Source organism: Halomonas mongoliensis (assembly GCF_052496345.1).
Genome location: NZ_CP199288.1, coordinates 1904325 through 1961061, shown reverse-complemented (window position 1 = coordinate 1961061; position 56737 = coordinate 1904325). Strand labels below are relative to the sequence as shown.

Annotated in this window: 48 protein-coding genes, 1 CRISPR repeat array and 1 riboswitch (1 of these 50 running past the window's edge); of the genes, 26 read left to right on the top strand and 22 right to left on the bottom strand. The window is 67.6% G+C overall.

The window, feature by feature from the left end:
- Both ACRYRV_RS09215 and ACRYRV_RS09210 read right to left on the bottom strand, forming a co-directional pair.
- Positions 1-505, bottom strand: the 5' portion of a protein-coding gene (locus tag ACRYRV_RS09215) for a phosphate signaling complex PhoU family protein (RefSeq protein ID WP_253446642.1). It extends 182 nt beyond the left edge of the window; 505 of the gene's 687 nt are visible here — the first part of the coding sequence; the start codon lies at positions 503-505; its stop codon lies beyond the left edge, outside the window.
- Positions 506-529: 24 nt separating this feature from the next.
- The gene (locus tag ACRYRV_RS09210) at positions 530-1669 is read right to left on the bottom strand and encodes a Na/Pi symporter (RefSeq protein ID WP_444985329.1); all 1140 of its coding nucleotides are present in this window, start codon (positions 1667-1669) and stop codon (positions 530-532) included.
- A gap of 223 nt (positions 1670-1892) precedes the next feature.
- On the opposite strand from ACRYRV_RS09210, the gene ACRYRV_RS09205 reads away from it, so the two are divergent.
- On the top strand, positions 1893-3071 hold the full coding sequence (locus ACRYRV_RS09205) for a UbiH/UbiF/VisC/COQ6 family ubiquinone biosynthesis hydroxylase (RefSeq protein ID WP_444985330.1): 1179 nt from the start codon (positions 1893-1895) through the stop codon (positions 3069-3071).
- A 4-nt stretch (positions 3072-3075) separates the two neighbouring features.
- Here ACRYRV_RS09205 and ACRYRV_RS09200 read toward each other — a convergent pair whose 3' ends face one another.
- A complete protein-coding gene (locus tag ACRYRV_RS09200) occupies positions 3076-3963 on the bottom strand; it encodes an alpha/beta hydrolase (protein ID WP_444985331.1) in 888 nt (295 codons plus the stop codon).
- Positions 3964-4101: 138 nt separating this feature from the next.
- Here ACRYRV_RS09200 and ACRYRV_RS09195 point away from each other — a divergent pair, with 138 nt between their 5' ends.
- A complete protein-coding gene (locus ACRYRV_RS09195; protein WP_444985332.1) occupies positions 4102-4776 on the top strand; it encodes a hypothetical protein in 675 nt (224 codons plus the stop codon).
- A 204-nt stretch (positions 4777-4980) separates the two neighbouring features.
- Positions 4981-9340: direct repeats of the CRISPR family, unit length 29 nt; unit sequence CGGTTGAGCCCCGCGCCTGCGGGGACCGG.
- 110 nt (positions 9341-9450) lie between these two features.
- Here ACRYRV_RS09195 and cas2e read toward each other — a convergent pair.
- The 8 genes from cas2e to cas3 form a co-directional block, all read right to left on the bottom strand.
- Positions 9451-9744 (bottom strand): type I-E CRISPR-associated endoribonuclease Cas2e, encoded by a 294-nt coding sequence (gene cas2e / locus ACRYRV_RS09190; protein WP_444985333.1) that lies wholly within the window; start codon positions 9742-9744, stop codon positions 9451-9453.
- Entirely contained in the window at positions 9744-10664 is a 921-nt protein-coding gene (gene cas1e / locus ACRYRV_RS09185; protein WP_444985334.1) for a type I-E CRISPR-associated endonuclease Cas1e, read from the bottom strand. Before cas1e ends, cas2e begins: the two co-directional genes overlap by 1 nt.
- A 27-nt stretch (positions 10665-10691) precedes the next feature.
- Complete coding sequence (cas6e, locus tag ACRYRV_RS09180) at positions 10692-11384, bottom strand: type I-E CRISPR-associated protein Cas6/Cse3/CasE (protein WP_444985335.1); 693 nt, start codon at positions 11382-11384, stop codon at positions 10692-10694.
- Positions 11384-12139 (bottom strand): type I-E CRISPR-associated protein Cas5/CasD, encoded by a 756-nt coding sequence (cas5e, locus tag ACRYRV_RS09175; protein ID WP_444985336.1) that lies wholly within the window; start codon positions 12137-12139, stop codon positions 11384-11386. Before cas5e ends, cas6e begins: the two co-directional genes overlap by 1 nt.
- 9 nt (positions 12140-12148) lie before the next feature.
- A complete protein-coding gene (gene cas7e, locus ACRYRV_RS09170) occupies positions 12149-13222 on the bottom strand; it encodes a type I-E CRISPR-associated protein Cas7/Cse4/CasC (protein ID WP_444985337.1) in 1074 nt (357 codons plus the stop codon).
- A 29-nt stretch (positions 13223-13251) separates the two neighbouring features.
- Positions 13252-13908, bottom strand: coding sequence for a type I-E CRISPR-associated protein Cse2/CasB (gene casB, locus ACRYRV_RS09165; RefSeq protein ID WP_444985338.1), 657 nt, complete (start codon positions 13906-13908; stop codon positions 13252-13254).
- The gene (gene casA / locus ACRYRV_RS09160; RefSeq protein WP_444985339.1) at positions 13905-15587 is read right to left on the bottom strand and encodes a type I-E CRISPR-associated protein Cse1/CasA; all 1683 of its coding nucleotides are present in this window, start codon (positions 15585-15587) and stop codon (positions 13905-13907) included. The genes casB and casA overlap by 4 nt, the downstream gene beginning before the upstream one ends.
- A gap of 190 nt (positions 15588-15777) precedes the next feature.
- Positions 15778-18465 (bottom strand): CRISPR-associated helicase Cas3', encoded by a 2688-nt coding sequence (cas3, locus tag ACRYRV_RS09155; RefSeq protein WP_444985340.1) that lies wholly within the window; start codon positions 18463-18465, stop codon positions 15778-15780.
- Positions 18466-18747: 282 nt separating this feature from the next.
- Here cas3 and ACRYRV_RS09150 point away from each other — a divergent pair, with 282 nt between their 5' ends.
- The 9 genes from ACRYRV_RS09150 to ACRYRV_RS09110 all read left to right on the top strand — a co-directional run bounded on the left by ACRYRV_RS09150 (position 18748) and on the right by ACRYRV_RS09110 (position 28836).
- Positions 18748-18897, top strand: coding sequence for a hypothetical protein (locus ACRYRV_RS09150; protein WP_253446668.1), 150 nt, complete (start codon positions 18748-18750; stop codon positions 18895-18897).
- A complete protein-coding gene (locus ACRYRV_RS09145) occupies positions 18897-19631 on the top strand; it encodes a metal ABC transporter ATP-binding protein (RefSeq protein WP_253446670.1) in 735 nt (244 codons plus the stop codon). Before ACRYRV_RS09150 ends, ACRYRV_RS09145 begins: the two co-directional genes overlap by 1 nt.
- On the top strand, positions 19625-20515 hold the full coding sequence (locus tag ACRYRV_RS09140) for a metal ABC transporter permease (RefSeq protein WP_444985341.1): 891 nt from the start codon (positions 19625-19627) through the stop codon (positions 20513-20515). The genes ACRYRV_RS09145 and ACRYRV_RS09140 overlap by 7 nt, the downstream gene beginning before the upstream one ends.
- Before the next feature lie 29 nt (positions 20516-20544).
- Positions 20545-21729: a metal ABC transporter solute-binding protein, Zn/Mn family gene (locus tag ACRYRV_RS09135; RefSeq protein ID WP_445005894.1), complete on the top strand. Its 1185-nt coding sequence runs from the start codon at positions 20545-20547 to the stop codon at positions 21727-21729.
- A gap of 284 nt (positions 21730-22013) precedes the next feature.
- The gene (locus ACRYRV_RS09130; protein WP_444985343.1) at positions 22014-23237 is read left to right on the top strand and encodes an ABC transporter substrate-binding protein; all 1224 of its coding nucleotides are present in this window, start codon (positions 22014-22016) and stop codon (positions 23235-23237) included.
- Positions 23238-23250: 13 nt separating this feature from the next.
- Complete coding sequence (locus tag ACRYRV_RS09125; protein WP_444985344.1) at positions 23251-24795, top strand: fatty acyl-CoA synthetase; 1545 nt, start codon at positions 23251-23253, stop codon at positions 24793-24795.
- A gap of 44 nt (positions 24796-24839) precedes the next feature.
- Positions 24840-25946 (top strand): acyl-CoA dehydrogenase family protein, encoded by a 1107-nt coding sequence (locus tag ACRYRV_RS09120; RefSeq protein WP_309636735.1) that lies wholly within the window; start codon positions 24840-24842, stop codon positions 25944-25946.
- Between the two features lie 16 nt (positions 25947-25962).
- Positions 25963-27150, top strand: coding sequence for a beta-ketothiolase BktB (gene bktB / locus ACRYRV_RS09115; protein ID WP_309636669.1), 1188 nt, complete (start codon positions 25963-25965; stop codon positions 27148-27150).
- Positions 27151-27183: 33 nt separating this feature from the next.
- Positions 27184-28836, top strand: a complete 1653-nt coding sequence (locus ACRYRV_RS09110) for a fatty acid--CoA ligase (RefSeq protein WP_444985345.1) — start codon at positions 27184-27186, stop codon at positions 28834-28836.
- Positions 28837-28848: 12 nt separating this feature from the next.
- Here ACRYRV_RS09110 and ACRYRV_RS09105 read toward each other — a convergent pair whose 3' ends face one another.
- Positions 28849-29856 (bottom strand): AraC family transcriptional regulator ligand-binding domain-containing protein, encoded by a 1008-nt coding sequence (locus ACRYRV_RS09105; protein ID WP_444985346.1) that lies wholly within the window; start codon positions 29854-29856, stop codon positions 28849-28851.
- 186 nt (positions 29857-30042) lie between these two features.
- Between ACRYRV_RS09105 and ACRYRV_RS09100 the strand changes: the two genes are divergently transcribed.
- From ACRYRV_RS09100 to ACRYRV_RS09090, 3 genes are read left to right on the top strand one after another with little or no spacing between them, the layout of a single operon-like run.
- Positions 30043-30735 (top strand): ABC transporter ATP-binding protein, encoded by a 693-nt coding sequence (locus tag ACRYRV_RS09100; RefSeq protein WP_444985347.1) that lies wholly within the window; start codon positions 30043-30045, stop codon positions 30733-30735.
- A complete protein-coding gene (locus ACRYRV_RS09095) occupies positions 30735-33272 on the top strand; it encodes an FtsX-like permease family protein (RefSeq protein WP_444985348.1) in 2538 nt (845 codons plus the stop codon). Before ACRYRV_RS09100 ends, ACRYRV_RS09095 begins: the two co-directional genes overlap by 1 nt.
- The gene (locus ACRYRV_RS09090) at positions 33272-34429 is read left to right on the top strand and encodes a lipocalin-like domain-containing protein (protein ID WP_444985349.1); all 1158 of its coding nucleotides are present in this window, start codon (positions 33272-33274) and stop codon (positions 34427-34429) included. The genes ACRYRV_RS09095 and ACRYRV_RS09090 overlap by 1 nt, the downstream gene beginning before the upstream one ends.
- A gap of 69 nt (positions 34430-34498) precedes the next feature.
- On the opposite strand, the gene gloA is transcribed toward ACRYRV_RS09090, so the two are convergent.
- Positions 34499-35032, bottom strand: coding sequence for a lactoylglutathione lyase (gene gloA / locus ACRYRV_RS09085; RefSeq protein WP_309636663.1), 534 nt, complete (start codon positions 35030-35032; stop codon positions 34499-34501).
- A gap of 207 nt (positions 35033-35239) precedes the next feature.
- On the opposite strand from gloA, the gene ACRYRV_RS09080 reads away from it, so the two are divergent.
- The 4 genes from ACRYRV_RS09080 (at position 35240) to thiE (ending at position 37765) form a co-directional block, all read left to right on the top strand.
- Positions 35240-35581, top strand: a complete 342-nt coding sequence (locus ACRYRV_RS09080) for a DUF6482 family protein (RefSeq protein WP_299316434.1) — start codon at positions 35240-35242, stop codon at positions 35579-35581.
- A 73-nt stretch (positions 35582-35654) separates the two neighbouring features.
- Positions 35655-36140, top strand: coding sequence for a C40 family peptidase (locus ACRYRV_RS09075; protein WP_444985350.1), 486 nt, complete (start codon positions 35655-35657; stop codon positions 36138-36140).
- A gap of 48 nt (positions 36141-36188) precedes the next feature.
- Positions 36189-36291: riboswitch (TPP riboswitch) on the top strand.
- 36 nt (positions 36292-36327) lie between these two features.
- The gene (gene thiM / locus ACRYRV_RS09070) at positions 36328-37149 is read left to right on the top strand and encodes a hydroxyethylthiazole kinase (protein WP_444985351.1); all 822 of its coding nucleotides are present in this window, start codon (positions 36328-36330) and stop codon (positions 37147-37149) included.
- The gene (gene thiE, locus ACRYRV_RS09065; protein ID WP_253446771.1) at positions 37139-37765 is read left to right on the top strand and encodes a thiamine phosphate synthase; all 627 of its coding nucleotides are present in this window, start codon (positions 37139-37141) and stop codon (positions 37763-37765) included. Before thiM ends, thiE begins: the two co-directional genes overlap by 11 nt.
- Before the next feature lie 26 nt (positions 37766-37791).
- Here thiE and mntR read toward each other — a convergent pair whose 3' ends face one another.
- Positions 37792-38226: a manganese-binding transcriptional regulator MntR gene (gene mntR, locus ACRYRV_RS09060; RefSeq protein ID WP_253446772.1), complete on the bottom strand. Its 435-nt coding sequence runs from the start codon at positions 38224-38226 to the stop codon at positions 37792-37794.
- Positions 38227-38417: 191 nt separating this feature from the next.
- On the opposite strand from mntR, the gene ACRYRV_RS09055 reads away from it, so the two are divergent.
- Genes ACRYRV_RS09055 through ACRYRV_RS09045 form a run of 3 tightly spaced genes read left to right on the top strand, consistent with a single transcriptional unit; the run spans position 38418 to position 41035 of the window.
- Positions 38418-39338, top strand: a complete 921-nt coding sequence (locus tag ACRYRV_RS09055; protein WP_253446773.1) for a metal ABC transporter solute-binding protein, Zn/Mn family — start codon at positions 38418-38420, stop codon at positions 39336-39338.
- Positions 39319-40119: a metal ABC transporter ATP-binding protein gene (locus tag ACRYRV_RS09050; protein ID WP_444985352.1), complete on the top strand. Its 801-nt coding sequence runs from the start codon at positions 39319-39321 to the stop codon at positions 40117-40119. Before ACRYRV_RS09055 ends, ACRYRV_RS09050 begins: the two co-directional genes overlap by 20 nt.
- A gap of 43 nt (positions 40120-40162) precedes the next feature.
- Positions 40163-41035: a metal ABC transporter permease gene (locus tag ACRYRV_RS09045; protein ID WP_444986181.1), complete on the top strand. Its 873-nt coding sequence runs from the start codon at positions 40163-40165 to the stop codon at positions 41033-41035.
- Here ACRYRV_RS09045 and ACRYRV_RS09040 read toward each other — a convergent pair.
- The 7 genes from ACRYRV_RS09040 to ACRYRV_RS09010 all read right to left on the bottom strand — a co-directional run bounded on the left by ACRYRV_RS09040 (position 41030) and on the right by ACRYRV_RS09010 (position 49283).
- On the bottom strand, positions 41030-41905 hold the full coding sequence (locus ACRYRV_RS09040) for a DMT family transporter (protein ID WP_309636657.1): 876 nt from the start codon (positions 41903-41905) through the stop codon (positions 41030-41032). The genes ACRYRV_RS09045 and ACRYRV_RS09040 overlap by 6 nt on opposite strands.
- 112 nt (positions 41906-42017) lie before the next feature.
- The gene (locus tag ACRYRV_RS09035; RefSeq protein ID WP_444985353.1) at positions 42018-43373 is read right to left on the bottom strand and encodes a serine hydrolase; all 1356 of its coding nucleotides are present in this window, start codon (positions 43371-43373) and stop codon (positions 42018-42020) included.
- 158 nt (positions 43374-43531) lie between these two features.
- Positions 43532-44602, bottom strand: coding sequence for an ABC transporter ATP-binding protein (locus tag ACRYRV_RS09030; protein ID WP_444985354.1), 1071 nt, complete (start codon positions 44600-44602; stop codon positions 43532-43534).
- Positions 44599-45711 (bottom strand): ABC transporter ATP-binding protein, encoded by a 1113-nt coding sequence (locus ACRYRV_RS09025; RefSeq protein ID WP_444985355.1) that lies wholly within the window; start codon positions 45709-45711, stop codon positions 44599-44601. The genes ACRYRV_RS09030 and ACRYRV_RS09025 overlap by 4 nt, the downstream gene beginning before the upstream one ends.
- Positions 45686-46663, bottom strand: coding sequence for an ABC transporter permease (locus tag ACRYRV_RS09020; RefSeq protein ID WP_309636653.1), 978 nt, complete (start codon positions 46661-46663; stop codon positions 45686-45688). The genes ACRYRV_RS09025 and ACRYRV_RS09020 overlap by 26 nt, the downstream gene beginning before the upstream one ends.
- Positions 46660-47640: an ABC transporter permease gene (locus tag ACRYRV_RS09015; RefSeq protein WP_444985356.1), complete on the bottom strand. Its 981-nt coding sequence runs from the start codon at positions 47638-47640 to the stop codon at positions 46660-46662. The genes ACRYRV_RS09020 and ACRYRV_RS09015 overlap by 4 nt, the downstream gene beginning before the upstream one ends.
- 62 nt (positions 47641-47702) lie before the next feature.
- Complete coding sequence (locus ACRYRV_RS09010; protein WP_444985357.1) at positions 47703-49283, bottom strand: ABC transporter substrate-binding protein; 1581 nt, start codon at positions 49281-49283, stop codon at positions 47703-47705.
- Positions 49284-49593: 310 nt separating this feature from the next.
- Here ACRYRV_RS09010 and ACRYRV_RS09005 point away from each other — a divergent pair, with 310 nt between their 5' ends.
- From ACRYRV_RS09005 to ACRYRV_RS08985, 5 genes are read left to right on the top strand one after another with little or no spacing between them, the layout of a single operon-like run.
- Positions 49594-49833, top strand: coding sequence for a hypothetical protein (locus tag ACRYRV_RS09005; protein ID WP_253446784.1), 240 nt, complete (start codon positions 49594-49596; stop codon positions 49831-49833).
- Between the two features lie 12 nt (positions 49834-49845).
- On the top strand, positions 49846-51372 hold the full coding sequence (locus ACRYRV_RS09000; protein WP_253446786.1) for a sodium:solute symporter family protein: 1527 nt from the start codon (positions 49846-49848) through the stop codon (positions 51370-51372).
- A gap of 51 nt (positions 51373-51423) precedes the next feature.
- The gene (locus ACRYRV_RS08995; protein ID WP_253446787.1) at positions 51424-52242 is read left to right on the top strand and encodes a FadR/GntR family transcriptional regulator; all 819 of its coding nucleotides are present in this window, start codon (positions 51424-51426) and stop codon (positions 52240-52242) included.
- Between the two features lie 49 nt (positions 52243-52291).
- Positions 52292-53569: a Zn-dependent hydrolase gene (locus ACRYRV_RS08990; protein WP_253446789.1), complete on the top strand. Its 1278-nt coding sequence runs from the start codon at positions 52292-52294 to the stop codon at positions 53567-53569.
- A 6-nt stretch (positions 53570-53575) separates the two neighbouring features.
- Positions 53576-54991 carry an amidase gene (locus ACRYRV_RS08985; RefSeq protein ID WP_253446791.1) on the top strand — a complete coding sequence of 472 codons (1416 nt, stop codon included), beginning with the start codon at positions 53576-53578 and terminating at the stop codon, positions 54989-54991.
- Between the two features lie 697 nt (positions 54992-55688).
- Here ACRYRV_RS08985 and ACRYRV_RS08980 read toward each other — a convergent pair.
- A complete protein-coding gene (locus ACRYRV_RS08980; RefSeq protein ID WP_444984079.1) occupies positions 55689-56678 on the bottom strand; it encodes an IS481 family transposase in 990 nt (329 codons plus the stop codon).
- Positions 56679-56737: the final 59 nt, after the last annotated feature.

The window sequence follows — 56737 nt, the reverse complement described above, 5'->3', positions numbered from 1 at the left end:
GCCCGTCACAGCGCCCGCGGATCTCGCGTGCGGCGCTGATCACGCGGTGGGCCCTGGCCTCGTCGGAGTCGCGGGTGGCAGCGATCAACTCCTTGAACAGGCCGTTCAGGCGCTCGGCAGCCTCGTCCAGGGGCTGCTGGTAGCGCTCCACGTGAAAGCCTTCGCTGTAGAAGACGCCGACCTCGAAGACGTTCTTGCAGTAGTCGCCGATGCGTTCGGCGTCCTTGGCCACGCTCATCAGCGCCAGGCAGATCGCCACGTCATGGCCCGGGTTGACGGTCAGGTGACGCAGCACCTTGCGGCGGATGGAGCGCTCCAGCTCGTTGACGGCGCCATCGCGCTGATAGAGCGGCTGACGCACCTCCTCGGCGGGCACGGTGCTGTAGAGCACCTCGTTGGCGCGGGCAAACATCCAGGCGCCGTGCTCCAGCATCCGGGTCAGGTCGGCGTAGGCCTCGTCGATGCTGTTTTCCGAGGTGAGCGCGCTATAGAGCTGTTTGAACATGGGGAACCTCCCGGTTGGCCGCGCTCAGCGCAGGCGCATGAACAGTTCGGTGATGGTGATGCCGACCAGCGGCACCACCAGGAATACGCCGATCAGGAACAGGAAGGCGTAACGTATCTGCTTGCCGGCCAGTCGCCCGTACCAGGTGGCTATGCGCAGCGGAATGACCCGCAGCGGCCACCAGACGAGGGTGCCGGTCAGGTTGAAGATGACATGGAACAGCGCCACCGTCATCGCCGCGGCGACGGGATTGGCGGTGGCCGCCAGCACGCTGGTCACGGTGGTGCCCAGGTTGGCGCCCATCATGAAGGGTAGCACTCGCCGCAGGCGCACCACCCCGGCACCGGCCAGGGGCACCATCAGGCTACTGGTGATGGAGCTCGACTGCACCAGCACGGTGGAGACCACCCCCACCCCATAGGCCCGGGCGTCGGTGCGGAAGAAGTAGGTGCGAAACAGGCCGTCCATATGGCGCAGCAGGGCGCCGCGCAGGTTCTGGACCATGAACACCAGGGCGGTGAACATCAGCGCGAGGCCGATGCCGGCCGTCAGCAGACCGGCCGATGCCGGGCTCGGCATCAGGGCGGCGCCGATCCAGTTGGCACTGTCCACGATGGGCGCGGTGATCACCTTGATCGGGCTGTTGGGGCGCGCGACCTCCTCCAGGCCGATCAGCTCGGCGAGCCAGCCGGCCAGGCGCGAGAAGATGCCGCGCCCCGCCTCGTGGAACATGCCAGTGAACCACTCCAGGGGAAAGACGATCAGCACGGTCAGGATATTGAAGAAGTCGTGCATCATGGCCGCAGTGAAGGAGCGCCGGAAGTTGCGCTTGATGCGCACGTTGGCCAGGGCCACGATCACCCCGGTCACTGCGGTGCCGATATTGGCCCCCATGATGGCGAAGACCGCGGTGCCCAGGGTCATCTCGCCGCTGGCCACCAGGGTGACGATCAGCGCCGAGGTGAAGGAGGAGCTCTGCACCACCATGGTGACTAGCACGCCGGCCATCAGGGCAATGAAGGGGTTCTCGCCATAGGCGAAGGCCCGGGTCAGCATATCGCTGGCCCCGCCAAAGGTACCCAGGCCCGCGCCCAGCACGTTGAGGGCGGCCAGGAACAGGTACAGGCACAGGCCAGCGTAGATGCCTCGCAGCCAGGCGGGCACCTCTTGAGTGGCCTGACGGGCGAGTGCAGGACGATCGGTTGAAGGTCCGAGATTCGACATGAGCGGTCTGCCGTGTTTGGTGAACGATCCCTTCGTGACGCTTTGGTGACAAATCCATGTCAGTGCGCGCAACGTAGCGCCACTATATGACACTTTGATGACGACTGGGCCACCTTGGGCCCAATACCACCGCCCGGGCAGGTCAGAACAGAGGAGAGCAGCAATGGATGAGACCCTGGATGTCATTATCGCAGGGGGCGGCATGGTCGGTGCCGCCGTGGCGGCGGCGCTGGGCCAGGCCGGCCTCTCGGTGGCCCTGGTGGAGGGCGGCGACCCGCCCGCGGCGGTGGCCGACGACGCCCCCTTCGACCTGCGCGTCTCGTCGCTGAACCTCGCTTCCCGGCAGCTGCTGGAGGCCGTGGGCGCCTGGGATTTCATTCCCGCGGCTCGCCGCTGCCCCTTTCTCCATATCGAGGCCAGCGACGAGGAGGAGCGGCACCATATCCACTTCAGCGCCGCTGAACTGGGTGTGGACAACTTCGGCCACTTCGTCGAGAACCGGGTGATTCGCCGCGCCCTGTGGCAGCGGCTGGCCGAGCTGCCCACGGTCACGACGCTCTGCCGGACGGGCCCGGTGGCCTGGGTGCCGGGGGGCCACCGGAGCCTGCTGGAGCTCGACAGCGGCCGGATGCTGGCCGCCCGCCTGGTGGTGGGCGCCGACGGCGCGGGCTCGTGGATTCGCGAGCTGGCCGGCATCGAGACCCGGGACCAGGACTACCACCAACGCGCGCTGATCGTGAACGTGGAGACCCGTCTGCCCCAGCAGGACGTCAGCTGGCAGCGCTTCACCCCCGCCGGCCCCCAGGCGATGCTGCCGCTGCCCGGCCACCATGCCTCCCTGGTATGGTACGACAGCCCCGAGGCCACCCTCGCCCGGGAGGCCCTGGATAACGACGCCCTGCGCCAGGCCATCGAGGCGGCATTTCCCGCCCGCCTGGGCGGCATCGAGGGCATCACCGGCCGCGCCAGCTTCCCCATCCGCCGCCGCCACGCCGAGCGCTATGTGCGCCAGCGCCTGGCCCTGGTGGGCGACGCCGCCCATGTCATCCACCCCCTGGCCGGCCAGGGCCTCAACCTGGGGCTGCAGGATGCCGAGGCGCTGAGCCGCCGGGTGATCGCCGCCTTCCAGGCCGGGGACGATCCGGGCGGCCGCCAGCCGCTGGCCGGCTATGCCCGCGAGCGCCGCCCCCAGACCCTGGCGATGATCGCCGCCATGGAGACCTTCCACCATGTCTTCACCGGCGCCGCCCCGCTGCGCCACGCCGCCGGCGCTGGGCTCTCCGTAGCCGAGCGGCTGGCCGGCGCCAAGCGCCAGGTGATGCGCCACGCCCTGGGGCTTTGACCCCTTACGCCGGCTGCGGCGCGGCCTCGGCCAGAGCCGTCTCGAGGAAGGCCAGCAGCGCGGGAAGCTCATCGTCGATATGCCGGCTCAGGTCATGATCGCCGGGCAGCAGATGCAGCCTGGCCGGGGTGCTGCCGCGGCTGGCATGGAGGCGCTCGGCGTCGCCGGGCGGAATCACACCGTCATCGAGGCCATGCACCAGCAGCACCGGGCAGCCTGCCCGGGGCAGCGTATTGACTGGGGCGATGGCATCGAAGCGGTGGCCGATCACCCGCTCCACGTAGCGCAGCACGTACCACCCCAGGGGAAAGAAGGGCAGCCCCTTCTCCTTCAACCAGCGGCGCATCATGCCGTCCGGGTGCGCAAAGGCCGACAGGCTCACCACCGCCGCGATATCGTCGCGCCGCGAGGCGGCAAGCAGCACCGCCGCGGCCCCCACCGAGTGGCCAAGCAGGACCACCGGCGCCTGGGCCATGCCTGGCCGCGCGCGCAGCCAGGCCACGGCGGCATCGGTATCCTCGGCAAAGCGCGGCATGGAGGAGAAGGTATCGGCATCGCTCTCGCCGTGATTGCGGGCATCGAAGAGCAGCACGTTCCAGCCCGCCGCCTGCAGCGGCCGCGCCAGGGGCAGCATCAACTCACGGTTGGCGCCCCAGCCGTGGGTGATTACCACCGTGCCGCGGCGCTCCCCGGGCAACCACCAGGCGGCCAGCCGTCGGCCTCGCCGGGCGGGAATCCACAGGGCCTCGCCCTCGAGGCCGAGCTCGGCCAGGCCATGGGCGACCGAGACCCGCGGCGCCGCCAGGCTGACCCTGAGCCGTCGATGAAAGAGATGCAGCAGCACGGCGCCACAGGCCACGACGCCAGACAGCCCCCACCAGAGGGTCGGCATGATTCAGGGCTCCTCGCACAGGTGACATGACGACCATTGTGCGGCCTGGCGCCGGAGGCGTCAGCCGCCGTGGTGCCGCAGCTGCCGCCGCGCCGTCCCGGTGCTAGGCTGTGGTCATTGCCGCTCCCGGAGATAACCATGCCGCTGCCCGCCTCGATCCGCCGCTGCGCCGCCGTCTGCCTGGCCGGCCTGCTGCTGCCGCTGCCCGCCCTGGCCCAGGGCCCTGATGCCGAATGGCAGGCCGTTGATTCGGCCCTGGCCGACGGTGCTCGCCATGCCGGCTACTGGCAGGCGGGCTGGACGACGATCTATGCCGGCAGCCTGGCGCTCAACGCCTGGCAGGCCAGCGAGTCGAGCAGCCGCGACGACCGCTACGACGCCCGGGTGGGGGTGGTGAAATCGGCCCTCGCCCTGGGCGGCATGTTCCTCGACCGCCAGCCCCACTCGGCCGCCTACCGCGAGCTTACGGCCGGCGAACCGGACGATATAGAAGGCGCTCGAGCGCTGCTCGAGGCCGTGGCCGCGGAGGAGCAGCGCCGCCGCAGCTGGGAGGCACGGCTCGGTTCACTGGCCATCAACACGGCGGCAGGGCTGCTGATCGCCGTGGGCGACGGCCGCGAACGCGACGGCGCCATCAACTTCGCCACCGGCATGCTGATCAACGAGCTGCAGCTGCAGACTCAGCCTCGCCAGGCCACCGCCGCCATCAACCGCTTCCAGCCGGTCAGCGCCTCCGTAGGCGACCTGCACCTCGAAGGTGAGTACGCCCTGCTGGTGGGGCCGAACCAGCTGGGCATCGCGCTGCGCTACTGACCCGTAGCGCACAAGCCTCAACGTCAAACCTTGCTTGCCTGCACCGGCGATGAAGCTTCATGGCTCGGTTGGCACCGCTTCTGTATTTCTTGCGTTAGTGAATGCCGCCAGACTCTTTACGGGCACTCTTTGCCGGGCAGTACCTCTGGCCCCAGAGTGATTTTTCAGTCACGTTGAGAATCAGCCACGGATCACAGGGGCTTTTGGTTACGCCCCGCGCCTGCGGGGATCGGCGTGCCCGTCGGCCAAGTGCGGGTGACGGCGCCGGTTGAGCCCCGCGCCTGCGGGGATCGGAACAGCGTTGCACCCGGTCGCCGGCATCGTGGCGGTTGAGCCCCGCGCCTGCGGGGATCGGATGCGACCGCCAAACACAGTGCCCAGCACCACCGGTTGAGCCCCGCGCCTGCGGGGATCGGGCGCCACCTGATCGGTCCTGTCCCTGCCGATCCGGTTGAGCCCCGCGCCTGCGGGGATCGGTCATTGGCTACGGCTACCTCAGCGCGTGATGCCGGTTGAGCCCCGCGCCTGCGGGGATCGGTCGCGGCGGCCGTAGATCGCCTCCCACTCCAGCGGTTGAGCCCCGCGCCTGCGGGGACCGGGAGCAAGGCGCGCTATGGCCTGGCAAGATCACCGGTTGAGCCCCGCGCCTGCGGGGACCGGCGAACGTCGCTTTCCCATCGCGTTTCAGGGCGCGGTTGAGCCCCGCGCCTGCGGGGACCGGCATGGCTGGCCTTCCTGATGTCGGCGTTGAGCCGGTTGAGCCCCGCGCCTGCGGGGACCGGGTCATCGACGGCGAGTACAAGAAGCGCGTCATCGGTTGAGCCCCGCGCCTGCGGGGACCGGGGCACTCTGATCGCCGCGATCATCCAGTTCTTCGGTTGAGCCCCGCGCCTGCGGGGACCGGTCGCTCACCCGGAAGCGCTCGCGGATGATGCGCGGTTGAGCCCCGCGCCTGCGGGGACCGGTGGCGGCGGCGGGGGCGTAGGCAGCAGCGATGCGGTTGAGCCCCGCGCCTGCGGGGACCGGGGGGTTTCCTGTCCCCGCGATGCGCTAGCGTGCGGTTGAGCCCCGCGCCTGCGGGGACCGGGCCGCCGTCACCCTCGACATGCCTGCGGGCACCGGTTGAGCCCCGCGCCTGCGGGGACCGGTGGCAGTAGGCCTCAGTCGCGGCCTGCTCGGCCGGTTGAGCCCCGCGCCTGCGGGGACCGGTTGCAGGGTGCCGCCGATAAGCTGGTCGGTGTCGGTTGAGCCCCGCGCCTGCGGGGACCGGCCGTGCTTGAACGCCCAGCGCTTCGGCATGTCCGGTTGAGCCCCGCGCCTGCGGGGACCGGTGCTGCACGTATTCGCGCATCTCCTGCGGGTACGGTTGAGCCCCGCGCCTGCGGGGACCGGAGGCTCTTGAACAGGCGAATCCCCCCACGCTGCGGTTGAGCCCCGCGCCTGCGGGGACCGGTGGCCAGGAAGAATTTTGGCGAAGTCGTGAATCGGTTGAGCCCCGCGCCTGCGGGGACCGGTTCATCTGCAAGGAAGCACGCAATGATTCTATCGGTTGAGCCCCGCGCCTGCGGGGACCGGGACTTCGGCGGTGGCCACCTCGCCGGAGAGGTCGGTTGAGCCCCGCGCCTGCGGGGACCGGTAGGTGCGCTCAGCGATGCCCAGGCGAGTCGCCGGTTGAGCCCCGCGCCTGCGGGGACCGGAGCTGACCCAATCGCTCAGGGAGAAGCACCGCCGGTTGAGCCCCGCGCCTGCGGGGACCGGCCCAGGCCGTAGCAGCCGCCGCAGGGCTTGTCCGGTTGAGCCCCGCGCCTGCGGGGACCGGAGCTGACCCAATCGCTCAGGGAGAAGCACCGCCGGTTGAGCCCCGCGCCTGCGGGGACCGGCCCAGGCCGTAGCAGCCGCCGCAGGGCTTGTCCGGTTGAGCCCCGCGCCTGCGGGGACCGGACCACCACCTACATGACCGCCGCCCCGGGCGCCGGTTGAGCCCCGCGCCTGCGGGGACCGGCCGGACTGGACGCTAAGGGGGCTAACATGAAACGGTTGAGCCCCGCGCCTGCGGGGACCGGCCTAGAAGCGTTTCAAATACAAGCCTTTCAAACGGTTGAGCCCCGCGCCTGCGGGGACCGGGCGAGCGTTCCAAACGTAACGGGGTTAGCGCTCGGTTGAGCCCCGCGCCTGCGGGGACCGGACACCAACCGAGGAGAGCGCAGAGATGATTAACGGTTGAGCCCCGCGCCTGCGGGGACCGGCTCGATGGACTCTACCCGGATGCTATCGATCTCGGTTGAGCCCCGCGCCTGCGGGGACCGGGCGGCCCTGGTCATCCTCGGGAGTATCGGCGCCGGTTGAGCCCCGCGCCTGCGGGGACCGGGCCTCTTCGACCGGGACCAGGCTGCGCATCTCCGGTTGAGCCCCGCGCCTGCGGGGACCGGGGCGCCATTAACGCACAATTTGGCCCAAATTGCGGTTGAGCCCCGCGCCTGCGGGGACCGGTGCAATTTACCCAGGGGCGGTACAAGGTCGATCGGTTGAGCCCCGCGCCTGCGGGGACCGGGAAGAGAGGCCGGTCATCGCGAGGTGGCCGGCCGGTTGAGCCCCGCGCCTGCGGGGACCGGGGATACATGATCTTGTTGAGCACCGTGTCGAACGGTTGAGCCCCGCGCCTGCGGGGACCGGTCGCTCACCTGGAAGCGCTCGCGGATGGTGCGCGGTTGAGCCCCGCGCCTGCGGGGACCGGGTGCAGTTCTTGTGCGGTCATTGGTCGTTCTCCGGTTGAGCCCCGCGCCTGCGGGGACCGGCGCCGAGGAGTGAACACTATGCGTAAGACCATCGGTTGAGCCCCGCGCCTGCGGGGACCGGATGACGGCAGCATCAGCGAGCGCACCCGGACGCGGTTGAGCCCCGCGCCTGCGGGGACCGGCGCATCAAGCCAAGCGACAAGCCGCCGCGCAACGGTTGAGCCCCGCGCCTGCGGGGACCGGTCTCGGCAAATGGCCCAAGAGGGCTTATTGCTCGGTTGAGCCCCGCGCCTGCGGGGACCGGGACGTGGCAAGATGCGCCGTGGCTGGTCGAGGGGGTTGAGCCCCGCGCCTGCGGGGACCGGTCACTGGCGCCGGTAGCCGCGAACCCACCCGGCGGTTGAGCCCCGCGCCTGCGGGGACCGGCGCAAGGGTCAGGTCGATGCTGGCCCCGTTCACGGTTGAGCCCCGCGCCTGCGGGGACCGGGTAACGTGGCGAACAAATTGCCCCGTATCGTCGGTTGAGCCCCGCGCCTGCGGGGACCGGAGTGTTTTTTTGGCCTGGGCTCGGGGCGTGGCCGGTTGAGCCCCGCGCCTGCGGGGACCGGGGCCGCATCGCGGGCGGCTTCGGCTCGATCAGCGGTTGAGCCCCGCGCCTGCGGGGACCGGTAGTGGAACTGACCAGGCCTGATGAGCCCGGTCGGTTGAGCCCCGCGCCTGCGGGGACCGGGCAAAGATCAGGTTCTGTTGCCCGGATTCGTCCGGTTGAGCCCCGCGCCTGCGGGGACCGGTCGCTATCGGCGTTAACCGCCTGATCCAGATTCGGTTGAGCCCCGCGCCTGCGGGGACCGGCACGTCGATATCGGCCAGGCGATATCGTCCGTCGGTTGAGCCCCGCGCCTGCGGGGACCGGTCAGGGTTCCACGCGATGAAGAAAGGAAGGCGCGGTTGAGCCCCGCGCCTGCGGGGACCGGTGACTGCATGCGCCCTGTGTGGCCCATGTCAGCGGTTGAGCCCCGCGCCTGCGGGGACCGGTCTGCCCGCGCCAGTCGCGTCTCCATATCAGACGGTTGAGCCCCGCGCCTGCGGGGACCGGCTGACGCCCACCTAATCGCCGCCGCGCCATGTCGGTTGAGCCCCGCGCCTGCGGGGACCGGGCCACTTCTGGTATCACGGACGTTCTGGCTGACGGTTGAGCCCCGCGCCTGCGGGGACCGGACCTGCTTGGCCAGCGCCGCTTGTGTGCCGGCCGGTTGAGCCCCGCGCCTGCGGGGACCGGGGTGCAGGCGGTCGACGGCGGCTACCGTGTCTTCGGTTGAGCCCCGCGCCTGCGGGGACCGGGCCCTGTGGGTCGCCGTCGAGCAAGCCATCTCCGGTTGAGCCCCGCGCCTGCGGGGACCGGGACGACACCTTCGGCACCGGCGTCGCCACCGCCGGTTGAGCCCCGCGCCTGCGGGGACCGGGCGCGGCTGTGGCGGCGGTAGGCGGCGGCGAGCGGTTGAGCCCCGCGCCTGCGGGGACCGGCGGCTCGGCCTCGGGCAGCCTGACGGGCGTGCCGGTTGAGCCCCGCGCCTGCGGGGACCGGCAGCAGCGCATCACCGACCGCTACCTGGTCGACGGTTGAGCCCCGCGCCTGCGGGGACCGGGCCGGGCAGGCCTGGCAGGAGGTCACCGGCGCCGGTTGAGCCCCGCGCCTGCGGGGACCGGCAGGTGCGTGGGCGGCTGGGGCGCCTGCTGGGCGGTTGAGCCCCGCGCCTGCGGGGACCGGCCTTACTGGGAAGAGCCCTGGTCGCCGGCGTTCGGTTGAGCCCCGCGCCTGCGGGGACCGGACTAATTGTAGATATTTGATCCGCAAAAGGAAAATCGCCAGCAGAGATTCCACCGACGATTTTGCCTATTTTTTGTACAGACTTAATTTTTAAAGATCCAAGCTTATCAGCTACTTAGTTTCGACTGGCAGAAAGCGCACCAAACGCAGTCCATCGTGATCCCAGGGCTCGCGCCGGTTAACACCGTAGGTCTGAAACTCAAAGCCGGACTCATGGTTGCTGGCCCAGGCCATAGCGACATTGCCATCCTCCGCCAGGGCATTGACCTGCTCCCAGATCATTTCCCTGATCCGCCTGCTGACATCGCCGACATAGACACCGGCGCGAATCTCCAGCAACCAAACAGCGAGTCGTCCGCGCAGGCGCGGCGGTACGGCTTCGGTCACTACTACGAGCATGGCCATCATCCACTCCTGTGTCCGGCATCACCGATCGAAGGCGGCTCAGGAATCGCAGGAGGCACCGCTTCCGGAGCAGGGAGAGGCGGCTCGATCTCACCTGCCGCCAGGACTTCCTCGATCATGGGGATCAATCGCTGCAGCAGCTTCGTCTGTTTGAAGGCATCGCGACACGCGATGCGGACTTCACGTTCCGGCATGGGCGGGTTGCGTGCCGCGACACGAAAGGCCGCCGGGACCACCGTCTCGAACTTGACGATATCGGCGATATCGTAGACGAAGCTTCTGGGCTTGCCGGTGTGCAGGAAGCCGATGGCCGGGGCATAACCCGCCGCTAGAATGGCGGCCTCGCTGATGCCATACAGGCAGGCGGTGGCCGCGGAAAGACACTGGTTAGCAACGTCGGAGACATCCCATTGAGAAGGGTCGTAGCGGCGTCCCGACCACTTGACGCCATATTGCTTGGCGACCAACTGGTAGGTCCTGCGTACCCTGGCGCCTTCCATTCCGCGGAGCTGCTCGACACTGCGACGAGACGGCGGCGGCTCGCCGAACCGCAGCTCGAACATCTTGCGCACGACCTTCAGGCGTAGCGAGTCGTCCAGCGCCAGCCGTGCCTGGTAGAGCAGCTTGTCGGACCGCGCGCCTCCGGGCTGCCCGGCGCTATAGAGCCGCACCCCCGCGTCGCCAACCCAGATCAACAGGGTGCCCACGGTCGCCGCCAATTTGACGGCTGCATGGGAAACCCGCGTCCCCGGCTCCAGCAACAGGCAGGCGACCGAGCCCACCGGGATATGCATGCGCTCGCCGTTGACCTCGTCGATCACTACGAAGGCACCGTCTCGCACATCAATCTGCCCCATGCCGACGAATATCATCGACATGCGGTCCTTCATGGGAATCGGCTTGAGCGGAATAAAGCCCATACTGGCCTCCCTGCCCGTTTGGCATCGCTATGGTCGGCGGATCAACATCAACCCACAGCCAAAAGCCTTGGCACGCCCGATGCCCCGGGCCAAAGTCTCGATCAGGCGGCCAGGGTCGGTGACCTCCAGCAAACCCTCATAGTCCACGCTGGAAAAGCGGATGGGACGCCCCTTGTCCTTCGGCAAGGCATGCTGACGGTAGGTGCCCACTTCAGGCCTCACCGGCAAGCGGAAGCCCCAAGACTCGGCGCGTTCCGAAAGCCACCGACGAGCGGCCTCATCCATCGCCTCGGTACAGGCTTGGCTGGTCCGCGCCTCGCCGACCTCGAAGTGATACTTGGCCGCCATCAGCACATCGGCACGCTGTCCCCGCTTGCCCGCCACCGACTTCGCCACGGTGGGGTTGGCCCGCAGGCGAAAGGCGAGCCGATCCCCAACGTCCAGTGCAGGCGAAAACGGCTTGCACTGCGCCTCAAGCAGTCCGGGAATGGCGACCGGTTCGCGATCGGACAGCACGTAAAACAACGGCAGGCCCCGGGGCACGCCCCCGCCCTCGGGTTCTTCCATTTCCTGGCGAAACAGAAATGGCCGCACTCCTTGATGATCCGAGAACAACCGCCAGAGCAGCTGGTGGGCGGCATAGGCTCCTCCGCCCATGATCTCGAATAAGGCCCCCCGAGAGAGGCCATTGAGATCAACACGTACGCGTGAAAGATACATCAGCCGTCCTCCCTTGCCTGCACGATGCGCCGGTATTCGGCACGCGGCCCGAACTGCCAGCGACGGCGATTGAGCGGCACATCCCAGACCTCGCTGGACTCCACCCCATGACCGTTACCATCCAGGGCCTTGGCATCTCCTTCCCAGGCGTAGACCACGCTGTCCGGCAGTCTCATGGCCCGGCGCTCATCTCCCTCATCCTTCCCGCATAGCGGGGGAAAGCCGGCATCCAAGGCGTCCTGCAGCCGGGAGCACAACTCACGGCGCGGCGCCAGCGGCGCCGCCGGCGGGCACGCCTTGCGTCCTAGATAGAGCGTGAAGTATGGCGTCTTGAGCGCCTGCTCCAGTTCTTCAAGCGTCAACTCCGCCTGGGGCGTCAACCAGACGGCGACCGTCCACAGGCCGTCGCAGCGGTAGTCGCGACTGGAGAGGATGGTATGGATGACCTTGCGCGGGGCGCTCAATTCGTCCCGCCGAGTGCGGTATGTCACCTTGGACTGCGATGCCGGCACCTGCACCGTGTGGTAGTCGCGCATCAGGCTGCCGGGAGAACGCTGCTTGATGGCGATACCGACGCTGTCGCGCAGCCGGCGCTGCCCTTCGTCATCATCACGGCGCACGCCCAGCGCCGCACCGAGCAGCCCGATGATGGCGCTGCGCCCGGGGTAGGTGGCGGAAGGGCGCGACTCGCCCACTGCCGCCTCGCCCCAGCTGGCGAGTGGCGCATAGAGTCGAAAGACCAGATACTCCGTCATAACGACTCCTTACTGCTCGTTGGTCAGGAAATCGAGCAGCGAAGTCAATCCGCCTTGCGTGACAGAGCCTTCCAACTTCGACTTCTCGTAATCCACTTCAGCAGCCACTACGAAACGCTGACCAGCTCCCGGGCCATAAGCTTCATCGAACTTGTTGACTTGACGTTCAAGCCGAGAAATCGCCTCGATGGCCTGATGCTCACCTTGAACCGGGCGCAGGAACGCGACAGCTAGGGAACGCGGCTGCTGGTCACCCTTCTCGGCCAGTACATAGCTGGCGTGCGCGCGGGAGCCGAAGCTGTTCTGTTTGCCCTTGGGCGAGGTCTTCACTGCGGCTTCCACCAGGGCCGCAATGGCACGATCGGCCAACCCCTGGTCGCCGCTGAGGTTCTCGACCAGTTGCTGGCGATCGATACACACATAGCTGTAGAACAGACCCGCACCGAACCCGGCTTCGCCGACGTGCGCCGCCCCACGATGCTCGCCGCCGGTATTAAGGTCATCCACCGCCGTGAAATAGTCGTCCTCGACCTCGGCGGCATGCACGGTGATGGCATGGGCGACCTGGCAGGCGGCCTCGACGTTGAATGCCGGAGACGCCGCCAGCATGCGACCGAACAGCGCGATATCCACAGCCGATGGCTTGTGGCGCAGCAGATCGAGATCCTCCTTCTCCGGCGCGCGATACTCGTCGGCCAGTGTCTCGACCAGTGCATCGACTGCTGCCTGCTCCTCTGGGCCAATGTGAACCAGTTGGCTGGTTTCCAGCTCCCCTTTGGCCACATCGCCGAAGACCTTGGCGATCTCCGTGGCCCAAGCTTGGGCGTCTTTCTCTTTCACGCCTTTTTCCTGCAGGCGCTTGGCAGCCTGGATCCCGACTTGCTTGGTGCGCATACCACGATGCTGGCCCATGGCTTCTTCGAACAGCGCAGAGGTCCGCCAGGTCCGTTTGAGACTCTGCGACGACACGCGCAATCGCTTGGCGCCACCCATGATGGCAGTCTTGGGGCGCCCCAGGTCGTCGCGGTTGAGGTTGGCAGGCGGATAGGCGGTCAGCAGGTGCAGCTGGATGAAATGGCTCATGTGCATTACTCCCTGTCGTCGTTGACGAATTACTCGTTATCTTGCCGATAGCCGGCCGTGGCACCGAAGTAGTCATTGGCCCAGAGGAAGCCCAAGCGCCGGGTAGGCTGCGGTGACATCCCTCCCTGATATTCACGCCACCACAGCGCAATGTTGTCGGCCAGGTGCACAACGCTTACACCACGCTTGTCGATCAGCGCCAGCGCACGGCGCAGGCGCTGTACCAGCTCCTCCGGGGTACGCGATGTCATCAGCTGCTGGAAGCGAAGCTCGCTCATATGTGGCTTGCCGGTTTCACGCTTCTGCTGACCAAGGCGCGCACCCAATGGCATCTTGGCCGCGTCCTCACGGAGCTCAGCCACCACCAGCGCGATACAGGCCCATGCCTGCAATCGCCGATCCCGCTGGCTTTCCGTCTGATCCTCCTTCGCAGGCAGCAAGCTCCAAAGGTGGCGGAAGGCCTCAGTCAACATCGCCGCCTCGATGGTGTCGCAGCGTCGAAGCGTCGCCCGCATGCCCTTGGGCCAGGGCCGGGCATCGGTATGGGACTTCAACGCGTCCGCAGACAACGTCAGGCGCTGCCACCAACGCCGCAGGGCATCGGCTTCCCTACGCTCGATGGCATAGGGTCGCTCGGGTACGCGTAGCGGGGCCTCCGCCGCGGGTGCGAGTTCCGTTTCACTCATGACACGCTCTCTTCGGTGGTTGCCGGCTCGGCGACCAAGGCGAAGCCGCCCGTCTCGGCAAATTGACGAATGGCCTTGCTACCCTTGCTGCGACCGGCCAGGAAACTCTGCAACTGACGCCGAGCCGCGGTCGCACGCTGTAGGTCCACGGCCTCCAGTGCACCACTCAGCGACTGTTCCTCGAACAGTGCCATCCCCTCGCGCTTCAGCGTGCGGTACCACTGCTCGGCCACCTCGGGAGGCAGGCTAGGCGCGTCGTCGGCCTTTGCCAGCGTCTGCTGGAAGCCGTGCAGTGCATGAAAGAAAGCGCCGCGCGTGGCGTCGTAGAAGGCCAGATCGATATGGCTCATGTCGCCCTTGGCCTCGGAGGGACGGTCGAACCAGGCATTCTTGATCTGGGTACGCACCATCCAGGCGATTTGACGGGCCAGGTCAGTGAAGCGCTGTACCCAGGCACGCAGCCGCTCCTGCTGCGCGGCAGGCACGGCTACCAGCGGCATCTCAACGCTGTACCAGCCGCGGGGCTTCATGTTGTCCATGTCATAGCCGAAGGCCCACAGTCGGGCATGCTTGAGCAGTGCGGCGATCTCCTCTCCGAAACGGCGCTCCTCGTCGACGGCCCGCACCTTTTCCGCGACATAGTCCTGCACCACCAGGGCGGGCAGCGCGCCGCTGGTGTCGGCATCCTGCAGCACTAGGTTCGACCAGTGCTGGTAGCCCAGCCCTCCTGGCTGCCCCTTGCTGGACAGCGGTGGCTCATTGGGCTTCTTGGGGTCGCGACGGTAAGGCGTCAGCGGGTGCAGCCAGGGCCCATCGTAGTTGGCGCCCTGTTTCTTGGCACGGATACGCCTCACAGCGTGAGTCGCTTCGCGCCCACAGATGTCGCAATGACACGGCCCCTCCTCGAACAGCAGCCGGAAGCGCCTCGGCATCGACCAATAGGGGTGCAGCGGGTGCATGCCTTCGGGCAGGACTTCCGTGCCCTTCTTGTCGCTAACCCGGGTCGGCGCCATCCACAAGAACAAGGTGTCATCATCGTAGCGCGGTGCCTGCCATGCCTGCCCGGACCGCGTCAGCGCTCTGGACGTCACCACGTTCAGCCACAGCCGGGACCAGAGGCTGGCATCGCCCGAATCGGGTAGCGCCAGGGTGGTCAGTGGCCCGCCGCCTCGCAGGCCGACGCGAATGCCGGCCCCACCGGCGGGCGCATTGATCTGCATGGTAAACAGAGCCAGGGCGGCGCAATCCTCGCACATCACCTCGACACGCCCACGCTTGACGAAAAAGTCGGTGTTGTTCTTGATGCCGTTAGCACCTGGCGCATCGATCAACAGGCCGCTGACCGTGCTGTCCTTGACGTCGTCGAGCGGGTCAAGATCCTGCATGAAGCGCGGGCCGTCACCATCCAGCTCGAAGGCATCGGCAAGGGGCGCGAAGGCGGCCTCCAGCTCTTCCATGCTGGGCGGCTCGACAAAGCGGTCCAGCCAGTCGCCTTGATTCTGGGGCGGCAGCGCGGTCTGCAGCAGGCCGATCAGGAACTGGTAGGCGGCGCCCTGGAAGTCAGCGCGAGGTAGGGCAAGATCGACGATCTCGGGATCGGCCACCGCCGTGGGCGGCCGGTAGGCAACGCTTCCTTTCCGAGTGCGGAAAGGAAGCCAAGGGGTGCTAAGTAGGTTCACTGGCTCTACTCCATCTATGTCAAAGCGCCAACGCTGTGAAGTAAAGCTAGAAGGCAAAAAAGAAAACATCAAGTTATTTGCTCAAACAAGCTGATGGACGACAACCGCGATGTGGTGGGATGATCGCTGGCGCTCCTCATCCATATGGGGATGAACCGTTATTGGCTCAGACGCCAACTCGTTCCCCGCGTCAGCGGGGATTTTCCTTATCCCTTGAAAACCTCACCCCCCACTGGGCGTCATAGGCGCAATCGCTATCGGCCTCGACCAGCCAGGGACGGGTGAAGCGCAGCGCCTTGAGGCGCTCCTGCAAGGCTTCCCACTTGGCCCGGAAACCGGCCGGCAAGTCCGCCAGCTTCTCCGCCTGGCTCTGGCGCAGCTTGACCTGGCTGAGCATGGCCGCGTGGCGCTCGCCCTCGGCACACAGCGCCAGTTCGCCATCGGCTGTACACTTGAGCAGCACGACGTTGAGCGTCGGCTCGTCGACCAGGCGGGTGCCGATCTCCAGTTCCTCCTGCCATTGATCGAGCTCAGGATGGCGGAGGTAACCCTGCTCAAGCGACAGGGCGTTGAAGTTGGCCATCGAGACGGCTACGCGTTTCATGCCGTGCTGCTCGATACGCGCATCCTGAAGGTCATCCGGCACCAAGTCAGCGACCCGGCCGTACACGCTCTCAATCAGGGTCCGCGCTTCATCGGGCATACGGATCGCTCCGAGTTCACGCAGCACGCGCTGGGTCAGCCACAGCAGAGAGGTATCGCGATAAACCGCTTGGGTGCCCGGCAGGGCGCGCTTCAGCCACTGGGCATCCGGGGAGTCACTCCACTCCGGCGCCAGTACGGCGAGCATGGGGGCAGAGCGCGGGCCCCGTACATGACGCTGCAGGCGCCCGGCGCGCTGAATCAGTAGATCGATTGGAGCCAAGTCGCTGACCATATAGTCAACATCGCAATCCAAGGATTCCTGGAAGACCTGCGTACTGATCAAGACCTGACCACGTCGCTGGTCGGGAGTGGAGGCCTTACCCAGTCGGGCGATGACGTCAGACTCGATGCGTTGACGATCGGTCATCGCGAAGCGGCTATGGAACAGCAGGCAGCGCTCGGGATCGGGATGGCGCAGGCTCAGCTGTTCATAGGCGCGAATAGCATCGTCCACGGTATTGCGCACCCAGGCGACGCACTGCCCTTCCTCCACCGCCGCCATCACGGTGTCGAGCGCCTGCTCCTCCGTGGTCAACCAGTCGACGCCCACCTCTCGAGCGACTTCGGGGCGTGTCGCCAGAGGGGTTTCTCGCTCCAGGTCATGACCAACCTGGGTCAACAGCGGGAACGACTCTTCCTGCAGCGTGGCCGGTGCCTGCCCCAATCCCTCACGCCATGCCTCGGCCAGGGCCTCGCGCATGCCATGTGGCAAGGTCGCGGTCAGCAGGATGGCACTGCCGCCCTGGCGAGCATGATACGCCAGCAGCTGATGGAGCAGGGTCTGCATGTAGTGATCGTAAGCATGCACCTCATCAACGATCAGCACCTTGCGTGCCAGGCCATACAGGCGCAGCGACTGATGCCGAAACGGCAGCAGCCCCATCAACGCCTGGTCAATCGTGCCCACCCCCACATCGGCCAGCAGAGACTTCTTGCGCGAGTCGGCCAGCCAGCGGTTACAGCGCGTAGTGGCCGTCATGTCATCGGTGGCATAGTCCCGGTCTTCCGGTTGCTCCTCGGCCACGGCCTTTACGAAGGCTTCATTCAGCTCGCGAGCGCCATGGGCCAGCACGAAGGAAGGACGAGACGCCGCAGCATAGAAACGCCGATGCAGATCCCCCAATCGCTCATACATGGCGTTGGAGGTCGCCATGGTCGGCAAGGCGAAATAGAGCCCCTCGCCATGACCGGCCGCCAGCAGGCGCTGGGTGAGGATGCAAGCCGCCTCGGTCTTGCCGGCGCCGGTCACGTCCTCAAGGATGAACAGCTGGGGACCATCGCCTATGGGGAGGGTCTCAGCCTCCCGCTGTAGCGGGGTCGGCGTGACCGGCTGACCACCGAACCAGCTGGCAAGGCCAGCATAGGGCACCGGCTCGGGAGGGTGAGCGAATCCGCTCTCCTGCAGCGCCAGCTCGGCCCGCTCGAGTGCGATGGGCCAGTAATCGGCCAGCGGCATAGGGTCCTGGCAGTAAGTGAAATGATCGCGATTCGACCCCAGCCAATCACTCAGGGTAACCCAGCCGGCGACCGTCCAGCTCAGGGCCAAGAAAGCCTCTCGCCACTCTTGAGAGACCAACTTGTCGCACTGCCAGTCAATGTCGATCAGTATGGCCCAGGCGGCGATGAACTTACGCGCTGCTTCGATATCCGAGGCGCTATCGTCGTGTCCGAAGAATTCCGTCGGCTCCAGCCGTCCAGCCTCCACCGGCTGACCGTGATGGCCAAACATCGGGGCCAGGATAACCCGCAGCGTCTCGCTGAGCTGTCGACGCGCATTGCGATCGAGGCCCCGATCGGGCCAGCGCAGCGTGCCGTCCTGCAGCCAATCGATCCAGCGTGCCTGCCACAGCAAGGCACCCAGCCGATCGTGGCGTTCGGTATAGGCCAGCCGCTCGATCGGGGGGGCCAGTTCAACGCCCTCGGGGCGGGCCACCCCCTGGAAAGCACGGGCAAACTTGCCGAGGTCATGCAGCCCGAGCAGGAAAACGAGGAAGCGCCGCAGGGCGTCAGGCGGGATATCCAGCTGCCGGGAAAGGCGTTGAGTCAATGGCCGTTCGGGAGCGAGCAGATGCCAACCAACGGCGGCCACATCAAGGCTATGATAGGGCAGAAGGTGGCAGCTATCACCCTCGTCTGCCGGTTTCGCCTTGCCCCAGTAGAGGTAGTACGACATCCCTGTCTCCTGTGGTTCTGTTACGTTTCTTTCCTCATACAAGCACCCCTCGCTCTAGCCTGCCAGCCTTGTGGCGCCGGCCACTGAGCCAGCCCCCCAACTTCCCTCTCTGATCCATCTGCGCGGCAGCTCACGCAGGCAGGGCCGCCCCAAGGCCTTTGCCCCTCCCACGCGCCATGCCACAATCCCCGCCGCACTGGCTCACGGCCGCGAAGCGCCACGGTTTCTGGGCGCTTACTGTTATGTTATAACTTCTTGTTGTCGTCACGAGGTACCGCTCCCATGGCACACCGCGCACACCGGCACCGCCTGGAAGGGCCCTGCCATTTTTCTCTCATGTCACTGTCGGTCGGCCGCCGGCTGATGCTGGTGCTGCTGCCGCTGGCACTGCTCTGGCTGGCGGTTTCCTGGGCCGCAGGATGGTGGGGCTGATGGCAGATGCAAACGCTCGCCTGCGGCTCTGCGACCTACAGCTCGCTCAGGGCAGCCGCACGGTGCTGGAACACATCAGCGGCGAATTCCGCGACGGGGCCATTACCGCCCTGATCGGCGCCAACGGCACCGGCAAGAGCACGCTGATCCAGGGCATCATGGGCATGCTCAAGCCCATCGCGGGGCGCGTGGAGTGCTCGGTGCCCAAGGAGCGCCGCGCCTGGCTGCCCCAGCAGCTGGCCCTGGACCTCACCTTTCCGATGAGCGTCGAGGAGCTGGTGATGACCGGCAGCTGGCCCAGCCACGGAGCCCTTAAGGGCTACTGTGCCGCCCACTACCGCAAGGGGCGCGAGATCATGGCGCGGCTGGGCATCTCGCATCTGGCCCACCGCCCCCTGGGCGAGCTTTCCGGCGGCCAGCGTCAGCGCGCCCTGATCGGCCGCACCCTGATGCAGGAGGCGGAGCTGCTGCTGCTGGATGAGCCTTTCGCCAACGTCGACGCCGAAACCGTGGAGGTGCTGATGCGGGTGCTGCGCGACATGGCCAGCGAGGGCGCCACCATCATCGTGGTGCTCCACGACATGGAGCAGCTCGCCCGCCTGGCCGACGAAACGGTGGTGCTGGCCAGCGGCCATGCCCGCTGGGTCAGCGTGGAGAGCGTGCTTCAACCGCTGCGAAGCGCCGCGCCCGCCTCCTTTCTTTCCCAGGCCATCGGCGGAGTGAGCCCATGTTGACCCTGCTGCACGAATGGCTGATCGCCCCCTTCGACTACGGCTTCATGAAGCGGGCCCTGATCGCCAGCTTCGCCCTGTCCCTGGCCGCTCCGCCCATGGGGGTCTTCCTGGTGCTGCGCGGCATGAGCCTGATCGGCGATGCCATGGCCCATGCCATCCTGCCCGGCGTGGCGCTGGGCTTCCTGCTGGCCGGCTTCTCGCTGCCGATGATGAGCCTCGGGGGCATCCTCTCGGGGCTGCTGGTGGCGGTGCTGGCGGGAAGCGTGTCCCAGATGTCCGGCCAGCGCGAAGACGCCGCCATGGCCAGCTTCTTCCTGATCTCCCTGGCCGCCGGGGTGATGATCATCTCGCTGGGCGGCAGCAGCGTGGACCTCACCCACGTGCTGTTCGGTTCGATACTGGCGGTCAACACGACCTCGCTGCTGCTGATTGCCGCCATCAGCAGCCTGATCGTGGTCACGCTGGCGGTGATCTTTCGTGCCCTGGTGGTGGAATGCCTGGACCCGCTCTTCCTGCGCGGCCAGGGGGTGCGCGGCAGCCTGGTCCACGGGATCTTCCTGGGCCTGGTGGTCCTCAACCTGACCGCCGGCTTCCAGACCCTGGGCACCCTGATGGCGGTGGGCCTGATGATGCTGCCGGCCACGGCGGCGCGCTTCTGGAGCAAGCGCCTGGAGGGCCTGATCGCCGTTGCTATCGGCATCGCCCTGGTCGCCAGCACCGGGGGACTGCTGCTCTCCTATCACTTCAACATGCCCTCCGGCCCGGCCATCATTCTGCTCGCCGGCGTCGGCTATGTGTTCTCTGCCCTGTTCGGGAGTCAGCACAGCCTGCGGCGGCGCCTGCGCCGCCGTGCGGCCCCCCTGGGTGCACCCGAGCCTCACTGAGCACTCATCACACCAAGGAGTCCTGCCCCATGAGCATCATCAAGCCTTCCGCTGCCCTGATCGGCGTCTCGGCCATGCTGGCACTGCCCGCCGCCATCGCCGCCGAGCGCGTCCAGGTGGTGACCAGCTTCAGCATCCTCGCCGACATGGTCGAGAACGTCGGTGGCGAGCACGTCGAGGTGACCTCGCTGGTCGGCCCCGACAGCGACGCCCACGTCTACTCCCCCACCCCGCGCGACGCCCGCGCCCTGGCCGACGCCGACCTGGTGGTCTTCAACGGCCTGCTGTTCGAAGGCTGGATGGAGCGCCTGCTCGACTCCAGCGACTATGCCGGCCCGCTGGTCACCGCTACCGACGGCATCGACAAGCTGGAGTACCACGGCCACGATCACGGCCACGACCATGATCATGACGACCATGGCCACGATCACGGGCATGACCACGATCATGACGACCATGGCCACGATCACGGGCATGACCACGATCATGACGACCATGGCCACGACCACGATCATGACGACCACGGGCACGACCATGGCCACGATCATGACCATGACGATCACGGCCACGACCACGGGCATGGCAACGACCATGATCACGTCCATGGCGACTACGACCCCCACGCCTGGCAGGATCTGGCCATGGGCCAGGTCTACGTCGGCAATATCCTGGAGGGCCTGATCGAGGCCGACCCGGACAACGAAGCGGCCTATCGCGAAAACGCTGAGCGCTATATCGCCGAGATGCAGGCCATGGACGAGGAGATGCGGCGGCTGATCGGCGAGATCCCCGCCTCCACCAGCATCATCACCGGCCATGACTCCTTCGGCTACTTCGCCAACGCCTACGGCCTTAACTTCCTCTCGCCGGTGGGGCTCTCCACGGAAGCCGAGCCCAGCGCCGGCGACATGGCGCGGCTGATCGACGTGATCCGCGAGCAGAACGTCCGCGCGCTGTTCCACGAGAACATGACCAGCCCGGCGATCATCCGCCAGCTCGCCGAGGAGACCGGCCTGCCCATCGCCGGCACCCTCTACTCCGACGCCCTGGCCGCGGAGGGCGAGGCCAGCACCTATCTGGGCATGATGCGCCACAACGCCCAGACCCTGCATGACGCCCTGGCCGAGCCGGGCCACGACGATCATGACCATGGGCACGATCACGATCACGATCACGATCACGATCACGATCACAGCCATGGTCACGCTCACTGAGCCAGAGTGCCAGTACGACCATCCGCAAGATCAGAGGGCGCCTTCGGGCGCCCTTTACGTTTGCGTCATTTGCCAAGCCTTCTCCGGCCAGAGTGGCCGTATATGTCGACCCCAGGACCTTTTGATTAGCCTGCTCGTAAAAATCGCCCCCCAGATTGGCAGGAAATGCAAAAACTCTGGCGTGATAGATCAACCCCTCCCCGACCTTTGTTCTTACCATGGGGTCGGGGCGTCGGCTCCTCCATACGCCCCGAAGCACACAACAACAACGCAAGGGCTTCTCCATGATCAATACCCGCCAGTTCGCACTGGGTACGCTCGCCGCTTCCGTCATGCTCGCCTCCCAGGCCGGCGCCACCGAAATTACCGATAACGAGATCCGCATCGGCTACCTGGCCGACATGTCAGGCGTCTACCGCGACCCCATCGGCCCCCTGGGGCTCGACGCCATCCAGATGGCCATCGAGGACGTGGGGGGCAGCGTGGCCGGCGCCGATGTCGTGGTCTTCAGCGCCGACGACCGTAACAGCGCCGACGTGGGGTCCAGCGTCGTGCGCGAGTGGATCGACGAGCGCAACGTCGACATGGTCACCGGGCTGGTGGCCTCCTCGGTGACCCTGGCCGCCGTGCGCCTGCTGGAAGAGGAGAACCGCCTCGGCCTGGTCAACGGCGCCGTCTCTTCCGGCGTCACCAACGAGAGCTGCTCCCCTAACCATATCCACTGGGTCTATGACACCTGGGCCATGTCCAACGGCACCGCCCGTGCCATCACCGAGGAGGGCAACCCCAACTGGTACCTGCTCAGCGCCGACTACTCCTTCGGCCATGCCCTGGAGCGCGACGTGGAAAGAGTCGTGCTGGAGAGCGGCGGCAACATCGTGGGCAAGGCGCGCCACCCCTTCCCCAGCAACGATTTCTCCTCCTTCATGCTCCAGGCCCAGGCCTCGGGCGCCGATGTGATCGCCCTGAACAATGCCGGCGGCGACACCATCAACGCCATTACCACCGCCAGCGAGTTCGGGATTACCCAGGCGGGCCAGATTCTCGCCGGCATGGTGCTGTTCAGCACCGATATCCGCAGCATCGGCCTGGAGGACGCCCAGGGCCTGCAGTTCACCAAGGCCTGGTTCTACGACCTCAACGAGGAGACCCGCGCCTGGGCGGAACGCTTCCGCGAGCGCACCGGCAGCATGCCGACCATGGTCCACGCCGGCCTCTACTCCAGCACCCTGCACTACCTGCAGGCCGTGGACGCCATCGGTACCGACGAGGCTCAGGCGGTGCGCGAGCAGATGGCGGCCACGCCGATCAACGATATCTTCGCCACCGGCGGCTATATCCGTGAAGACGGCCGCATGGTGCACGACATGTATCTGGTGGAGGTGAAGTCACCGGAAGAGGCCGCCGACGAAGATGACCTCTTCCGCCTGGTGCGCACCATTCCCGCCGAAGAGGCCTTCCGCCCGCTCTCCGAGAGCCAGTGTCATCTGGTCAACAACGGCACCTGAGGGGGGATACGACATGAGCCTCAACCCGAAGATCCAGCAGAACACCATCGGCGCCGCCCTCAACCGCAGCGCCCGCAAGCAGGGCGGCAAGCTGGCCCTGGCCTTCAACGACCGCCGCTGGCGCTACGGCGAGCTGAACCTGGCCGTGAACCGGGTGGCCAACGCCCTGCTCGACGCCGGCCTCGCCCCCGGTGACCGCCTGGCGGTCTACGGCAAGAACTCCGACGCCTACGTCATCGCCTGGCTGGCGGCGACCCGGGCCGGCCTGGTGCACGTACCGGTGAACTACGCCCTCACCGCCGAGGAGCTCGGCTATATCCTCGAGCAGTCCGGCGCCGCCGGCCTGCTCAGCGACCTCAGCCTGGCCGAGAACGTCGCCGCCGCCACCGAGGGTATGTCGCTGCCTCTCACCGGCACCCTGCATGCCGGGGACGATAGCGGCTTCGATGTGCTGGCCATGGCCACCGGCGCGGGCAGCGCCGCCGAGCCGGAGGTGGCCGTGGAGGGGGCAAGCCTCGCCCAGCTGCTCTACACCTCCGGCACCACCGCCGCCCCCAAGGCGGCGATGATGACCCACCAGGCCCTGCTCGCCGAGTACATGGCCTGCATGGTGGAGCTCGACATCAAGGGCGACGAGCCGATGCTGGCCGCCCTGCCGCTCTACCACTCGGCGCAGATGCACGTCTTCCTGATGCCGGCGCTGCTGCTGGGCGCGCCGATCCACCTGCGCGAGGCGCCGCTGCCGGACGACTGCCTGGCCCAGATCAGCCGCCAGGGCATCGCCTCCTTCTTCGCCCCGCCCACGGTGTGGATCAGCCTGCTGCGCCACCCCGACTTCAAACGCTCCGACCTGAGCCGCCTGAAGAAGGCCTACTACGGCGCCTCCATCATGCCGGTGCCGGTGCTGGAGGAGCTGCGCCAGCGCATTCCCGGGGTGGGGCTCTACAACTGCTACGGCCAGAGCGAGATTGCCCCCCTGGCCACGGTGCTGCGCCCGGAGGAGCACGACGAACGCCCGGCCTCGGCGGGTCGCCCCATCCTCACCGTGGAGACCCGCATCGTCGACGCCGAGATGAACGACGTGGCACCGGGGGAGCACGGCGAGATCGTCCACCGCTCGCCCCAGCTGCTCACCGGCTACTGGGACAAGCCGGAGATGACCGAGGAGGCCTTTCTCGGCGGCTGGTTCCACTCCGGCGACGTGGGCTACGTCGACGAGGCGGGCTACCTCTACGTCGTCGATCGCATCAAGGACGTCATCAACACCGGCGGTGTGGTGGTGGCCAGCCGCGAGGTGGAGGAGGGGCTCTTCCAGCACCCCGCCGTCTCCGAGGTGGCGGTGATCGGCCTGCCCGACGAGAAGTGGATCGAGGCGATCACCGCCGTGGTGGTGCTCAAGGAGGGCGAGACGGCCAGCGAGGAGGCGCTGATCGCCCATGCCAAGGGCGTCATGGCGCCCTACAAGGTGCCCAAACGGGTGCTCTTCGTCGATGCCCTGCCCAAGAGCACTGCCGGCAAGATTCTCAAGCGACACCTGCGCAAGGAGCTGAACGCGTGACCCAGGATATTCACCAGGATGAGCTGACCCCGCTGTTCCACGACATGATCTGCCGCTTCCTGGAGCAGGAGGTGGCGCCCCACTACGAGGCCTGGGAGGCGGCCGGCGAGATGCCGCGGGCCATGTGGCAGCGTATGGGCGACGCCGGACTGCTGGGCATCGACATGCCCGAGGCCCAGGGCGGTGCCGGCGCAGACTTCGCCATCACCCAGCTCGCCGTGGAGGAGATCTCCCGGCAGGGCTTCGGCGGTCTGGCCAGCGCCTACAACATCCACGCCAACATCGTCATGCCCTACCTGCTGCATATCGCCACCCCGGAACAGCAGCAGCGCTGGCTGCCGGCCATGGCCCGCGGCGAGGTGATCGGCGCCATCGCCATGACCGAGCCCGGTGCCGGCAGCGACCTGGCCGCCATGAAGACCCGCGCCCGGCGCACCGAAAGCGGCTGGCGCCTTGATGGCGGCAAGCTCTTCATCACCAACGGCCAGGTGGCCGACCTGGTGATCGTCTGCGCCAAGACCGATCCGGAGGCGGGCGCCAAGGGGGTGTCGCTCTTCCTGGTCGACACCGCCCTGCCCGGCTTCTCCCGGGGCCAGCCGATCAAGAAGATCGGCCAGCACGCCAGCGACACCGCCGAGCTCTTCTTCGACGGCATGGAGCTCCCCGCCGACGCCCTGCTCGGCGAGGAGGGCCAGGGATTCGCCTACCTGATGCAGGAGCTGCCCCGGGAGCGCCTCGGCGTCGGCGCCCAGGCCCTGGGCGCCATGGAGGGGGCCCTGGCGCTGACCCTGGAGTACGTCAAGGAGCGGCGCGCCTTCGGCCAGCGGGTGGGCGACTTCCAGAACACCCGCTTCACCCTGGCCGAGGTGCAGGCCGACATCGAGCTCGGCCGCGCCTATCTCGAGAAGTGCATGGCGCAGTACCGCCGGGGGGCCATGGGCCCCACCGAGGCCGCCATTCTCAAGCTGCGTCTCACCGAGATGCAGTGCGCCACCGCCGATACCTGCCTGCAGCTCTTCGGCGGCTACGGCTACACCCGCGAGTACCCCATCTCGCGCTTCTATCTGGATGCCCGGGTACAGACCATCTACGCCGGCACCTCGGAAATCATGAAGGAAGTCGTTGCCCGCTCCCTGCTGGGCAAGGCCTGAACCAGGAGAGAACCCCATGCGTCTGGATTCCGTTGTCATTCTGGGCGGTGCCCGCACCGCCATCGGCGGCTTCGGCGGCAGCCTCTCAGGCCTTGCGCCCCAGGAGCTCGGCACCGTCACCGCCCGGGAGGCGCTGGCCCGCTCGGGCGTCGAGGCGGCGGCCATCGACCATGCCGTCTACGGCCATATCATCACCACCGGCCCCGAGGACGCCTACCTGGCGCGGCATATCGCCCGGGAGAGCGGCGTGCCCGACGAGGCCGGCGCCTTCAACGTCAACCGCCTGTGCGGCTCCGGGGTGCAGGCCCTGCTCTCCGCCGCCCAGCAGATCGCCCTGGGCGACAGCCGTCTGGCCCTCGCCGGCGGCGCCGAGTCCATGAGCCGCGGCGCCTACCTGCTGCCGCCCCAGGCGCGCAGCGGCCTGCGCATGGGTCACGCCTCGGTCACCGACCTGACCCTGGGGATCCTCAGCGACCCCTTCGGCAGCGGCCACATGGGCTGCACCGCCGAGAACATCGCCAGCCGCCACGGCCTGACCCGGGAGGCGGTGGACCGCTTCGCCCTGGAGAGCCACCAGAAGGCGGCCCGGGCCATCGCCGAGGGGCGCTTCGAGGAGCAGATCGTCCCGGTCACCGTGCGCGACGGCCGCCAGGAGCGCGTCTTCGCCCAGGACGAGCACGTGCGCGAGGGCGTCACTCTGGAGGACCTGGCCCGGCTTCGGCCCGCCTTCCAGAAGGAGGGCGTGGTTACCGCCGGCAACGCCTCGGGCCTCAACGACGGCGCGGCGAGCCTGGTGCTGGCCCACGCCGACGAGGCCGAGCGGCGCGGCCTCTCGCCCCGCGCACGCTTCCTGGTGGGCACTACCGCCGGGGTCGAGCCCCGCCTGATGGGCCTGGGGCCGATCCCCGCCGTGCGCCGCTGCCTGGAGCAGGCCGGCCTCGCTATGGCCGATATCGACGTCATCGAGTCCAACGAGGCCTTCGCCGCCCAGGCCATGGCGGTGGCCGACGAGCTCGGCTTTCCCGCCGAGCGGCTCAACCCCAACGGCGGCGCCGTGGGCCTGGGCCATCCGGTCGGCGCCACCGGTGCCATCCTGGTCATCAAGGCCCTGGCCGAGCTTGAGCGCATCGGGGGCCGCTACGGCCTGATCACCCTCTGCATCGGCGGCGGCCAGGGCATCGCCCTGCTGATCGAGCGCTGCTGACGTAACCCCGGACAACCACGAGGAGACACGCCGATGACCACCGTTCACCCCAGGATCCTGCCGCCCACCCCCTCGGCCACCAACCCGCCGCTGCTGATCGGCGAGCTGCTGGAGAGCGGCGTGCGCATGGCCGGCGACAACCAGATCATCTACCGCGACCTCGGCCGCCACGACTACCGCCGCTTCCGCGAACGGGTGCATCAGCTCGCCCACCTGCTCACCGCTCAAGGTATCCGCGCCGGCGACGTGGTGGCGGTGCTCGACTGGGACAGCCACCGCTACCTGGAGGCCTTCTTCGCCATCCCCATGCTGGGGGCCATCCTGCACACTGTGAACGTGCGCCTCTCGCCGGAGCAGATCCACTACACCATGGAGCACGCCGAGGACGACTTCGTGCTCGTGCATCGCGACTTCGTCCCCCTGCTGGAGGGGCTCCACGAGCGGCTGCCGCGCATCCGCGGCTACCTGCTCTGCCAGGAGGAGGAAGCCCCTCTCGAGACCACCCTGCCCCTGGTGGGCGAGTACGAGGCGCGGCTGGCCGAGCAGCCCCGCCACTACGACTTCCCCACCTTCGACGAGAACGCGGTGGCCACGCTCTTCTACACCACCGGCACCACCGGCAACCCCAAGGGGGTCTACTTCACCCACCGCCAGCTGGTGCTGCACACCCTGGGCGAGGCCAGCACCTTCCAGGCACCGGGCTTCGAGCTGCTCGACCGCGACAAGGTCTACATGCCGATCACCCCGATGTTCCACGTCCACGCCTGGGGCGTGCCCTACACCGCCACCCTGCTCGGCGCCACCCAGGTCTACCCCGGGCGCTACGAGCCGGAGATGCTGATCAAGCTGCTGGTCAGCGAGAAGGTGGACTTCTCCCACTGCGTGCCGACGCTGCTCGGCATGGTGGTGAACGCCGAGCCGGTCGCCTCGGGCCGGGTCGACCTCTCCGGCTGGAAGCTGCTAATCGGCGGCAGCCCCCTGACCCAGGCCCTGGCCCGGCGCGCCCACGAGCTCGGCATCGACACCCGCAGCGCCTACGGCATGTCGGAGACCTGCCCGCTGCTCACCGCCGACATCCTGCCCCGGGATATCGCCGAGGCGGACTTCGAGACCCAGCTGCCGTGGCGCTGCAAGGCGGGCGTGCCGGTGCCCCTGGTGCACCTGCAGGTGGTGGACGAGGCCGGCACGCCGCTGCCCCAGGATGGCGAGAGCGTGGGTGAGGTACGGGTCCGCGCCCCCTGGCTGACCCAGGCCTACTACAAGGAGACCACCCGCAGCGAGGAGCTGTGGCGGGACGGCTGGCTGCATACCGGCGACGTGGCCACCCTCGACGAGCGCGGCTTCCTCGAGATCCGCGACCGCATCAAGGACGTGATCAAGACCGGCGGCGAATGGGTCTCCTCCCTGGAGCTGGAGAACCTGATCGGCCAGTGCCCGGGCGTGGCCGAGGTGGCGGTGATCGGCGTGCCCGACGAGCAGTGGGGCGAGCGTCCCGCCGCCCTGGTGGTGCCCCGGGACCTCAACGCCCCGCCGACCGGTGACGAGGTGCTGGCCTTCCTGAAACGGTTCGTCAGCGAGGGGCGCATCAACCGCTGGGCGCTGCCCTCCTCCATCCGCTTCGTCGACGAGATCCCCAAGACCAGCGTCGGCAAGCTGGACAAGAAGCGCATCCGCCAGGAGGCGTGAGGGCCCCGGGCGCTACCGGGGTACCGCCAGCGCCCGCCTATAGGCGGCGGGCGTATCCCCGGTCCAGTCCCGGAAGGCGCGGCTGAAGCAGGCCTGGTCCTGGAACCCCAGCGCCTCGGCCAGGGTCGTCAGCGGCTGTTCGCTGCGCATCAGCGCCTGAATGGCAAAGTCCCGCCGGCACTCGTCCTTGACCGCCTGGAAGCGGGTACCCTCTGCGGCCAGGTGCCGGGAGAGGGTACGCACCGACATATGCAGCGCCTCGGCCACCTCCGCCACGCTGGCCGAGTAGGCGCCGTGGCGGGTCAGGTGCTCGCGCACCCGGTGGGCGAGCAGGCGCTCCTCGAAGGAGACATAGAACCAGTCCGCCGGGGCCCGCTGCAGGAAGGCCCCCAGGTGCTGCTTGGTCTGGCGGATCGGCTCGTCGAGCACCGCCCGGTCGAAGTAGATGGCGGTCTGGTGGCAGTCGAAGAGCACCCGGCCGGGGTAGAAGTAGCGGTAGTCGGCGCTATGGGCGGGCTGCGGGTAGGCGCACTCCATCAGCAGCGGCGGGATCTTGCGGGCGATCATCCAGGACGCGATGCCGTGGAGCAGCTTGAGCATCAGCTCGTGCACCAGGATGCGGCTGCCGGCCGGAGGCCGATGCTCCACCAGGCCGATGCGCACCCGCGCATCGCCATGGCTGACCTCGTAGCCGAAGTCGTCCAGCAGGATGCGAAAGAAGAGCCGATAGCGATGCAGGGCCACCTTGAGGGTCGGCGCCTCCAGCAGGCTCAGGCAGAGCAGCTTGAGGGTGCCGCCGCGCAGGGGGCGGGAGAAGAAGCCCGGCGTCTCGTCGTCGCACTCGTTGACCAGCAGGCGGTAGAGGGTCGCGAACTGCTCCACGGTGACCCGCCCATGGGGAGCGTCGAGCCAGCCCGGCGAGATGCCGGCACGGCGCAGCAGGCTGGCGCGCTCGCGGTGCAGCTGGGGCACCCCGCGAAACAGCTCGCCGACGAAGTGTCTCGACACCGTAACGGTCACGCTTCCCTCCCCTCTTCAGGCCGCCTTTCAAGCCGTTCGCCCTTCCAGCCCTCGGTTATACCCGATCGCGGCAGCGCCGACACTCCTCCCTCCGTCGCCTGGGGCTGCCGGGCGTTCTGTGCCAACATGCTCCCTGGTTCGCCTCACGTCATGCCAGCGCCCCGTGCCCACACCAGGGAGACCGCCATGCTCGAGCTTCGCCAGGTTCACAAGGCCTATGCCACGCCCCAGGGGCCGCTGAGCGTGCTGGCCGGAGTCGACCTGACCCTGGCCCCCGGCGAGAGCCTGGCGCTGATGGGCGAGTCGGGCAGCGGCAAGTCGACCCTGCTGCACCTGGCCGCCGGCCTCGACCTGGCCGACGCCGGCGAGGTGCGCCTGGGCGACCACGACCTCGCCACCCTGGCCGAGCCCGCCCGGGCGCGGCTGCGCCGAGAGGCGGTGGGGCTGATCTTTCAGCAGTTTCACCTGGTACCCAGCCTCACGGTGCTCGACAACCTTCGCCTCCAGGCGCGGCTGGCCGGCGTGGAGGACCCCGCCTGGTCGAAGCAGCTGCTACAGCGCCTGGGCCTGGACGGCCTGGAGCGCCGCTACCCGGAGCAGCTCTCCGGCGGCCAGCAGCAGCGCCTGGCCATCGGCCGCGCCCTGGCCCCTCGCCCGGCGCTGCTGCTGGCCGACGAGCCCACCGGCAACCTCGACGAGGCCACCGCCGGCGAGGTGCTCGCCCTGCTGCTCGAGCTGGTCGCCCAGGCCGGCTGCGCCCTGCTGATGGTGACCCACAGCCCCCAGGTGGCCGCTCCCCTGGACCGCTGCCTGGTGCTGACCCATGGGCGGCTCGCCCCCCGCGACGCTTCCCGCAACCACACAGAGGCCGGCGCCTGATGGCCACGGTGCTGGCGACCCTGCTCTCCCACTACCGGCGCCACCCGGGGCAGCTCGCCATGCTGCTGCTGGGACTCTGGGTGGCCAGCGCCCTGTGGAGCGGCGTCCAGGCCATCAACGCCTCGGCCCGGGACAGCTATGCCCGCGCCGAGGCGCTCTTCTCCACCGGCCTGGATCGCCTGGAGCGGCGCGACGGCGAGGCGCTGACCCGGGACGACTACCTCGCCCTGCGCCGGGCCGGCCTGCCGCTCTCCCCGCTGCTGGAGGGGGAGCTTGCGGCCCCGGACGGCACCCGGCTGACCCTGATCGGCATCGACCCGCTCACCCTCCCCGGGGACAGCGAGTTCGCCACCGCCGGCGGCACCGCGGCAACGGGCACGGGCGATGTCACCGACTTTCTGACGCCCCCCTGGCAGACGCAGCTGGCCCCCGACAGCCTGGCCGCTCTGGAAGTGGCGCCCCGGGAGGCGCCGGGCGCCACTCCCCTCCTGGCCGACGGCCAGCGCCTGCCGCCGCTGATTCTCGCCCCCGCCCTGCCACCGGACACCCTGGTGATGGATATCGCCGCCGCGGCGCTCCTGCTGGCAGGCAGCGGGCAGCTAGAGAGCGGCGAGCAGATCACCCGGCTGGTAGCCGCGCCGGGCGCCCTGGCCGAGGCGCCGGCGGGCTTTGCCCTGACCCGGGCCGAGGCGCTGGCCTCCCCCGGCCAGCTCACCGAGAGCTTCCACCTCAACCTCACCGCCCTGGCGCTGCTGTCGCTGGTGGTGGGCCTCTTTATCGTCCAGGCGGCGCTGGGCCTGGCCCTGGAGCAGCGCCTGGGGATGCTGCGCACCCTGCGCGCCTTGGGGGTCTCCGGCCGCGCCCTGGTGGCCGGTCTGGCCCTGGAGCTTGCGCTGCTCGGCATCATCGGGGCCCTGGCAGGCATCGCCAGCGGCGTCTGGCTGGCCCGCGCGCTGCTGCCCGACGTGGCCGCCACCCTGGGCAGCCTCTACGGCGCCGGGGTCGGCACCGAGCTGCGCCTGCCCTGGAACTACTGGGCCGGCGGCGTGGCGGTCACCCTGGGCGGCCTGCTGCTGGCCGGCAGCGGCGTGCTGTGGCGCGCCTCGCGGCTCAGCGTGCTGGGGCTGGGGCAGGCCCGGGCGTGGCGGGCCGGCTTTCACCGCCAGCTCGCCGCCATGGCCGCCGCCGGCACGGTCGCGGCGCTGGGTGGCCTGGCCCTGGCGGCCTGGCTTGCCTCCCAGCCGCCGGGGGAGGGGCTGGTCGCCGGCTTCGCTCTGGTCGGCGCCCTGCTGCTGGCCAGCGCCCTCTGGCTGCCGCCGCTGCTCGGTCTCGCCCTGGCCGGGCTGACCCGCCTGCTGCGCCGCCGCCCCCTGGCCCAGTGGGCCCTGGCCGACCTGCAGCTGCAGCTGCCGCGGCTGTCGCTGGCCATGATGGCGCTGCTGATCGCCCTCTCCGCCAACCTCGGCGTCAGTAGCATGGTGGGCGGCTTTCGCCTTACCTTCCTGGAGTGGCTGGACCAACGCCTGGCCGCCGAGCTCTACCTGCGCCCCCCGGCGGAGCAGTTCGAGACCATCGACGCCTGGCTGGCCGAACAGCCGGACGTCGCCGAGCGTCTCGCCACCGCGCGCAGCGACGCGCAGCTGCTGGCCGTCGAGCCCGGCGGCGGAGAGACAGATACTGCGGTACAGCGTCCGGTCTCCGTCTACGGCATCACCCCCGGCGCCACCCTGACGCCCCGCTGGCCCCTGGCGGGGCCCCAGGGCAGCCGGGAGACGGCCTGGGCGGCCTTTGGCCGCGGCGATATCTTCATCAACGAGCAGCTGGCCGTGGCCGAGGGCCTGGCCCCCGGCGACCGGCTGCGCCTGACTGCCCCCGGGGGCGAGCTCACGCTTGCGGTTGCCGCCGTCTACCCGGACTACGGCAATCCCAGGGGGCAGGTGCTGATGGCCACCCCCTATCTCACCGAGCGCTTCGCCGCGCCGCCGGGCTCGCTGGGGATCGCCCTGACGCCCGGCGCCGACGCCGCGGCGCTCTCCGCCCGGCTGCTCGACGCCTTCGACCTGCCCCGGGACAGCCTGATCGACCAGGAGGGCGTGAAACGCGTCGCCACCGAGATCTTCGAACGCACCTTCACCATCACCCGGGCGCTCAACGCCCTGACCCTGGGGGTGGCCGCTCTCGCGCTGCTGGCCAGCCTGCTGGCCCAGGCCAGCGAACGGCGCCGGCGGCTGGCGCCGCTCTGGGCCCTCGGCGTTCCTCGGGGCAGGCTGGCACAACTGCAGCTCGCCCAGCTGGGCGGAACGGCCCTAGCGGTGGGCCTTGTCGCGGTGCCGCTGGGCATCGCCATCACCTGGGGGCTGGTGGCGGTGATCAACGTGGCGGCCTTCGGCTGGCGCCTGCCGCTGCACCTCTTCCCCGGCGAGATCCTGCTGACCCTGCTGACCGCCGTGGGCGTGGCCCTGGCCGCCGCGGCCCTGCCGGCGGTGCGGCTGTGGCGCACTCCGCCTCGGGAGCTGCTCGCCGAGGAGGCTGCCTGATGCGCCCCCTCCTGTCTTGCCGACTTGCCGCGCCGCTGCTGGCCTCGGCGCTACTGCTGGGAGGCTGCGGCGAAGCGCCGCCGCCGGCCCCGAGTGCCGGCTTCGCCGGCCTGGGCGAGAGCGCCGAGGGCTATACCCAGGCGCGCCCCGGCACGCCGCTGCGCTTCCCCGAGGATCACGGCGCCCACCCGGACTACCGCATCGAGTGGTGGTATCTCACCGCCAACCTGGAGGACGAGAGCGGCGAGCCCCTGGGGCTGCAGTGGACTCTCTTCCGCCAGGCCCTGATGCCCCCCGCAGAGCGCCCCGCGCCCGGCCCCTGGGTCGCCGACCAGCTGTGGATGGCGCACCTGGCGGTCTCCCGGGGGGAGCAGCACGCCGTGGCCGAGCGCTTCGCCCGCAGCCACTCCGCCGACCCGGCCGGCGGCCAGGCCGGGGCCGTGGCCCACCCCTTCCGGGCCTGGCTGGACGACTGGGAACTCGTCACCCGGGTGGAGGCGCCCGATGCCGATACCTTCGAGCGCCTTACCCTGACCGCCTTCGACGGCGAAGGGGAAGAGCGTGCCGGCTATCGCCTCGACCTCACCGCCGAGGGTCCCCTGGTGCTGCACGGTGATGCCGGCTTCAGCCAGAAATCCGCCGACGGCCAGGGCTCGATGTATGTCAGCCAGCCCTTCTGGCGGGTGGAGGGCGAGGTGGTGCTGGCAGGCGAGACTCACGAGGTGAGCGGCCGAGGCTGGCTCGACCGGGAGTGGAGCAGCCAGCTGCTGGGGCCCGAGCAGGCGGGCTGGGACTGGTTCTCGCTGCACCTGGACGACGGCCACCGGCTGATGGCCTTCCAGCTGCGCGGCGGCGGCGAGGCCGGCGGCGACTACCGCTCCGGCACCTGGGTCAGCCCCGAGGGAGAGCCCCGGGCGCTGGCGCCGGATGAGCTTGCCCTCACGCCGCTCGCCACCTCGAGCGTCGCCGGCCGCGAAGTGCCCACCCGCTGGCGGCTGGAGGTGCCCGCGGCGGGGCTCGACCTGATCGTGGCGGCGCCCCATGCCGAGCGCTGGATGGACACCACGGTGCCCTACTGGGAGGGGGAGGTGATCGCCCGGGACCGCGACAGCGACAGGCGCCTGGGAATCGGCTATCTGGAGATGACGGGCTATTGAGTCCGCCTAGCTTATGACGGAAGGCGCCGCCCCTGTCGGGGCGGCGCCGCTGCATGGACGCTGCCGGACTCAGTCGCCCAGGGCGGCCAGCCGGTCGGCCTGGACCACCTCGATCCAGTAGCCGTCGACGTCCTTCACGAACACCACGTTCTTCATCTTGCCCTGATCGGAGCGTTTGACGAACTCGACGCCGTTGGCATCGAACCAGGCCTCGGCGGCCTCCAGGTCCGGCACCGAGAAGCAGATATGGCCGAAGCCCTGAGGCTCGGCGTTGCCGTCATGGTAGGCGAAATCGGCCTGGTTCTCGGTGCCCCAGTTGTGGGTCAGCTCCAGCAGCCCCTTCTGGCCGAAGGTCCAGACGGTACGCTCGCCCTCTTCCTCGGGCACCGCGTCACCCTCCTCCAGCTTGGCCAGGAAGTAGAGCGAGAAGCGCATCTCCTCGAAGTCGAGCCGGCGCAGCACGCTCATGCCGAACACCCGGGAGTAGAAGGCCAGGGCCTTCTCCGGGTCCTTCACCCTCAGCATGGTGTGGTTGAGGCGAAAGCCTGCGGAATCGGCGGTGGGGGTCTGGACCCCGGGGTGCTGCTCGCCCTGAAAGCTCATGTGCGGCTCCTGTTGCTCATGACATGGTTCCCAGAGGATGGGGACAGCGGGCGCCTTTTTCCAGCCCTGGCGCGCAAACAACTGTACATGACTTTAACAGAAAGAAACGATGGCCGGAATTTATGGCCAAAGACCCTTGCCAGGCGGGGAAATAGTTCTACACTTCCTTTACAACACATCCAATGCACCCCCGTGCAGGAGGCCATCATGGGCCACGCCTATCAGCTCGGCGACCATATCACCCTCAGGGAGCTGGCCCGCGCCATCGCCCAGGGGTTCTCCCCCATCGTGGAGGTGGAGTCCATGGACGGCATCTACACCGTTCGCCTTCACCACGGCAGCGGCGTCTCGGAGCTCTCCGACGGCGACGGCAAGACCCTGACCTTCCTCGGCACCGGCGAGATTCGCGACAAGCTCGGCGAGCTCGGCCTGACCCATGGCGTGCTGACCTGGTCCGACCAGTGCGGCGACGAGATGATCGGAGTGCCGGGCCACGCCATGACCCCGGACGAGATGCTCGCCCACGGCACCCGTATCGCCTTTCGGTGAAGCCTCGGGTGCTTCCCCGGGCTCCGGGCAGAGGCTAATGTAGAGGGACCTCCATCATCCAGGAGCCCTCGGCATGACTCTCCTGACCGCCTGGCGTTTCTCCCTATGCCTGATGCTGCTGGCCCTGCTGGCCGGCTGCGCCGGCCGTGAGCTTGCCTTGCACGACCCGGCGTCGGACGAGGGCCTCTCCATGGAGCGGGTGCTGATTCTGGCCGCCGCCCAGAGCGCCCTGGGCACCCCCTATCGCTTCGGCGGCAACACCCCCGAGGCGCTCGACTGCTCCGGCCTGGTGGAGCTCGCCTATCGGGCCGCCGGCATACCGGTGCCACGCACCGCCGACGACCAGTTCCGCACCCTGCCCTCGGCCCCCAGGGCCCGCCCCGGCGACCTGCTCTTCTTCGATACCGCCGGGCGCGGCAAGGCGAGCCACGTGGGCATCTACCGCGGCGACGGTCAGATGATCCACGCCCCGGGCCGCGGCCGCCGGGTCGAGACGGCCCCGGTGGAGATCGCCTACTGGCAGGAGCGCTTCCTGGGAGCGGCACGAGCGGCGCCCTGACACTTGTGTGGCCGCCCCAGCGGCGTATCATCGACAAGCAGCGCCAACCAACTACGACAGGGGCGCCGCGGTGATGTCAGGCCGCGGCTGAGAGGCACCCTTGGAACCTGACCCGGATCATGCCGGCGTAGGGAGTCGTGCAGCCAAGGACCTCGCCTGCCTGCACCTCCCGCGCCCGGGAGGCCCCATGCCCACACCGACTCCTTCGCGGATCGACCTCGCGGCCCATCTGGCCCGAGTACGCCAGCGCGCTCCGCTGGTGCACAACATCACCAACCTGGTGGCCATGAACTCCATGGCCAATGTGCTGCTGGCCATCGGCGCCTCGCCGGCCATGGTGCACGCCCGGGAGGAAGCGGCCGAATTCGCCGCCATCGCCGACGCCCTGACGCTCAATATCGGCACCCTCTCCCCCCACTGGGTAGAGGCCATGGACGAGGCCGCCGAGGCGGCCCGCCTGACCGGCAAGCCCTGGGTGCTGGACCCGGTCGCCGTGGGCGCCACCGCCTACCGGCGCACCACCGTCGCCCGGCTGCTGGAGCGCCTGCCCACGGTGGTACGCGGCAACGCCTCCGAGATCATCGCCCTGGAGGCCGGCGGCTCGGGCGGGCGCGGCGTGGACAGCAGCGACCCGGCCGAGGCCGCCGAGCAGGCCGCGACTCGCCTGGCCCGTCGGGTCGGCTGCGTGGTGGCGGTCACCGGCGAGGTGGATCTCGTCACCGACGGCCACCGCCTGGCCCGGGTCCGCGGCGGCCACCCCCTGATGCCCAGGGTCACCACCCTGGGCTGCGCCCTGACCGGCGTCGTGGCGGCGTTTCTGGTGGGGGCCGAGGACCCCTTCGAGGCGACCGTGGCGGCGCTGGCGTGCTACGGGGCCGCGGGCCAGGGGGCCGGCCAGGGCGCCCGCGGCCCCGGCAGCTTCGCCGTGGCCTTCCTCGACGCCCTCCACACCCTGGAGGGCGACGCCCTCGATGCCCTTCCCCCTCTGGAGTTTCACGATGCGACTTGACCTCTCCCTCTACCTCGTCACCGATCCCCGCCTGTGCGCCGAGCGCGGCCTGGTGGAGACCGTGGTGGCCGCGGTCCGCGGCGGCGCTACCCTGGTACAGCTGCGCGACAAGCACGCCTCCGACGGCGAGATGATCGACCAGGCGCGCCGGCTCAAGGCGGCACTCGCCGGCAGCGGCGTGCCGCTGCTGATCAACGACCGCCTGGCCGTGGCGGTGGAGAGCGGCGCCGACGGCCTGCACATGGGCCAGGACGACGGGGAGGTGGCCGCCGCCCGAGCGGCCCTGGGCGAGGGCGCGATCCTGGGCCTCTCGGTGCAGACCCTGGCGCAGATGGCGCGGGTGGACGCCGAACGGCTCGACTACCTGGGGCTGGGGCCGGTATTCGCTACCTCGAGCAAGCACGACCACGCCGAGCCGCTGGGCTTCGAGGGACTGGCCAGGCTGGCGGCGGCAAGCCCGCTGCCGGCGGTGGCCATCGGCGGGCTCAAGGCCGAGCACGCCGACGCCGTGCGCCAGGCGGGCGTCCTGGGTCCGGCGGTGATCTCGGCGATCTGCGGCCGCCCCGACCCGGAGGCCGCGGCAAGGGCGTTTACGGGTGGTGGCAGACTCGACTGAGGCAAGGGCAAGCGGCGGGCGGCGGCTCAGCCGCGGCAGTGCTCCCGGGTGAAGCGCTCCATGGCCTCGAGGGTCTCGCGGCTGACATGATGCTCCATGCCCTCGGCATCGATCCTTGCGGTGCTGTCGCTGACGCCGAGGGTACGCAGGAACTGCAGGACGATGGCGTGGCGCTTGCGTGCCATTTCCGCCATGGCCTCCCCCTTCTCGGTCAGGAAGAGAGAGCGATAGGGCTGACTATCCACCAGCCCCTGGGACTTGAGACGGGTTACCGTCTTGGACACGGTCGCCTGGCTGACCCCCATGCGCGCCGCGATATCGGCCGAACGCGCCTCCCCCTGGTACTTCAGCAGGTCGCCGATCAGCTCGACATAGTCCTCGAGAAGCTCTGTCTCGTGAGCATTGCGCACGGCGGCGTACTGCCGGACGTGCTGTTCGCACGGCGGCAGAGCGTCTGACATGTGCGGGTCGGGGGTCGAGTCGGGCGGGGAGGCAGTCATGGTGGGCAATATAACCACTCACCGAAGCGAGCGGCAACTCGAGGGCAGCCGCGGCACTGCGCCACGGGAAAAAAGTTAGCCAAGGCTAAGACATTGTGCCTATACTGAGTTTCATTATCCTGCCTGTCTCAACGCCTTCAGGAGATCCCCACATGACATCGATCAAGCCCCTTCTGCTCGGCCTGAGCCTTGCCGCCCTGCCCACTGCCGCACTGGCGGACACCTCCCCGCTGCGCGTGGCGGCGACCTTCTCGGTGCTTGGCGACCTGGTAGCGCAGGTCGCAGGCGACGAGGCCCGGGTCGAACTGCTGGCCCCGGTCGGCGCGGAGGTCCACGAGTGGGAGCTGGTGCCCAGCAACTTCATGGCACTCGAGTCCGCCGACGTGGTCTTCTACAACGGCCTCGATCTGGAGGCCTGGATCGGACAGGTCAATGCCACCGTCACGCGGGGCACCCCGGTGGTCGCCCTGGCCGAAGCCAGCGACTATCCCACTCAACCCATCGTGACCGGCGACTACGCCGGCCAGGCCGACCCTCACCTCTGGATGGACCCCCGCGCCGCGGCGGAGTATGTTCGCGTCATTGCCGAGGTTCTGGGCGAGGCGCGGCCCGAGGCGGCCGATGCGTTCGCCGCCCGTGCCGAGGAGAGCGCCAACCGCCTGCATGCGCTGTACGATGAGCTGCAGGAGACGCTGGCCGTGATACCCGAGGAGCGCCGTCTGCTGATCACCAGCGAAGCCGCCTTCATCTACTTCGCCGAGGCCTTTGGCTTCGAACATGACGGCATCTGGGGGACCAACTCCGAGGAAGAGGGCACCCCGCGCCAGATCATGCGTATCGTGGATCTCATCGAGGAGCGTCGTCCGGCGGCCCTCTTCTGGGAGAGCACCATTTCCGACCGGCACGTGCGCAGCGTCGCCGAGGAGACCGAGGTGGCGATTGCCGGGCCGCTGTTCGTCGACTCGCTGAGCGAGCCGGAGGGCGAAGCACCCGACTACGCCAGCATGCTGCGCCACAACGCCCGCCTGCTGGCCGACACGCTGGGAGATGCCGATGGAACCACCGATCGCTGACAGGGTGCCAGCCCTCGAGATCAACGGGCTCTACGCCGCCTACCATCAGGAGCCGGTGCTGGAGGACGTATCCCTCTCCCTGCCCCAGGGGCAGTGGACCGCCATCGTGGGCCCCAACGGCGGCGGCAAGTCCAGCCTGCTCAGCGTGGTGGTCGGCAGCCTGCCGCCCCTGCGTGGCGAAGTGAGGATTTTCGGCCGGCCGGCGCTGGCCCAACGCCAGAGGGGCCGCATTGCCTACATGGCCCAGCAGGAACGCATGGAGTGGGACTTTCCCATCTCAGTGCGCGACACCGTGATGACCGGACGCTTCGGCATGATGCGCCGTGACCCGCTGTGGCAGCGCCTGCTGCCCAGGCGCTGGGCCAACCCCGCCCACCGCCGGGCCGTGGAGGAGGCCCTCGACGATGTCGATATGCTCGACATGGCCAGGCGGCCCATCGGGGCGCTGTCGGGTGGGCAGAAGAAGCGCGTGATGCTGGCCCGTGCCCTGGCCCAGCAGGCGCCCATCCTGCTGCTGGACGAGCCCCTGGCCGGCGTGGACTCGCCCAGCGAGGCGCTGATCATGGCCAGCCTGGAGCGCCAGCGCCGTGCCGGCCGCACCCTGATCATGGTGACGCACGACCTGCCTGGCGCCCGGGCACATGCCGATCAGGTGCTGCTCATCAATCGCACCGTTATCGGCATGGGGGCACCGGAGACGATGCTCAGCGACAGCATGCTGGCACGACTGGCCATTGGCGTCCCCCCCACCGCTGACAAGGAGAGACACGTTGCCGCTTGACGCCCTGGCCACCGGCCTGATCGAGACACTGACGGCGGCGCTGATGATGGTGGTGGGCCTGCTGCCCGACAGCCTCGCCGCCCCCTTCGAGTACCGCTTCATGCAGCGTGCCCTGCTCACCTCGGTGCTGGTGGGCGCCACCTGCGGGCTGCTCTCCTGCTTCGTGGTGCTCAAGCGCTGGTCGCTGCTGGGAGACGCCATCTCCCATGCGGTGCTGCCCGGCGTGGCGATCGCCTACCTGCTGGGCTGGCCCTTCTTCGTCGGCGCCTTCGTGACCGGCGCCCTGACGTCGCTCGGCATCGGCGCCATCGAGCGCCACACCCGCATCAAGTCGGATGCCGCCATGGGCCTGATGTTCACCGCCGCCTTTGCCCTGGGCATCGTGATCATCAGCAAGATCACCACCAGCACGCACCTGATGCATATCCTCTTCGGCAACGTGCTGGGCGTACAGACCCCGGCGCTGATATTGACCCTGCTGGCCAGCCTGGTGGCCGTCCTGACGATCTGGCTGGCCTTCCGCCCCCTGCTGCTCTACACCTTCGACCCTCAGCAGGCCCAGGCACTGGGCTTCAACGTCAGCGCCATCCACTACGGCCTGATCCTGCTGCTGACCCTGACCATCGTCGCCAGCCTGGAGACCGTCGGCATCATCCTGGTGGTGGCCATGCTGATCACCCCCGGCGCCACGGCCCACCTGCTGACCGATCGCTTCGGCACCATGCTGGCCATCTCGGTCGCCGTCGGCGTCACCTCGGCGGTGGCTGGCCTGGTGGTCTCGGTGCGGCTGGACGTCGCCTCGGGTGGCGCCATCGTCCTGGTGGCCTCGGGACTCTTCCTGATCGCCCTGCTGGCAGGCCCTCGGCACGGCCTGGTGGCACGCTACTGGCGGCGCTGGCGCTTCAGGGCCTCATGAGGTCGGGCGGCGTTTCAGGGACGTCCGCCCCTCGCGGTAGGCGATGGCCAGGCCGCTGCCGATGATCAGCACGCTGCCCACGAAGACCCAGAGGTCGGGCATCTCGCCCCAGAACCACCACCCCAGCAGCACCGCCCAGAGCATGGCGGTGTAGTCGAAGGGGGCGGCGATGGCCGCCGGCGCATGGCGGAAGGCCAGGGTGATGAAGGCCGTGGCCCCGACCCCGAGGATGCCGGCCGCGAGGAAGGCCACCCAGTGGCCGGCCTGGGGGGGCTGCCACACCCAGGGCAGCGCCAGGCCGGTGAGCACGAAGGGCACCAGGGTCATATGGAAGACCATGGCCCAGAGGTGTTCGCTGCTGCCCCAGCGCCGGGCGGTGATCAGCATCAGGGCGTAGAAGAACGCCGCCCCCACCAGCACCAGGGAGCCGGGATGGAAGGCCTCGCCCCCCGGCCGCACCACGATCAGCACGCCGAGAAAGCCCGCCAGGGAGGCCGCCAGCACCGGCCCCTCGATGCGCTCCCCCAGCAGCGGAACCGCGAGCAGGGTGACGAAGAGCGGTGCCACGAAGGCGATGGCGGTGGCCTCGGCCAGGGGCAGGAGGGTCAGCCCCAGCACGAAGCAGACCATGGTGCCGGTATAGGTCAGCCCGCGCAGCAGGTGCACGCCGGGGCGCCGGGTGCGCAGCTTGCGCAGGCCGCCGCCGAAATGGGCCAGCAGCGCGATCAGCGGCAGCGAGACCAGGGTACGAAAGAAGATGATCTGCAGCGGCGAGTGCACCTCGCCGAGCCACTTGGCGATGGCGTCGCCCATGGCCAGGCAGAGCACGCCCAGGCACATGAAGCCGATTCCCTTGAACGATGCCGACATCTTTCCTCCCTGGTCCTGCCCCTGACCCAAAAGCACCACCCCGCCGGCCCGGGCGGGCGGCGGGGTGGTCACCATGGAAGAGGCTAGCGGGGCCGGTGCAGCCCGGCAAGGGTCAGCGCGCGGCGTTGATCACCATGCAGTCCATTCCCTCCTGGGCGAGGCTGCGGCAGGCGCGGTAGGCCTGGTTCTCGTCGAGGTTGACCAGCCGGGCGCGGAAGATGGTCTGCGCCCCGGCCACCTCGTCGATATCTACCCTCGCCTGCAGCAGGTCCCGGCTGAGCCGATCGGCGGCGCGGCTGGCCAGGCTGCGGGCGTTGTCGTGGCTGGCGAAGGCGCCAACCTGGACGCCCCAGCTGCCGCTGGCGCCGACCGGCTCCAGGCGGTGCTGGGTGTCGCTGCGGACGGGCGCCGGCTCGCTGCGCGCGATCAGCTCGCGAATGGGGTCGTTGGCCGACCCTTGGGCGGCCTGTGGCGAGCCGGCGCTGCCCGAGGGCAGCGGCTCAGGCACCTGCAGGCTGGCCAGCTGCACCTCCGGCTCCCGCGCCGGCGCGGCCGGTGACGGCGACTGTACCGGCGCAGCGGCCGGCATGCCGTCGATGCCCATGCGGTCACCGGAGAAGTCGGCCTGGGCGACCCAGTCGCCGCGACCATAGAGGGAGGCGCGCACGAAGCCGCGATCGAGCAGGTCGGCCATATGGGTATCCCGGGAGGCGGCGGTGAAGCCCCCCATGACCACCGACACCAGGCGGCGACCGTCGCGCACCGCCGAGGTGGCCACGTTGAAGCCGGAGGCACGGATAAAGCCGGTCTTCAGGCCGTCGGCTCCCGCGTAGTTGCGCACCAGCCGGTTGTGGCTGTTGTGGGTGGTGCCGCGGTAGGCAAAGCTCTGCCGGGAGAAGTAGTGGTAGTACTGGGGGAAGTCCTGCATCAGGCGAATGGAGAGGGTCGCCATGTCCCGGGCGGTGGTGGTCTGGCCGTTGTCGGGCAGGCCCGAGGCGTTGCGGAACACGGTATTATGCATGCCCAGCTCCCGCGCCTTAGCGGTCATCATCTGGCCGAACTGGCGCTCGCTGCCGCCCAGGGCCTCGGCCACCACCACGGCCACGTCATTGGCGGAGCGCACCACCAGCGCCAGGATCGCCTCCTCCACGGTGATGGTGGAGCCGCGCTTGAGCCACAGCTTGGAGGCAGGCATCGCCTCGGCCTGGGCCGACACCGGCAGCGGCTGGTTGAGGCGCATGGCCCCCTTCTCCAGCTCCTCGAAGAGCAGGTAGAGCGTCATCATCTTGGTCAGCGACGCCGGATAGCGCGTCTCGTCGGCGTTGGCGGCGTGCAGTACCTCGCCGCTCTCCACGTCCACCACGATGGCAGCGTAGCGCGGGTTGGCCTGGGCCGTGCTGGACATCACGATGGCCAGGCACGCCAGCAGCGTGATCACGCCGACGAGCCGGCCGCGAAGTCTGGTCATGGCTGCGGTCACCATATGCGTTCCCTCTGAAGTCCCCTCGGTGCCCCCTGCAGGGCCCGCTTTCCCCTTCATTATGAACCGGAATCGGCCGCTGTACAGGCCGCCAGGCCGGGAAAAGCAGCGGTTTCCGGCGCTTTCACATTTCTCCTGCTCCGGGATCAGTCGAGACGCCCCTCCTCCACGGCGTGGCAGGCCACCTCGCTGCCATCGCTTCTGGCGATCAGCGCCGGCACCTCGGCCTTGCAGCGCTCATTGGCATGGGGGCAGCGCGGATGGAAGGCGCAGCCCGAAGGCGGATGCACGGGGTTGGGCACCTCTCCCTCGATGACGGTGCGTTCGCGCCCCTCCCCCTCCAGTAACGGCACCGCCGCCAGCAGCATCCGCGAGTAGGGGTGGTGCGGGGTGGCGAAGAGCTGATCCGACGGGGCGATCTCGGCGATGCGCCCCAGGTACATCACCGCGATGCGGTCGGCCATGTGCTTGACCACCGCCATGTCGTGGCTGATGAAGAGGTAGGTGAGCCCGTACTCCTGCTGCAGGTCCTTCATCAGGTTGAGGATCTGGGCCTGCACCGAGACATCCAGCGCCGAGGTGGGCTCGTCGCAGACCATGAACTCCGGCTCATTGGCCAAGGCACGGGCGATGGAGATGCGCTGGCGCTGGCCGCCGGAGAACTCGTGGGGGTAGCGGTTGGCGTCCGCCGCCGACATGCCTACCTGCTCGAGCAGCTCCCCCACCCGTCGGCGCCGGTCGACGCTGCTCATCTCGGGGCGGAAGAAGCGCAGCGGCTCGCCGATGATGGTGCCCACCCGCCACAGCGGGTTGAGGCTGGCGTAGGGGTCCTGGAAGATCATCTGGAAGCGCTGGCGGATCGGCGCCGCCTGGCGCCCGCTGCGCCGGGCCAGGTCGCTGATCTCCTGGCCGTCGAAGACCAGCCGGCCACGGGTCAGGCCGTAGAGCCCGACGATCAGCCGCGCCACCGTGGACTTGCCGCAGCCGGACTCCCCCACCAGGGCGAGGGTCTCGCCGCGGCGGATGGAAAAGCTCACCCCGTCCACGGCCTTGAGTGTCAGCCTCTCGGCGCGCTCCAGCACCCGGTTGAGCCAGGGCTTGGAGACATCGAAGTGGCGCGCCAGGTCGGTGGCCTCCAGCAGCACCTCGCCACCCTCGGCGGTCCGGGGGGACCCGGTCTGGCGAGACCCGGTCTGAACAGGTTGCGTCCGGCTCATCGGGCCACCTCCCGGGTGTCGCGGGGGGCGTCCCGGCGCGCCACGGGGTTCTCCGGGTCGTGCAGCCAGCAGGCCGCCTGGCCGGCGCCGGCGGGCAGCAGCTCGGGGCGCTCGCGTCGGCAGCGCTCGACGGCATGGGGACAGCGCGGGTTGAAGGCACAGCCCGTGGGGATCGCCGCCAGACGCGGCATGGCGCCCTCGATCTGGTAGAGCCGCTCGCGGCGCTCGGCCAGCCCCGGGATGGAGGCCATCAGCCCCTCGCTGTAGGGGTGCTGCGGCCGGCGGATCACCTCCTTCACCGGGCCGATCTCGATCAGCCGCCCCGCATACATCACGGCGACGCGATCCGCGGTCTCGGCGATCACCCCCATGTCGTGGGTGACCAGCATCACCGCCGCGCCGCGCTCGGCGCAGACCCGCTTGAGCAGGGCGAGGATCTGAGCCTGAACCGAGACGTCCAGCGCCGTGGTGGGCTCATCAGCGATGATCAGCTCCGGCTCCGCGGCCAGCGCCAGGGCGATCACCACCCGCTGGCGCATGCCGCCGGAGAACTGGTGGGGGTAGCTGTCCAGGCGCGTCTCCGGGGCGGGAATGCCCACCTCGGTGAGCAGCGATACCGCCCGCTCCCGGGCCTGCCTCTCGCTCATGGGCAGGTGGGCGCGGAGGGTCTCCACCAGCTGGTCGCCGATGGAGAAGAGCGGGTTGAGGCTGGTGAGCGGGTCCTGGAAGATCATGCCGATATGGCGCCCGCGCAGGGGCACGAAGGCCTCCTCGGCGAGATCGTCGATGCGCCGCCCCATCAGGCGGATCTCGCCACCGGCGATATGGCCCGGCGGCTCGAGCAGCTGGATGACGGCGTTGCCGGTCATCGACTTGCCGGCACCGGACTCTCCCACCACGCCGAGCACCTCCCCCGGGGCGATATCGAAGGAGACGTCATCCAGGGCCACCAGGGTGGCGTGGCGGGTGGGGAACTCCACCCGCAGGTGGCGCACGGAGAGCACCGGCTCGCGCCCGCCGTCGGGCGGGTGGCTCGCCGCCGCGGCGTTGCGGTCGTCTGGCGCTTGCTCGACGGCGCCCGGTTCAGCGGAGCTTGGGGTTGAGGACATCACGCAACCAGTCTCCCAGCAGGTTGACGGAGAGCGCCAGCAGCAGCAGCGCCACCCCGGGGAATAGCAGGATCCACCACTCTCCCGAGAACATGTAGTCCTGACCGACCCGGATCAGGGTCCCCAGGCTCGGCTGGGTGGCCGGCATGCCGACCCCCAGGAAGGAGAGCGTCGCCTCGGCGATGATGGCGAGCGCCAGGCCAATGGTGCCGATCACCAGCACCGGGCGCAGCACGTTGGGCAGGATGTGCTGGAAGAGGATGCGGCGGTCCGGCAGGCCGATCACCCGCGCCGCCTGCACGTACTCCTTGCCCTTCTCCACCATGGTCGCCCCGCGTACCGCTCGGGCGTACTGCACCCAGTCGGAGAGGCCGATGGCGATGATCAGCACGATGATCGCCACCTCGGCGTGCATGGAGCGCGGCAGGAAGCCGCGGATCACGCCGAAGATCAGCAGGGCCATCAGGATCGACGGGAAGGTGAGCTGGACGTCGGCGATGCGCATGATCAGGGCATCGCGCCAGCCGCCGCGGAAGCCGGCCATCAGGCCCAGCGCCGTGCCCAGCGCCAGGGCGAAGAGCACCGCGGCGAAGCCCACCAGCAGCGAGATGCGCGAGCCGTAGAGAATCGCCGAGAAGACGTCGCGGCCCTGGCTGTCGCTGCCCAGCAGGTAGAAGTTGCCGGTGAAGTCCGAGGTGGTCAGCGGCGGCGTGAAGGCGTCGATCAGCTCCAGCTGGCGCGGGTCGAAGGGGTTCTGGGGGGCGATCCAGGGGGCGAACAGGGCGCCGGCGAACATCGTCAGGGTGACCAGGGTGGCCAGTATCACCACCGGCTGGCGCTGCCAGGAGTAGACGATATCGCTGTCCAGGAAGGTGCGTAGCCGGCTCGGCCTCTTCGGGGCAATGGGCGCCGCGACGGCCGCGCTCTCAGAGGGCTTGGGCTGCTGGCTCATTTGGCACCTCCCTGCACGCGCAGGCGCGGGTCCACGGCGTAGTAGAGCAGGTCGACCACCAGGTTGATGACCACGAACACCAGGGCAATCATCATCAGGTAGGCGGCCATCACCGGGATGTCCACGAAGCGCACCGCGGTGATGAATAGCGCCCCCACCCCGGGCCACTGGAACACCGTCTCGGTGATGATGGCGAAGGCGATGATGGTGCCAAGCTGCAGGCCGATGATGGTGATCACCGGGATCAGGGTGTTCTTCAGCGCATGGCGCAGGTTGACCACCCGCTTCGAGAGCCCTCGGGCCCGGGCAAACTTGATGTAGTCGGTACGCAGCACCTCGAGCATCTCGGCGCGCACCAGGCGCATGATCAGGGTGAGCTGGAAGAGCCCCAGGGTGATCGCCGGCAGGATCAGCGAGCGCAGGCCGCTGGTCGTAAGCAGGCCGGTGGTCCACCAGTCGCCCAGGCGCACCGTCTGGCCGCGGCCGAAGGCGGGCAGCCAGCCCAGCTCCACGGCGAAGAGGTAGATCAGCAGGATGCCGATCAGGAAGGTAGGCAAGGACACCCCGATCAGCGAGACGGTCATGATGAACTTCGACAGCCAGCTGCCCCGCTGGATGGCGGTATAGATGCCGAGCACGATACCCATGACCACGGCGAAGATCGCCGAGATGATGGCGAGCTCCAGGGTCGCCGGCAGGCGCTCCATGATCAGGTCGGTGACCGGCCGCGCCGAACGGTAGGAGATGCCGAACTCGAACTGGGCGGCATTGACGACGAACTGCCAGAACTGCACCACCACCGGCTGGTCGAGACCCAGCTGGGCGCGCAGGGCGGCCCGGTCGGCCTCGGTGGCCTCCTGGCCGAGCATGTTGAGCACCGGGTCGCCGACGTAGTGGAACAGCGAGAAGGAGATGAGCGCGACCACGAACATCACGAAGATGGCCTGCAGCACGCGCTGGATCAGGAAGGCTAGCATGGGGTCTCCACGTCATCGCCCCCCGGCCGCGGATGGCCGCCGGGGAGCGGGCACGGTCACGATCAGCGGTTGAACTTCAGGTACTTGAAGTGGGGGGTGTTCTCGCTCTGCACCTGGAAGTCGATATCGTCGCGCATCGACCAGGTGAGCATCTGGTGGTGGATCGGGATATAGACGATATCGTCGTGCACGATCTGCCACGCCTCCTCGATCATGGCGTTGCGCGCCTCCTCGTCGGTCTCCTGACCCATGGCCACGGTCAGCTCGTCGACCCGCTCGTCGGAGTAGCCGGTGAAGTTCCAGCTGCCCCGCTCCCCCGCCTTGGTGTGGTAGAGGTAGTTGAAGACATACTCGGAGTCCATGGTGGGCACGCCCCAGCCCAGCATGTAGAAGTCATACTCCTCCCGGGCCAGCTCGGCGAAGTGCAGCGAGCGGGTCTGGGCCACCAGGTCCACGGTGATGCCGATGCGCGCCAGCATGCTGACCACCGCCTGGCAGATCTGCTCGTCGTTGACGTAGCGGTCGTTGGGGCAGTGCAGGGTGACCCGGAAGCCTTCGCCGTAGCCCGCCTCCTCCATCAGCTGCTGGGCGCGACCGGCGTCGGCCGGCAGCACCACATCGAGCTCCTCGGAGTAGCCGTTGACGAAGGGGGGCGCGATCATCCCGGCGGGCTGGGCGTTGCCGCGCATTACCGCCACCTGGATGGTGTTCTGATCCACGGCAAGATCGATGGCCTCGCGCACGCGGCGATCGGCGAAGGGGTTGCCCTCGGCATCGCTGGCGCGCAGCTCCATGGCGCCCAGGTCCATGCCCAGGAAGATGGTGCGGTTCTCCGCCCCCTGCTCGTTCTTCAGGCCCGGGGCGTTGGCCAGGCGCTCGATATCCTGCACCGGGGTCTCCTGAAGCAGATCCACCTCCCCGGAGAGCAGCGCCGCCACCCGGGTCGCCGCCGACTCGATGGGAGTGAAGATCAGCTCGGAGATCTCCATGGGGTAGTGGTCGATGCCCCAGTAGTCGTCGTTGCGCTCGAGCACGGTGCGCACGTCGGGCTCGCGGCTCACCACCCGGAAGGGGCCGGTGCCGTTGGCGTTGCGCACCGCATGGGTCTCCTCGCCCGCGGCGTAGTTCTGCGGCTCCTCGACGCCATGCGCCTCGGCCCACTCGCGGCTCATGATGAAGAGGTTGGTGAGGTTGTTGGGCAGCAGCGGGTTGGGGTCATGGGTCTCCACGTGCACCGTGAAGTCATCCTCGGCGCGCACCTCCTTGATGGAGGTGAGCAGGCCGCGCATGTCGGCGTTCTCGTGGCGGGCGCGGTTCAGCGAGAAGACCACGTCATCGGCGGTCAGCGCCTGGCCCTCGTGGAAGGTGACCCCCTCGCGGATCTTGAAGACCCAGACGTGGGGGTCGTCCTCGTGCACGTGCCACTCGGTGGCCAGGCCCGGCTGGTACTCCACGTCCATGTCCTGGTAGATCAGCACGTCGAAGATCTGATGGTTCAGCGCGTGGGTCGGTCCCTCGTTCTGGGAGTGGGGATCGAGGGTCAGGCCGTCGGCGGAGCGGGTCCAGCGCAGGGTCTCGGCATGGGCAGCGGAGGCGACCATGGCGGCCGCCATGGCGGAAACGAGCAGTGTCTTCCTGAACATCTTGTTGTTCCTCGTTCAAGCGTTTGAGGGGCGAATGCCCTATCAAGGGTTTCTCCCATAACGTAGACGAGAAATGGAGGCGCCGGCCGTCAACGCTTTCAGCGCCGCCCCGCTCAGCTCTCGATGGCGCCAACACCCCCATTCCGCCCGCTTACCGTCTTGAGCAGCTTGACAGGGGCAACCCAGAGGTCTAAACCTGTATTTGTACGTATAAATACAATAATTGCCTTAGCGCCAGCACCAGTACCCCCTCCTGCGGCATCGGCCGTGAGGGATTACCGCCCCACCAACCAAAACAAGGGGATGTAAGATGAGAAAGACCCTTCCTCCACGTAAACTTGCCATATACGGCGGCATGCTGTTGGGCTTCGTGATGCTCGAAAGCCCGATGATTATGATCGCCAACAAGATCGACCCCATGATCATGGGAGCACCGTTCCTGTTTGTCTGGAACCTCGGCTGGTGGGCCTTCCTCACCGGCCTGTTCCTGCTGGCCTACCTGACGAATTGGGGAAGCAGCAGTGTGCCTGCTCCCCAGCGCAACCGTTAAGGAGGCCGCACCATGACCGGTAGCATCTTTATCATCGCAGCGTTCATGATCATTCCTCTGCTAGTAGGGGTGGTCTCCGCCAGGAAGTCTCAAGGCACCAGCGAGGATTTCTTCGTTCAAGGTCGAGCGATGGGCAGCGTCGCCGTCTTCTTCACAGTGGCAGCCACCTGGTGGAGCGCCTTTGCCTTTCTGGGCTCGAACGCAACGTTCTATACCAGCGGCCCTGTCTATCTGACTGCACTCGCTTGGAATCTACTGTTTGGTTTCATGTACTACTGGGTGGGTAAGCGCGTCTGGTTCCTGGGCAAGCGCTTCAACTATCTGACCCCATCCGACCTGATGGGCGATTTCTATAACAGCGAGGCACTGCGCATTCTGGTCGTCTTGATCACTCTGGTGTTTACAGTGCCCTATCTGCAGATCCAGCTGACCGGCGGCGCCTACCTGATCGAGGTGGCTTCCGGTGGCGCTATTCCCTTCTGGCTGGCAGCCCTGCTCTTCTACTTCATCATCATCGTTTACGTGTGGATTGGTGGTATACGAGCGATCGCCTGGACCGATGTGATCTACGGCGCGCTGCTGTTCTTCGGCATGATGTATGCCGGCTACTACATCTCGCAGCAGGTGGGTGGTCCGGCTGCCCTTTTCGCTCAGCTTCAGCAGAGCTCACCCGACCACCTGACCATGCCGGGACCCAACGGCAACATGGGCTACAGCATGTGGTTCTCGTTGTTCGTGATCGTGGCAATCGGCGCTTTTATGGGCCCGCAGATCTGGCTGCGCATGTACTCAGTGAAGAGTGGGCGCCTGTTCAATCTGATGCCCTTCCTGCTGGGGCTGGCGGCCTTCGCCTACTTCGGCTCCGTGCTGACCGGCTATACCGGTGTGCTGCTCGAACCTGGCCTGGAAAATGCAGACCAGATCCTGCCAGTCATGCTGATGAACTATGCACCATATCTGCTCGCCTCCCTGATCATGGCTGCCGGTGCTGCCGCTGCCATGTCAACCGCCAACTCGCAGATCCATGCGGTCTCAACTGTGGTGACCATGGATATCTACCAGCGCTATGTGAACCGCAAAGCGAGTCAGGCGCGCATCGTGACCATCGGCCGCCTTTCCCTGGTCGCCTTCTCCTTGGCCGCCTATATCCTGGCACTGACCGTGCCTGGCCTGCTGGTGACCATCGGCATCGCCGCCCTGGCGGGCACCGCCCAGCTGATTGTGCCAACTATCGGTGCCATCACCTGGCGTCGCGCCCATCCGATGGCAGCCTTCTGGGGCCTGCTGACCGGCGTACTCTGTGTGCTGGTGCTTACCTATGGCCCTACCGTCAGTAACCCGCTGGGACTGCATGCCGGCATCTGGGGGCTGCTACTCAACGGTGGGCTCTTCGTTGGCCTGAGCCTGGTGCTCAAGCGGAAGGATCACGAAGTGGTCGAGCGCTTTGCCCTGGCTCGTCAAGAGTACGATGCTGAATATCACCCGGAGCGTCTGGAGGGCGCCTCTCAGCCTGTTGGCGAGGCGGCTACGGCACGCTGATATATCTCAAGGGGCCTGCTCGGCAGGCCCCATTTTTACAAGGAACCATCCATGGTCCAGACCCCGATACCGCGTCGTCGACAGAAGCTGGCTGAACTGATCAGCGACGACATCAAGCGCTGGATCGCGACCGAGGGAATGACCGAAGGCGATCGCCTTCCCAATGAAAAGACCCTCATGGAACTCTACGGCTGTGCCAAAGGTACGGTGCGCGAAGCCCTGAAGATCCTGGAGGTCGAAGGGCTAGTGACTCTGAAAACGGGGCCGGGCGGCGGGGCGATCTTACACACCCCGAGCATGGAGCCAGCCAGCCGCATGCTGCGCAACTTCCTGCACTTTCGCTCATTAGATGGCCACCAGGTCTATCAGCTGCGTCGCCTGCTGGAGGTGGAGCTGGCGGTCTCCGTCGTGGGGAAGCTAAGTCCCGAGGCGCTGGAGAGCCTTGCCGCCAATATCGACGCCTGCGAATGCCACCACCCAAGCGAGGAAGATCAGCGGCGCCAGCGCTTTCTCGAGCTGGAGTTTCACAACCTGCTGGCCAAGGCCTGCCCCAACCCACTGCTCGCCTTCATGTGTCGTTTTCTCAACGACATGCTCCGCGACCTGGTGGTCGTCAAGAAGGCCTATATACCGGAGCGCAAGCAGTTCGACGAGGCCAACCACCGCTACCACCGCGAGCTGGTCGAGGCGTACCGCAATGAGGACAAGGAGCGGGTGCGCCAGCTGATGGACGAGCACATGCGGGATGCCGAGGCCCATATGTCCGCTCTGGAGGCCGAAATGGCCGACCAGATGCTGATCTCCCAGGAAACCTTGTTCGACGCAGAGCAAGGCTCACCACTGCTGCAACTTATCAAGCAAGCTCGCTGAGCACAGCGCAACAAGCCGTGCCTATCACACAATCACAAAGAGGCGACCTATGACCATTGCTAACGTTCTGCGCCCCACTACCGAGCTACGTACCGACCGTGAGCGCCTCTGGCAGGCACTCATGGAAATGGCCAAGATTGGCGCCACCCCAAAGGGGGGCGTGAACCGCCAGGCCTTCACCGACCTTGACCGCCTGTCACGAGACCTGTTTATCGAGTGGTGCCGCGCCGAGGGGTGCACCATCCGGATCGATGCCATTGGCAATATCTTCGCTCGCCGCGAAGGCCAGGAGTCCGACAGTCCAGCCATCATGACCGGCAGCCACCTCGACAGCCAGCCCACCGGCGGCAAGTTCGACGGCGTTTACGGAGTGCTGGCCGGCTTGGAAGTAATTCGCACCCTGAATCAGCATGATATCCGAACACGAGCCCCCATAGAGGTCGTCGCCTGGAGTAATGAAGAGGGGTGCCGTTTCGCGCCCTGCATGATGGGCTCCGGGGCCTTCACCGGCCAGCTAGCATTGGAGGAGATGCTGGCCCGCACCGATGCCGAGAATATCAGCGCCGGTGACGCCCTTGAGGCCATTGGCTACCGAGGGGAAGACTGCGTCACTCCTGACCATATCAAGGCATATTTCGAGTGTCATATCGAGCAAGGGCCGCTTCTGGAAGACACCGGCAATACCGTCGGGGTCGTCGTGGGGGCCCTGGGCCAGAAGTGGTTTGACCTTACCCTGACCGGGCTGGAGGCCCATGCTGGCCCGACCCCGATGCCGCTGCGCCGTGATGCGATGGTCGGGGCAGCCGAGATTACCCAAGCGGTCAACCGCATTGCCAACGCGCATCAGCCCCACGGCCGTGGCACGGTCGGGGTCGTCAACCTGCACCCAGGCTCGCGCAACGTCATACCCGGCCAGGTAATGATGACGATTGACCTGCGCCACTTCGAGAGCGAGACACTCACCGCCATGGCCGAGGAGCTCCACCAGGTGATCCAGGAGACGAGCCAACGCCATGGTTTGGCGTTCGAGCTGACGCCTACGGCGGATTTCTTACCGGAGCACTTTGCCGAGAGCTGCGTGGGGGCGGTACGTCGTGCTGCCGAAGCCATCGGCTGTTCGCACATGGATATCGTCAGCGGTGCCGGTCACGATGCCATCTTCATGGGGCGTGTCACCCAGGCTGGCATGATCTTCGTCCCCTGCGAAAACGGCATCAGTCACAACGAAATCGAGAATGCCAAGGCGAGCGACTTGAATGACGGCTGCAACGTGCTGCTTCACGCCATGCTGGAGCAGGCCGGAATCGCAGGCGAAGCCGTGGAGTGATATGCCATGACCATGACCGCCCTTCCGACACAACTCGCCGACCTGAGCGCCGTTGAGGCGCTCAGCTTGTTTCGCCACCGAGAACTTTCGCCGGTGGAGCTGACCCAGGACTGCCTGGCGCGCATCCGTCGTGACAACCCCGCCGTCAACGCTTTCGCCCATGTAGACGAAGTGGGCGCACTAGCCGCCGCGCGCGCTTCCGAGGCACGCTGGCAGGCCGGTACGCCCAGCGGCCCTCTCGACGGCATCCCCACCACCATCAAGGATCTGACGCTGACGGCTGGCATGCCGACCCGATTCGGTTCAGCGACCAGCAGTCCTGACGGCCCCTGGGAAGCCGATGCCCCGGTCAGCGGCCACCTACGTGAAGCCGGCGCGGTGATTATCGGCAAGACCACTTCGCCCGAGTTTGGCTGGAAGGGCGTGACAGACAACCCCCTTCACGGTGTCACCCGCAACCCCTGGGATCACCGCCTGACGCCAGGCGGCTCCTCGGGCGGCGCTGCGGCAGCGGCAGCGCTGAACCTCGGTCTGCTCCACCAGGGCAGCGACGCTGGCGGCTCGATTCGCATCCCCTGCAGCTTCACCGGCACCTTCGGCATCAAGCCCACTTTTGGATGGGTGCCTCAGTGGCCGGCAAGCGCAATGAGCCTGCTCTCGCACCTGGGCCCGATGACCCGCACCGCCGCCGACAGCGCTCTGATGCTCAGTGTCATGGCTCAACCCGATACCCGAGACGGCTATCTCGGCAACCCGCGCGCCGATGACTGGCTGAGCCCGCCTCCCGACTCTCTGGCAGGATGGAGAATCGCCTTCAGCCCCGACTTGGGCTATGTGGATGTCGCACCGGACATTGCGGCCCGCGTCAGGGAAGCCGTGGAAGCGCTGCAAGCGCTGGGCGCCACGATCGAGGAGGTGGATCCAGGTTTCGACTCTCCACTGGAGGTCTTCAATACCCTCTGGTTTGCCGGCGCGAGCCAGGTACTGGAGCGCCTGGATAGTGCCCAGCAGTCATTGCTGGATCCGGACTTTCTGGCTATTGCCCGGCGAGGTGCCGCGATTCCATTGCGCGACTACCTCACCGCTTGCCGCACCAGGGAGCAACTCATCGCGAAGATGCAGGGGTTCCATGAGCGCTATGACCTGCTGGTAACGCCCACCATGCCCATTGCCCCGTTCGAGGCGGGGCATAACGTTCCACCAGGTGGTCATTATCGTGAATGGATGGACTGGACACCCTTCAGCTACCCCTTCAACCTGACGCAACAGCCGGCAGCCTCGCTGCCCTGCGGCCTGGATGCCCAAGGCTTGCCGGTCGGCCTTCATGTCGTGGGACCTCGATTCCAAGACCTCAAAGTCCTTCATGTAGCGCAGTTACTTGAAGCCCACCTCCCTAGGTATTCCCCCCCGGCTCCCAGCTAGCATCTTTTATTTTCAAAGAGTCTTAACGGGCACCACTTGGTGTCCGTTAATACTATATGCCTTCTACCATATAACCTAGCACACGGCCATCCTAAATAACCTTATTATCAGCAGCAGGCACTCCTTCAGCTAATTTTATCCAACACTTATGGACATCGAGATAAGCGATCATTCGGGCCTCGAAGGCCTCTGGGCTGATCATCCCAATCTCTATATTCCGGCGCTGCCGGCTGTAGTCCAGCTCAATATTCTAGAACACCTATCGGCGCACAATCTCCCAAGGTTCAAAAGACACCCCCACAAGCAGTCACTTTCACTTGACTTAGGCTTTTTTTCAGCAGCACCCTTTGGCCTTCAGTGTTCCCATCTTGACTAACACCACAGTACCGCGACATTGCAAACAAAACAATTATGCCTTTGTCTTTCTAAGTCAGGCGGACCACCCTAGGGGTGAACTACACAGCGACAAAGATCCTGAACAAGACGAGCTTAATGATCTTTCCCAGCACTCGCCACCAGCTGATCATCAGCATCATGAAGAGCATGGGCAGGGGTACCAAGGTTGTCAGTCGGATGATTTATAGGTGCCGCGACACGTCCTCCTTCTTCCTGAATATCCGTGCCGCGCCTCCCGAAAAGTGCGATGAAACAAACATTTAATCACTACAGCGCCCACTATTTCTGGGCAGGTTAAAAATTAGGTGTAGGGTCCCGGGTGATTGACCACCCGTTTGGTAAATAACTCAGGTCGCTTGGCCTGCCATTCCTTCATCGCCGTGATCGGCGATTGATGATGTAGCGCTTTCTGCGGGATATGGTGATTGTACAGCCAGCAGTATCGCTTGAGCGTCTGCTCCAGGTCTTCGCCTGAGGTATAGCGCCGGGTCGCCAGCACGTCGCTGATACGGCCGTTGAACCGCTCCACCATCCCATTCGTTTGCGGCCTTCCCGGCTTGATCAGGCGGTGCTCGATGCCGTGGGCTAGGCACTCCTGATCGAAGGGATGGCGCCCGCTGGGCTTGCGCTCACCTGCCCGCGTGAAGCGATCCGTGAACGACTTGCCGTTATCGGTCAGCACCGTCTGAATCTTGAAGGGCGCCTTGTTCTCCACCTGCTTCATAAACGCCCGAGCATCCTTCGCGGACTGGCTGCGTCGAACCTCCAGGTAGACCCAGCGTGTCGCACGGTCGATGGCAACGTACAAATAGCGCTTCTGTTTCTCGTCAGGCATCTGGGGCAGGTGCTTGATGTCGATATGCACGTAGCCCGGTTCATAGTCCTTGAAGGGCTTGTGCCGGGGCTTCTCGTCGTCACCGGCATCCTGCCGCGCCAGTTCCGCCAGCGTCGGCACCTCACGCCGCTTGAGCATGCGATGCAGGGCGGAGCGTGACAAGCCAGGATTCAGGAACTCACGCGCCACGACGAGGAGATCATCCAAGCCGAGGCGCAGGAACTCACGAGCTGTGATCAGCACCTCCTCCTGCTCAGGTGTGAGCGTGGCCAGGAGGTTGTGACGGGTGTGCGGTCGGTCATAGACATCGTCGCGGTAACGCCATCGCCGGATGGTCGCAGTAGCGACGCCATACTGCCGGGCCAGCTCGCTATCCGTGATGCTGGAGGGGGCTGCCTGGATCTCGGCACGGATCTTCGGTGTCGTCGTCGCTTGTTTATGCAGCTTGATGTCCATGAACCTGTTCCCGGATGAATTGCTGAAGAAGCTCCCTGGCGGCTAGCAAAGGATAACTC

Excerpts from the sequence above, each read along its gene's own strand:
- cas5e (WP_444985336.1), bottom strand. The coding sequence starts at position 12,139 with ATGACGGAGTATCTGGTCTTTCGACTCTATGCGCCACTCGCCAGCTGG.
- ACRYRV_RS09120 (WP_309636735.1), top strand. The coding sequence starts at position 24,840 with ATGATCTGCCGCTTCCTGGAGCAGGAGGTGGCGCCCCACTACGAGGCC.
- ACRYRV_RS09125 (WP_444985344.1), top strand. The coding sequence starts at position 23,251 with ATGAGCCTCAACCCGAAGATCCAGCAGAACACCATCGGCGCCGCCCTC.
- cas2e (WP_444985333.1), bottom strand. The coding sequence starts at position 9,744 with ATGGCCATGCTCGTAGTAGTGACCGAAGCCGTACCGCCGCGCCTGCGC.
- cas3 (WP_444985340.1), bottom strand. The coding sequence starts at position 18,465 with ATGTCGTACTACCTCTACTGGGGCAAGGCGAAACCGGCAGACGAGGGT.
- ACRYRV_RS09195 (WP_444985332.1), top strand. The coding sequence starts at position 4,102 with ATGCCGCTGCCCGCCTCGATCCGCCGCTGCGCCGCCGTCTGCCTGGCC.
- ACRYRV_RS09020 (WP_309636653.1), bottom strand. The coding sequence starts at position 46,663 with ATGAGCCAGCAGCCCAAGCCCTCTGAGAGCGCGGCCGTCGCGGCGCCC.
- ACRYRV_RS09130 (WP_444985343.1), top strand. The coding sequence starts at position 22,014 with ATGATCAATACCCGCCAGTTCGCACTGGGTACGCTCGCCGCTTCCGTC.
- ACRYRV_RS09100 (WP_444985347.1), top strand. The coding sequence starts at position 30,043 with ATGCTCGAGCTTCGCCAGGTTCACAAGGCCTATGCCACGCCCCAGGGG.
- ACRYRV_RS09000 (WP_253446786.1), top strand. The coding sequence starts at position 49,846 with ATGACCGGTAGCATCTTTATCATCGCAGCGTTCATGATCATTCCTCTG.
- ACRYRV_RS09040 (WP_309636657.1), bottom strand. The coding sequence starts at position 41,905 with ATGTCGGCATCGTTCAAGGGAATCGGCTTCATGTGCCTGGGCGTGCTC.
- ACRYRV_RS09135 (WP_445005894.1), top strand. The coding sequence starts at position 20,545 with ATGAGCATCATCAAGCCTTCCGCTGCCCTGATCGGCGTCTCGGCCATG.
- ACRYRV_RS09150 (WP_253446668.1), top strand. The coding sequence starts at position 18,748 with ATGGCACACCGCGCACACCGGCACCGCCTGGAAGGGCCCTGCCATTTT.
- ACRYRV_RS09010 (WP_444985357.1), bottom strand. The coding sequence starts at position 49,283 with ATGTTCAGGAAGACACTGCTCGTTTCCGCCATGGCGGCCGCCATGGTC.
- ACRYRV_RS09015 (WP_444985356.1), bottom strand. The coding sequence starts at position 47,640 with ATGCTAGCCTTCCTGATCCAGCGCGTGCTGCAGGCCATCTTCGTGATG.
- ACRYRV_RS08985 (WP_253446791.1), top strand. The coding sequence starts at position 53,576 with ATGACCATGACCGCCCTTCCGACACAACTCGCCGACCTGAGCGCCGTT.
- ACRYRV_RS09110 (WP_444985345.1), top strand. The coding sequence starts at position 27,184 with ATGACCACCGTTCACCCCAGGATCCTGCCGCCCACCCCCTCGGCCACC.
- ACRYRV_RS09145 (WP_253446670.1), top strand. The coding sequence starts at position 18,897 with ATGGCAGATGCAAACGCTCGCCTGCGGCTCTGCGACCTACAGCTCGCT.
- gloA (WP_309636663.1), bottom strand. The coding sequence starts at position 35,032 with ATGAGCTTTCAGGGCGAGCAGCACCCCGGGGTCCAGACCCCCACCGCC.
- ACRYRV_RS09025 (WP_444985355.1), bottom strand. The coding sequence starts at position 45,711 with ATGTCCTCAACCCCAAGCTCCGCTGAACCGGGCGCCGTCGAGCAAGCG.
- bktB (WP_309636669.1), top strand. The coding sequence starts at position 25,963 with ATGCGTCTGGATTCCGTTGTCATTCTGGGCGGTGCCCGCACCGCCATC.
- ACRYRV_RS08990 (WP_253446789.1), top strand. The coding sequence starts at position 52,292 with ATGACCATTGCTAACGTTCTGCGCCCCACTACCGAGCTACGTACCGAC.
- ACRYRV_RS09030 (WP_444985354.1), bottom strand. The coding sequence starts at position 44,602 with ATGAGCCGGACGCAACCTGTTCAGACCGGGTCTCGCCAGACCGGGTCC.
- cas6e (WP_444985335.1), bottom strand. The coding sequence starts at position 11,384 with ATGTATCTTTCACGCGTACGTGTTGATCTCAATGGCCTCTCTCGGGGG.
- ACRYRV_RS09075 (WP_444985350.1), top strand. The coding sequence starts at position 35,655 with ATGACTCTCCTGACCGCCTGGCGTTTCTCCCTATGCCTGATGCTGCTG.
- ACRYRV_RS09095 (WP_444985348.1), top strand. The coding sequence starts at position 30,735 with ATGGCCACGGTGCTGGCGACCCTGCTCTCCCACTACCGGCGCCACCCG.
- ACRYRV_RS09005 (WP_253446784.1), top strand. The coding sequence starts at position 49,594 with ATGAGAAAGACCCTTCCTCCACGTAAACTTGCCATATACGGCGGCATG.
- ACRYRV_RS09045 (WP_444986181.1), top strand. The coding sequence starts at position 40,163 with ATGATGGTGGTGGGCCTGCTGCCCGACAGCCTCGCCGCCCCCTTCGAG.
- ACRYRV_RS08995 (WP_253446787.1), top strand. The coding sequence starts at position 51,424 with ATGGTCCAGACCCCGATACCGCGTCGTCGACAGAAGCTGGCTGAACTG.
- ACRYRV_RS09055 (WP_253446773.1), top strand. The coding sequence starts at position 38,418 with ATGACATCGATCAAGCCCCTTCTGCTCGGCCTGAGCCTTGCCGCCCTG.
- cas7e (WP_444985337.1), bottom strand. The coding sequence starts at position 13,222 with ATGAGCCATTTCATCCAGCTGCACCTGCTGACCGCCTATCCGCCTGCC.
- casB (WP_444985338.1), bottom strand. The coding sequence starts at position 13,908 with ATGAGTGAAACGGAACTCGCACCCGCGGCGGAGGCCCCGCTACGCGTA.
- ACRYRV_RS09090 (WP_444985349.1), top strand. The coding sequence starts at position 33,272 with ATGCGCCCCCTCCTGTCTTGCCGACTTGCCGCGCCGCTGCTGGCCTCG.
- ACRYRV_RS09140 (WP_444985341.1), top strand. The coding sequence starts at position 19,625 with ATGTTGACCCTGCTGCACGAATGGCTGATCGCCCCCTTCGACTACGGC.
- ACRYRV_RS08980 (WP_444984079.1), bottom strand. The coding sequence starts at position 56,678 with ATGGACATCAAGCTGCATAAACAAGCGACGACGACACCGAAGATCCGT.
- ACRYRV_RS09205 (WP_444985330.1), top strand. The coding sequence starts at position 1,893 with ATGGATGAGACCCTGGATGTCATTATCGCAGGGGGCGGCATGGTCGGT.
- thiM (WP_444985351.1), top strand. The coding sequence starts at position 36,328 with ATGCCCACACCGACTCCTTCGCGGATCGACCTCGCGGCCCATCTGGCC.
- ACRYRV_RS09050 (WP_444985352.1), top strand. The coding sequence starts at position 39,319 with ATGGAACCACCGATCGCTGACAGGGTGCCAGCCCTCGAGATCAACGGG.
- cas1e (WP_444985334.1), bottom strand. The coding sequence starts at position 10,664 with ATGGGCTTTATTCCGCTCAAGCCGATTCCCATGAAGGACCGCATGTCG.
- mntR (WP_253446772.1), bottom strand. The coding sequence starts at position 38,226 with ATGTCAGACGCTCTGCCGCCGTGCGAACAGCACGTCCGGCAGTACGCC.
- ACRYRV_RS09080 (WP_299316434.1), top strand. The coding sequence starts at position 35,240 with ATGGGCCACGCCTATCAGCTCGGCGACCATATCACCCTCAGGGAGCTG.
- thiE (WP_253446771.1), top strand. The coding sequence starts at position 37,139 with ATGCGACTTGACCTCTCCCTCTACCTCGTCACCGATCCCCGCCTGTGC.
- ACRYRV_RS09035 (WP_444985353.1), bottom strand. The coding sequence starts at position 43,373 with ATGACCAGACTTCGCGGCCGGCTCGTCGGCGTGATCACGCTGCTGGCG.
- ACRYRV_RS09200 (WP_444985331.1), bottom strand. The coding sequence starts at position 3,963 with ATGCCGACCCTCTGGTGGGGGCTGTCTGGCGTCGTGGCCTGTGGCGCC.